The sequence below is a fragment of the Pedobacter namyangjuensis genome (genome assembly GCF_003313325.1).
Lineage (GTDB): Bacteria > Bacteroidota > Bacteroidia > Sphingobacteriales > Sphingobacteriaceae > Pedobacter > Pedobacter namyangjuensis.
In genome coordinates this window covers 1,038,090-1,095,760 of sequence record NZ_QMHQ01000001.1, presented here as the reverse complement: position 1 = coordinate 1,095,760, position 57,671 = coordinate 1,038,090, and the positions used below count along the sequence as shown (strand labels likewise).

The window sequence follows — 57,671 nt, the reverse complement described above, 5'->3', positions numbered from 1 at the left end:
TATTAGCGCTAAACCAAAAATAGAAGTTGCAAAATGTTAGAACGATAGTTGCCAGCAAAAGATATGTTAAGATAGGAAAACTAGCCATACTTTACGCTTATGCTGATTTGCTTTTTTGTTGAATAAAAGCAATAGGTGTTAACCCTGTGTATTCTCTAAAGTATTTGTGAAAAGAAGTTTTAGAATTAAACCCACTTTGATACGCAAGTGATTCTATCGTAAAGTTATTGCCTGTTTTTTGAAGTTCTACAATTGCATAATCTATACGTAGCGTAGCCAAGTAACTATAAAAACTTTTACCTAAATGTTGATTAAAAAGTACAGTAAGATGGTGTTTGGGTATTTTCAGTTCCTTACTAAGTGTTGCTAAGGAAAGGTTTGGATTTAAAAAAGTTTGTTCCCCAATTAAAAAACTCTGCAGTTTATGTTCATATTCTCTAACTTGGTTTAGGTTCAGAATCAATGTATGTTCATCTTGGCCAATTTGTGTTTCTTGAGGTTGCTCTATTTTTGACAATATGGATAATGCGTAAAAAATTAACGTTACCATAACTAGAACTAGTGCATAAATTATAATTCTATAGTCGACTACCATGTCTACTTTCAACACTGCCCAGCATAGATGCATCGTTAAAGAAACTGACGCTATTAGTACGTAAAATCCGCTTATGCCTAACTGTAGGTCATCTAAATGTGCCAGGTCGGCTATTTTTTTTCTCAGCGGGAAACTAGTTGCGATTCCGTAAGCAAATAAGGATATAGGCACCAAAACAAACATTTTTTGATACACGCTATAAAAATATTCAGAAAGGTTGTTACCGAAAGAATTATGATAGCTAGTTAACATAAACATGAACATCATTGCCATAAACGGCGTAAGATGAAAAAGTTTTATGGTTACGCTCTTAATTTTTTGTTCTCTATTATACCGCATCATTAACAATAATGGGCCCAACAACAGCCACGTTGGATTCCACAAACTCATATCGAAAACGATAGTCCAGTCACTATAATTTAATTGGTGTAAAAAATTTAAAATGGAAATTATCGCTATAGCGAATAAATAGTGGGTAGGTCGCGAAAATAATTTGGAATAGAACCGGTACGAAAATAATTCTGACGATAACCGCGAAATAAATACCCCCATTGCTTAATACAAACGTTGCGATTTTGGAGCAAAAAAGCCATGTATGATCGAACAACGTAAATAAAAGGATAATGACTTATTTATTGACATCTTTTCTTGCACGATTACTTTTTACAAATATAAATATTTGGCGCTTTTCCATGTCAAAAACTATTTTTTTTCTGAAAATCAATTTTTAAATATATAGTTTAATATAATTTAATTATTAAACAGAAATCCAATCTGCTAAATATTAACAAGAGATACTGCTCAGATTTAATGTCTAATCATAATAGTTAGGGCAGATTACGGGAATCCGTATAAAAATGAATTAATGCTTTGATAATTTTGAGCAAATAAATTTTATATTCATGCAAGTTCTATCAAAAATTATAATGTATAAATTATTAATAACGATCGGAATCACTACAATAATTGCCGGCTGTAAAAAAAAGGAAGTTGAAGTGCCTACCATTTCGCCAACAACATTTAGTTACGAGGTAAGTTGCAACTATTGCGATATTACTTTTACAGATAAAGACAAACAAACGAAAAAAATTAATAATAATAATGGGCAATGGGTTTATAAAATTCAAACCAATTTTTCTTTAGACTTAAAATTGGTTGTTAAAACGACCACAATGAGTTATCAATCTATAGAAGCATACATTTTAAAAGAAGAAGAAGTAATGTATGGTAACCTAGGTTTCAACAATGCTGAATTATCCTACAATACTTCATCAGGAATTGGGAAGTCTAGTTTCGGTATTTTTACCTCATCAAGCGGTGGCAATACAGGGGGCACCAATGGATCGAGCACTTCCACCACTTGCGGTGCGAGAAATAAGACGGGTGGATATTGCAAAAGAGTTGTCATTGGCGGAGGTAGATGCTGGCAGCACCGATAGTAGCATTATATCGCTTTAAATGAAAGGAATCCATTAGAAAAAAATACTAAATATCAGGTATTAAGCAAATATTCACAGTTGTATAAAATTGCATTAAATTTAGGTATACACTGCAGATTTATACGTGTAAAATCTCATGAAATTATCAGGAAAAAACTCAGTTACTGAGGCATTACAAAAGGAGAGCAATGCAATCAGAATAAAGCAAATCCTTGCTCAAACGACGTATTACGGAAATATATTTACTAAGCTTAAAAAAAACGGCAGGTACAATGAAAGTTTTAGCCTCCATCATAAGCCATCAAAGGCTTAAAGATTATTTTACTTAATACCCTTTAAAAACGATTATAATTAAAAAAATATGGGGCCAATGCTATAGAAACTATCAGCCCCATTTAATTATCCCTAATTGTTGAATTAGCATAGCAAATAGCAAACCAATATAGTTGTTTAAACATCGTTTTAAGTCGATTCAACTTAAGAAAAACCTGGTTACAACGATATGGATAAACATTAGATCAATGGTTATACTATCTTCTTCCAATATAAGTAAATAAAAGTAGATGACAAAGTTAACCAAGGCGAACTCCAATAGGCGTTTAACTTCAAAGCTAGAATGAAATTTTATAAAAAAGAAAACGGGAACCATCCATATCGGACAATTCCCGTTTATCTAAATTAACGCTCTCCATATAAAGACGCTAATTTTTAGCATTTAGTATACTTGCCTATTTTTTTTTACAAGCATAACTTCGCCAGTCCACGGCCATTTTAGTTTAAACATTTTATGTTTAAAAAAAAATAAATAGCAATTTGAAATCATTAGATTTACCTTAGACAAGCCGAACTGCCGATGAATATTTTTGATCCGACAAACTTATTGCCCGATAATGATCAGGAACGTGTATTGGCGCTCGATAAATATGCGATTTTCAATGCACCTAGAGAGAAAGCTTTCGACAACATAGTAAGTTTGGCCCAGGCAATCTTTAAAGTTCCAATTGCTCACCTATCTTTTTTGGATGATAAACACGAGTTTGTAATGGCAAGCGAAGGCTTAGGTCATGTTGGCTTAATACCTAGGGAAGAAAGCCTATGTGCACTAACGGTATTGAGAGCTGATGTGGTAATTATCGAAAATGCGCTCGAAGAACCATTGCTTACTTCGCACCCTTACGTAAATGGAGATTTTGGCTTACGCTTTTATGCAGGAGCACCAATTATTACACCCGACAATTTCGTAATAGGCACGCTATGTTTGGTAGATCAAAAACCAAGAAATTTAAGCGAACATGAAATAACGGTTTTAAAAGAACTTGCAAAAGTTGCCATGGAACAGCTCGAATTGCGAATGGTAAATCTGGAAAAAACTAAAAGCCTTGCTTTGGCAAACCAACGTTTAAAAGAGCAAATTACCCAGAAAGACGAATTTATTGGCATCGTTAGCCACGAATTGCGTACCCCAATTACTGCTTTAAAAGGTTATGTACAAATCTTATCGCGTAAAGCACCTTTAGACGAAAGCATATCGACTAAAATGTTGCAACAGGCAGAAAAAAGCACCGAAAAACTAAACGGTCTTGTCGACGATTTGCTGAGCGTTTCTAAAATCGTGAACAACGTATTGCAATTACATCAAGCACCAACACAGGTTCAGGATTTATTAGACACCTGTTGCCGAACTATCGAGCTTCCAGCAACTCAACAAATTGTAATTTCTGGAGATACCATGCTTAAGGTAAATGTTGATCGTAAGCAGATTGAGAGATTATTGAATAATTTGTTAGACAATGCGATAAAATATGCACCCAATTCTAAAACAATTGAAGTTAAAGTTTTGAAAAAAGGAAACTTTGCAGAAATAACGGTAAGTGATAAAGGCCCGGGAATTATGGCTGAAAAACTTAACCTGCTCTTCGAAAGATATAACCGCTCTTATGATGCTACCACGCAAAGCCACGGATTAGGCCTTGGATTATTCTTTAGCGCTCAACTTATTAAATTACATGGTGGCGAAATTGGCGTGGATTCTAGTCAAGAAAAGGGTAGCAAATTCTGGTTTACCTTACCCCTAGCACAAAATTTCGAAATGAACTAGCAACATTTTTTTATCCGTATATTTACCTATCTTTAGTGGCACAATATTGGAGTGTAACGACAACCTTCGAAACAATAGAATATGGCTGTTTCAACAGATCTTTCCAACTTTCAAGCAGACATTGATAACATCAATCAAATACCAGCTGTTGCTAATATTCTGGAGGTGATATGTAGTGCTACAGGAATGGGCTTTGCCGCTGTGGCAAGGGTTACGCCCGATAGATGGATTGCCTGTGCTGTTAACGATAAAATTGATTTCGGTTTAGCAGTTGGCGGCGAACTAGTGGTAGAAACAACCATTTGTCACGAAATTAGAGAACATAGAAAAGTTGTAGCCATAGACCATGTGGCAGAAGACCCCATATACAAAGACCACCCTACGCCAGCAATGTATGGGCTCCAAAGCTATATTTCCATACCAATTTCCCTTAAAAATGGCGAGCTGTTCGGAACTTTATGCGCAATAGACCCTAAACCAGCTTTCGTAAATAATGAAAAAACAATTAAAATGTTTTCGCTTTTTGCCGAACTCATTGCCTTTCACCTCGATACGCTACAGCAACTGAGCAGAACAGAACTCAAACTTAAACAAGAGCAAAAAAACACCGAATTAAGAGAGCAATTTATTGCCATGCTGGGCCACGATTTAAGAAACCCGGTTCACGCCATCTCAAATTCTGTTCAACTGCTATTAAGAAGCGACCTTACGGAAAGACAGCTTAGATTAAGCACAATTATACAAGACGCCAGCTATAGAACTAGAGGTTTAATAGACAATATTCTTGATTTTGCCAGCGGAAGGCTTGGCGGTGGCATAAAACTAAGTTTCGACAACGACCATTCTTTGGAAACCGCCTTGCAGCAAGTAGTTACAGAGTTGCAAATGGCTTATCCAAATGCAATCATAGAAGCCAAATTCGCTCACGAAGCTGATACTAAAGCTGATTATAAACGCATTGCGCAATTGTTTTCTAATCTTTTAGGTAATGCACTAACGCATGGTAATGCGCAAGAACCGATTGTGGTAAATACCAAAGACGAAAATGGCTATTTTAACCTATGGGTAGAAAATAGTGGCACCAAAATAAGCGAAGAAGCACTAATACATCTGTTTAAACCGTTCTCCAGAGGAAAAATCCATAAAGGAAACGAGGGCTTGGGCCTTGGACTGTTTATCGCAAAAGAAATAGCCAATGCACATAATGGTTTTTTGGAAGTGTATTCTGATGACTCCAAAACTTCATTTACCCTTCGAATCCCAAGATCACACACACCGATAGCGAGCTAATTTTGGCGATTCAGCCTACATCAAAAAAATTTGTTTATCTTCATTTAAATAAAGAATAGGGATTAACATTTCGCTTAATTATCGCTCAATGAAAACTGCTGCGCAACCCAAATGTTCTCCAGAAGAAATCTCCTATCGCAATCAACGAAGAAGCGTTGGCATATTGGGTATTATGCTTCCCTTTGCATTAATTATTTATACCTATCTGCAAGGTTGCAAAGAAATACAGCCTTCAATTAGCCAGTATTTTTATAGTACAGCTGGAATACTATTGGTGGGCGTATTGAGCGCCGTAGGTTTATTTCTTATTAGCTACAAAGGGACACAAAAGATTGATGACATTATTACAAATCTAGCGGGAGTATTTGCGCTGGGTATAGCCTTTTTCCCAACAGATACCGATCTTAACAGCAAATGTTTACTGTTCACTTTTCCCGCAAATAAAGTGGTAACTACTGTACATTACGTTTCTGCAGCCTTATTTTTTATCAGCCTTGCTGCTAACTCATTTTTTCTGTTTACCAGAACCGATAAGAAGATGATTACGCTGCAAAAACAACAAAGAAATCATGTGTACAAAACCTGTGGTATTCTTATCATCGTTTTTGTAGCATTGGTTCCGGTTTGCAATATCGAAAAAGTAAAAATCTGGCTCAACCTACCCTACGCAACCTTCGCGTTAGAGGCACTAGCTTTGTTAACTTTTGGCATATCTTGGTTAATAAAAGGCGATACTTTATTGCAAGACAAAGCACATACGCAAATGGTAAAAGCCAATCCTGCTGATGTGGTTTCTCCCAATGCCAAATAATTTTATTCGTATCGATAGGCATAATAAAATAACTGTTTATCAGATTGTTACCTTAGCAAAAAACTGAAAAGACTTCTGCCTTGTTATAATTAAGATCGCTACACTAATCAATTTTTTATGAAGCAGCTCAGATATTTTACATTGCAGTTATTGCTACTTTTATCTATCACCATATCAACCTCATGCCAATCTTCCGATAACTTCGGCGGTGTGTATGCAGGTGTAAAACTTAGTTTGAACCCATTGGGCGGAGGTATGAATCGTTCGGATGAGGTTTTCTTGTTCCGCAAAGACAAAACGTTTACCGACCAGCTGGATAAAAAAGACTGGAAAACGGCGGTAAGGGGCAAGTATGAAATTAAGGGATCTGAAATTTACCTTTTGTATGCCAATGGCGATAAAGACCAATTCATGATTACCAAAGGTGGCAACCTAGACGCGGGAACTTATGTGCTCTTTAAAATGGATTTAGACAATAGCGTACCTAAAGGTTCGTACAAATTTAAATTTATTAATGGAAGCGGCGGTATGGCAACCGGAACTACCTATGTAGGCACAAGCACACAAATGGAATTGAATTTTGATGGAACTGGCAATTTTACTACAGACAGACAGTCAACTACTGTAATATCGGGAAATAATATAGGTGGGGGCACCAATACCAAAAGCGATGGAAAAGGAAAATACACCGTTAAAGATGGTACGCTAACGCTTATTTACGATAACGGCAACAACACCACACATAGTTTTTTTGCAAGTGCTGGCAACGGAAAAAATAAGGCGATGGCGGTAATAGATGGTAGCTTTTACTTTACGGATAGTGATAACGATAAAAAAGAAACTAATACTAAACTTCCCAGTGCAAGCGAAGTTCTTAAAAAGGTTAGGGAGGTTTATGGTGGCGCTGCCCTCGACGAGCTTAAGACTTACACCGTTGAAGCAGAATTTAATGGTATAAAATTAGTTTCATATAATGATCTGGTAGAAAATAGGTTTCGTAACGAGATGTTTAACAAAGGCAAACTAATAGCTGTTGAGCAAATTACTGCCAACGGAGGCTGGTTATGGAACAATGGAATAAAAACCATTGCCAATAATGAACGTCTTCAAGAGGTAAAATATAACGATTACATCGGCTTAACTGGTCTTCAACAAAAGAACAATGTTGCATTTGCAAAGGGTACGGTACAAGCGAACAAAGATGGTTACGCTGTAGCATTTCAGGCTGGTGGACATAATTTCGAATATCTCTTGGATCGTAACTATAATATTTTAGGAGATAGTTATCAAATAGGCAAGAAAATGCAAATTAATACCTATAGCAACAACAAAACGGTAAATGGTATAAAAATGCCTTTTACTACCGTTACGAGTAATGGCGATACCAAAGTAGAGATAAACTACAAAAGCATTGAAGTGAATAAACCCCTAAATACCAATTGGCGAGAACTTTAAACTTGTCTAAAGCCACAAAACTATGTAAATGAGCTAAGTAAATAAACCTAGAACGTTCCTTTTGTCATTCAGAGCGACGCGAAGAATCTATTTCAAAGATTTTTATCGTTTATAAATCAATTTTTAAAAGAAAACGGGAACCATCCATAATGGACAATTCCCGTTTATCTAAATTAACGCTCTCCATATAAAGACGCTCTATTGGAAGATTTATTGTAGCACATCTAAAAAAAATCAAATATTTTTTTCATTAGTTGGCGCAACATAGCTAAAGCAAAGATGAAGCATAGTTCAAGTAGGGATCAAGTATAGATGATTACTGTAATAGTACTAATTCATAAATCGCTTTTTCAGAAGTAAACGTTCCAACATCATCAAAAAAACCAAACCGGATCTTGTTTGAGCTTCACCACAGTTCATTATTAGTCGCACTCAAAAAAGCACAAAGCTCCACAAACTGGCGTCGCCAAAATCCAATCTTTTGCATTGTTCGTATATCAAACTATACGTAACCCTTAAATTAACTCATATGAAAAACTTTTTCAAAACTTCAATAGTAGCGATTGCATTAATGCTTTCTGTAGCTGCTCAATCAGATGCCCAAGAAATGACAACAGTTGACAAATCTTCTAACGGCATGAATTTTAAAATTGGTATTGGCGCAAGTGGTGGTATTCCAACAAAATCATCTCCTTTTGATTATGCTTTAGGATTAGACTTGCAATTACAATGGATGTTAATGGATAATTTGGCCATCACAGCTTCTGGTGGTTATACCCGCTTTATGGTAGACGGTGCAGACGACATCGGTTTTATTCCGGCAATAGGTGGCGTAAAAGCTTATCCTGGTATAGGTGGAATGTACTTGAGTGGTAACGTTGGTGCCGGCTTCCCTATTGAAGATGGTGGCAAGGTAAACTTTGTATTTGGTGGTGGTGTAGGCTACGACTGGAACAGCGGTTTGTCTCTTGGCGCTAGATACGAAGGATGGCAACAAAACGGTGCTTCTAGCACTTATGTACCCGTAAAAATGGCCGGACAGTTTGCCTTGCGTTTAGGCTACAACTTCAAACTTTAACAGTTAATTACAATATAAAAAAACCTCTTTCGGGAGGTTTTTTTATTATATCTCCATTGGCTAAATAAAGAAATTACATCGCTCCTATTTCCTTTGCAACCGCCTCCTTGAAGCTATCTCCAATAGGTATTTCCATATCCCCTAAATGCACTTCATTTTTACCAATTGCCGTTACATAGGTTTTATTAACCAGGTAAGAACGCTGCACTCTTAAAAAACTGTCATCTGGTAATAAATCGCACAGATACTTCATTGTCATGTGCACAATCAAATTCCCGCTTTTAGTATAAAGCATAATGTAATCCTTTATAGATTGTGCATAGCGTAAATCTTGGTGTAACACCTTTTGTAGTTTACCAGATACCTTAAAATAAGTGTAGTTCTTTGTCTCTGTTAATTCTATCGGTTTAAGCTTAAAAAGCTTCGCCAAACTCTTATCGAACCGTTCTTTCGTAATTGGTTTTAGCAGATAATCTACCGCTTCTAATTCATAGCTTGCAACAGCATATTCTGCATAGGCTGTGGTAAATATTATAGCTGGCGGATTTTTAAGCGATTTTAAAAAGTCAATTCCATTTAGTGCCGGCATTTTAATATCCAAAAACATTAAATCTATTTTATCGCTATGCAAAACTTCGAAAGCTTCAAATGCCGTACTACACTTTTTAACTAAGCAAAGCTGATTAGCTTGTAACACATAGGCTTCTAAAATATCCTGCGCCAAAGGCTCGTCATCAACAATGAGGCAATTTATCATACCATATCTAAAGTTAAATTCACCTGATAAACCCTTTCAGTTTTAGCTATCTCCAACTTATGCTTTCCCGGGTACAGAATTTCCAGTCGCTTTTTCACATTTGTTAAACCTATACCGCCAATATTCACTTTCGTTGCAGCTACGCTATTAGCAACGTCTAGCGTAAGCTCATCGCCGGTTTTACAGATTACAATATGAACAAAACCTTCGTTTTCTTCTTCGGCTATGCCATGTTTAAATGCATTTTCTATGAAAGGCAAAAATAATAACGGGCTTATTTTACTGCCTGAGTCGATTCCCTGTACATCAAAATCAATTTTTATAGCAGAGCGATACCGAATATTTTCTACAGCTACATAGTTTCTTAAAAACTCGATTTCGTCTTTTAACAATACTAGTTTTTCATCGACCTTGTATAACATGTAGCGCATCATTTCTGCCAATTTAGCAACTAAGGGCGCTGTATCTTTAGACTGCTTTAGCGCTAAACCATATATATTGTTTAATGTGTTAAAGAAAAAATGTGGTTGCAATTGTGCTTTTAAATAGGTTAGCTCAGACATTAATTGTTGTTCTTTTAAAGCTTTTAACTGCTCTTTTTGCCTTGCCGAATGAATAAAATACGCTAAAAAACTAACTCCTGCTAACTGTGTCATCATATAGCTTAATGTAAAACCAAGCCTTTTCAAATGATACCATTTTATAGCATCGCTTCTTATCTTGTCAGAAAGAAAACTTAATTCAGAAATTAACAAATAACTTCCTTTTTTGTAGAAATAATGAGAAACTAAAAATGAAACAATTAATACGGCAAACATCCATATTTTATTACTTTTTAGGCAGAATTTTAAAGCCCAATAAAAAACCAGAAATACGATGATGTTACACGTCCCGTAAACTATGCTAAATTCTAATTCGCCAGACGGAATTCCTATATAATTTCTTTCCCAGAAATTATATTCAAAATTAGATAGCAAACTAATGCCATAAAAATACACCAGAAAGAAAACGACTTCTATTTTAGTGTACTTATCAAACTTAAAAAGTGTTTTTGCCACGCAAGCAAGGTAAAAATAATTTTTATCACGTACTTTAAACCTAAATTATTTTTCGACTAACCCTATGTTTTTTTCGACTAATCCACTGTAAATTTTATCCGTCGAATTGCTAATTGGCTTGGTCTAATTTTCACGATTATTTGAAAATGCATAACTACTTTTGGGATGTAAACTTTAATGACATGAAAAACCTAAAATCAACCTGTATCTTATTTATACTATTAATTTCTTCGCTTTCGAGCATAGCTCAAACATTTACCATTACCGGTAACACAACAGGAGTTGAAGATGGAACTTGGTTATTCCTAAAAACATCCTCTCCACAGGTGCTATTAGATTCTACCAAAGTAAAAGACGGCAAATTTATTTTAGTTGGAAAAACCAAAGAGAAAATAAGTCAAATGCTAATTCACACAAAAGACTTCGCTAACTATGTATTTTTTTGGGCCGAAAAAAACACTCATTTGGCACTAAGGAATGGAGAGTTTAAGAAAGCTGTAATTACCGGTTCCAAAACCCAAGCCGAGGCCGATCTTCGTAGAAAACTTACAGCGACCAACCAACAATTACAAGACAGTTTAACTTCCCTTATTGCTAAAGAGAAAGACGTAACAATTAATAAGCAGTTAAAGGAAAAACTGACGGATACGAGAAATGCAGAGAAAGAATTAGATATACAAGGTATCAAAGACAATCCCAAATCACTGATAAGCGCTTACATACTAAGCGTTTATACATCTACTTGGGGCAAAGAAAAAACTGCAGAACTTTTTGAGCGTTTAAGTTCAGAAATGAAAAACACTTCGTATGGCAAAACCATAAAGGATTTTCTAACGCTTAATAAAGAGGTAAAAATTGGCGGGAAATTCGCTGATTTTGAACAGGCTAATACCGCTGGCAAAAAGATTAAATTATCGAACATTAAAGCAAAATATATCCTATTGGAGTTTTGGGGCTCTTGGTGCGGACCATGTAGGGAAGAAAACCCGAACTTGGTAAAAACTTATAACGCCTTTAAACCTAAAGGGTTTGAAATTTTAGGCGTAGCAGCAGATGATAACAAAGCACAATGGCTAAAAGCAATTAAGGATGACCAATTACCATGGGAAAATGTTTCCGATTTGAAAGGTGATAAAAACCAAGCTGCCTTAATTTACGGCATTAACGCATTTCCAACAAACTATCTAATTGATGAAAAGGGAATAATTGTAGCTAAAAATTTGAGAGGCGAAGCGCTAAACAAAAAACTGGCAGAACTACTACCATAATTTGAGGATGTCATCTTCAATAAAGCCTTTAAGTTCTTCCTGTCACATTCAAACTTCGTGATGCGTAATGGAAAATTAGACTGAAAATATGAATACTAGGTGTGGAATTATTTCAATCGATACATCTAATTTTTATGACCAGACGAACAGTCAAAATATTTTATCCTGCCGGATTCATTAGTATAATTTTCCTACCTATTTTTTGTATCTGGAATCTTTATATAAATGGACATTTTGAGAAAATTGTTGCGATTGATGTTAGCTATTTTTATCATAGCGAAGAGAAAGCATATTCAAGCAATAGGTTTTTTGAGAAAATCAAATTAGCTAGAAATTATAGTAAAATAGAGTTCACCGGCAATGAAGCTGGTGATAGAACGAAACTGAAATATGCAAAAGTAAAGGTTGCAGAAATAGTTAATTCAAAAGATACAACCAACGGCATTCTATTTAAATGGACTAAAGACGCAAAACATAAGGATTTTGTGAGTGCAATAGATATTTCTAGTTATAAAGAAGTTCGTTCTGTTATTGATGGTGATAATCTTTGGATTTTTTATCTTAAGCCCATTAGGCTGAAAAAGGAAGAATCGTACTTTATTTGCGGTACCAATGAATATTCTCGAAAGGCTGAAATGAAAGCCGAAAAAGAGGATGCATTTCATCAATATCTTAGAGAAAAAATAAATTCGTTTTTATTGTTGTCGATTTTATTTTTGTTGATGTGTTTCTTTGCTTTTAAAAAGTAAAGTATGCTAAACTTTGTTAGTGTTGGTTCAAAAAAAAACTACTGTGCCTTAATATGCTTTACAATTTGCTCAGCATGTATCCTTGAATTTTCGATGTACCACTTGTGCGTGTCCATACCACCGCAAACCACGCCAGCTAAATACAGTCCTTTGGTGGTAGTTTCCATCGTTTCAGGATTGTGTGCGGGCATATTTTGCTCATCTAAAACAACACCAAGCTTTTTAAGCAACGCGAAGTTAGGTTGATAGCCGGTCATAGCCAATACAAAATCGTTGGCTAAGCTAATTTCGGTTTCTGGTGTTTTGATGGTTACTTCAGTTTCACTAATAGCTGTTACCTCACTATTGAAATAGGCTTTAATTTCACCTTCTTTAATTCTGTTCTCTATATCGGGCCTAACCCAATATTTTACGTAAGAACCTATTTCGCTACCGCGAATAACCAAAGTTACGTCTGCGCCTTTCCTATACGTTTCTAGGGCAACATCTATAGCCGAGTTGTTGGCGCCAATTACCAGCACTTTGCTAAATGCGTACAAATGCGGATCTTGATAATAGTGTTTTACCTTAGGTAAATCTTCGCCAGGCACATTCATCATTACCGGTACATCATAAAAGCCGGTAGCTATAATTACCTTTTTAGCATGATAAGTTGCTTTCGATGTAGCAACTACAAAATCTAAATCGTCAACCTTGTTTACGCTACTAACCTCTTCAAAAAGTTTAATGTTTAGCTCAAACTTTTCTGCCACCCGGCGATAATATTCTAAAGCTTCGTTTCTATTTGGTTTATTGCTAATACTTACAAAAGGAACCCCTCCTATTTCTAGTTTCTGAGAGGTAGAAAAGAAAGTCATAAAAACCGGGTAGTTGTACAAGCTATTAACCAGCGGGCCTTTTTCTACAATAACGTAGCTTAAGCCGGCTTGTTTCGCCTCAATGGCACAAGCTAAACCAATTGGTCCGGCGCCGATAATTAAAACGTCGTATGATGCATTTTGAGGATTTTTAGCCAATTTATTGTTGCTTTAAATTATAAACCTGATAACAGTGAAAATCCTTTTTTCCAAGTCTCCTTAAGGGGATTTGGAAAAAAGATTGTAACGAATAGCAGGACTGATGTTTCCAAGAACTACTGACCTTCGTTTTCTAAAAAACTTTTATTTTCATCATATACTAAGCGATCTTGGCAGTTGACAAATCAAAATAAGCGCTTTGTTTAGCGATGACGAATTGCAAATTAAACTTTCATCGCTTTGCTAGGGCAAGCAAAATCGCTACGTTTTAAGTTGGTATTTTTAATTGCACCGTAACCACCAGCAACATCAATTACATTGTTAACGCCACGAGCTTTTAGTATCGATGCTGCAATCATAGAACGATAGCCACCAGCACAGTGAATGTAATAGGTTTCATCTGGATTAATTTCATTCGTCCAATCGTTTATATAATCTAACGGACGAGTTAATGTTGCCTCTAAGTGTTCGGCTTCGTACTCTCCCGGTTTACGCACATCTAATGCATTTAAATTCGGATTGGTATTCAACGCGGTTTCGAATGCTGTAGCCGAAATCGACTCAATTTGATCAGTTTCTTTTTCTTCTTTTTCCCAAGCCTGCATACCTCCAGCCAAATATCCGATGGTATTATCGTAACCTACACGAGCTAAACGTGTAATAGTTTCTTGTGCTTTATCATCCTCTACAACCAGTAGAATAGGTTGTTTTAAATCTGAAATTAATGCACCAACCCACGGTGCAAACTGACCATTTAAGCCAATATTTACTGCATTTGGAATAAAAGACTTTGCAAAAGTTTGTGGATCTCTGGTATCTAAAACCAAAGCACCGGTTTGGTTTGCCAAATCCTCAAATTCTTGCGGGCTTAAAGCAACTAAACCTTTTTCAAAAACTTCGTCTATGCGCTCGTAACCACCTTTATTTAAGGCAGCATTTTTAGCGAAATATTGTGGCGGAGGCAAAATACCATCCGTTACTTCTTTAATAAATTGTTCTTTAGAAGTAGCTTTTAAAGCATAGTTAACCTCCTTCTGGTGACCTAGCGTGTCAAAGGTCTCCTTGCTCATGCTTTTGCCACAGGCAGAACCAGCACCATGCGCTGGATAAACAATTACATCATCTGGTAAGGTTAAGATTTTTTCGTGCAGAGAGTCGTAAAGGATTCCAGCAAGATCATCCATAGTTAGGCTACCTTTTTGCGCCAAATCTGGCCTACCAACATCGCCAATAAAAAGTGTATCGCCACTAAAAATGCAATGTTTCCTGCCATCTTTATCAGTAAGCAAATAAGTGGTAGACTCTAACGTATGACCAGGTGTGTGCAGGGTTGTTATGGTTAAATCGCCAATTTTAAACTCCTCTCCATCTGTTGCAATGTGCGATGGAAAAGTAGTTGTTGCCGTTGGGCCATAAACTATCGTTGCACCAGATTTTTCAGCCAAATCAACGTGACCAGAAACAAAATCTGCATGAAAATGAGTTTCGAAAATATACTTGATTACGGCGCCATTTTGCGCTGCCTTATTTAAGTAAGGATTTACTTCCCTAAGCGGATCAATAATAGCAGCTTCGCCATTACTCTGGATATAATAAGCGGCTTCGGCTAAACATCCGGTATATATTTGCTCTATTTTCATTTCTTTAGATTTGTTAATGAGATGTGATAGCGATCTTATCACATTGAGCAAAAATAAGCCATTAAAATTTAAAGCAGAATGATTTTAGTCATAATTGCCGTAATTTTACTTTTGCTTGAGCGAAATGTTATGCTGTTAGCTCGCCACGGATAGATTGTTCCATTTGTTTTCTAACCTCTGCTTTAGCTAAATTTTGTCCCATTAAGTACATCAATTTAGTTACGGTGGTTTCAAAAGTCATGTCGTAGCCACTTAAAACACCCATTTGTTGCAGTCTTCTACTGGTTTCGTACAAACCTAATTGCACAGCACCACCCTTGCACTGAGAAATGTCTACGATAATCTTTCCGTTTTGTATGGCTTGTTCTAAACAGTTTAAAAACCATTCGGCCGTAGTGGTATTGCCAGAGCCGAAAGCCTCTAAAACAATGGCGTCTACATTTGCTTCTGTTATTGCCTTAACGGCATTTTCTGTAATACCGGGATACATTTTAAGCACGCCGATATTACTGTTAAAGTTGGTATGGATTTTAAATTCTTCGGTTGGGTTTGGAAGAATGTAATTTGGAAAGAAATCTAAATTTACACCGGCCTCGGCCAAAATCGGATAATTTGGTGACGAAAAAGCTTCGAATTTTTCTGAGTTATTTTTGATAGAACGATTGCCTCTAAATAACTGATAATCGAAATACACACAAACTTCTGGCACCATTGCTTTACCATCTTTTTTGGTGGCAGCAATTTCTAAAGCAGTAATTAAATTCTCTTTTGCATCTGTTCTAATCTCACCTATAGGCAATTGAGAACCAGTTAAAACAACCGGTTTAGCCAAATTTTGCAACATAAAACTTAAAGCAGATGCAGTAAACGACATGGTATCTGAGCCATGCAAAACCACAAAACCATCGTAATCGTTATACTTTTCTTCAATTAGGCTAGCTAATTTTGCCCAAACTACCGGATCCATGTTAGAAGAATCTAATATTGGATTGAACGAATGAACGGAAAGTTGGTAATCTAATCGGGCAAGTTCGGGAACATTATGCTGTATTTGCTCAAAATCGAATGGAATAAGCGTACCGGTTTTAGCGTCGTTAACCATACCAATGGTTCCGCCAGTATAGATGATTAATATTTTGGTCATACAGTGCAAAGATAAATTAAACGCAAAGATATAGGGAATTAGCATTAAAATAACTGCAAAGAATCAAAGACCGAAAGGAATTGTTAATTGGTACTTGAAGTTATTTACAACTCTTTTTAGCCACCCAACACAATTAACCAAACAACTGAAAAACAACCCGTTAAATTAATTACAAACTAACATATTTGCTTAAGACTTATTATTCTTTGCGTCCTTAGCGCTCTTTGCGGTTAAAAACTAAATCCCAAATATCTTTTTCGAGTTCTCGGTTGTAACATTAGCAACTTCTTCTAAGCTTACATCGTAAATATCGGCTACTTTTTGCGCTATATGAATCAGGTAACTACTCTCATTTGGCTTGCCACGATACGGAACTGGCGCTAAGTAAGGCGAGTCGGTTTCTAGCAGAATGTTCTTAAGCGGAACATCGGCCAATACAAGATCTAAACCAGCTTTTTTATAGGTTACTACACCGCCAATGCCTAAATAAAAACCTAAGCTAATTGCTCTTCTGGCTTGCTCTAGATTACCTGTAAAACAATGGAAAATGCCTCTCATTTTCTCATCGTTCATTTCTTCCAATACTTCAAAAACCTCATCAAATGCTTCTCGACAATGGATAACAAACGGCAAATCTAACTCCTTAGCCCAATTTATTTGTTGCTTAAAGGCGTCTTGTTGTATGGATAATGTTGTTTTATCCCAATATAAATCGATTCCAATTTCGCCTATGGCATAAATTTTCCTTCCAGCTATGCTGTTGTAAATTAAGGCTAATTGTTCTTGATAGCCTTCTTTAACATCGCAAGGATGCAAACCAGCCATTGCAAAACAATTATCTGGATATTTTGACACCAAATCGTCAATCATTTTGATAGATTTTACATCTACGTTAGGCAAAAAAAGTCGGTTTACATCAAAAGCGAAACAACGCTCCATTAATTGCGCTTGTTTCTCTAAATCTGTTTCGTAGTATAAGTGCGTATGGGTATCGGTTAGTAACATTGCGCAAAGGTATTTATAAAATGTGGGAACAAATATAGGCACAAAAAAAAGCCCTATCTAAAACAGACAGGGCTTTCTCAAATAATTTTTGATATTATGGTTGTGTCATTACCGGAGCGGCTGGTGCCACTGGAGCGCCTTTACCTTTAATAATTTTAACGATTTCTACATCAAAAGCTAATGGAGAATACGGACCGATTTTCTCTTGCGGAATACCTTGTTCGCCATAACCTAATTTAGAAGGGATAACAACTGAAACTTTACCACCTTGACCGATCAACTGCAATGTTTCTGTGAAACCTGGTACAGTTTCTCCCATTACCATTTTAGTTGGGCCATAAGTTCTGCCCATTTGTACTTTATTGTTTTCTTTAGCAATCTTCTCGTCGCTAGTATCAAAAACTCGGTATTTACCATCTGTACCTTTTTTAGTAGATCTACCAGTGTAATTAATTTCCACTGTATCGCCTAAAGCTGGTCTTGTAGCATCACCTGGTTTTTCAATAACATAATTTAAGCCACTTGCAGAAGTTGTAACTTTTAAGCCTTTGTCAGCAACGTAAGCTTTAATTTTAGCATCTTCAGCAGCTTTTAACTTATCCATGCTAGTTTTGTAATCTGCTTGGAAAAAATCGTTAGCTCTTTTGTTGAATACTGAATCAGCTTCGCCTGCATTCTTTTTGAAAACTTTTTCAATTTTAACTGTAAACGTGATGTATTTATCGTTTTTAAACTGCTCTGGTTTAGGCTGGTTATTGTTGTGTTTAGCCAAAGTATCTAAATTGATTTTAAATGTAGCGCTATCGCCTTCTCCAAATAAAGTTAATACGTCTTGGATATCACCAGCGTACATTCTTTTTTGTACAGGGAAAATCTGAGCCATTTCTGCCTCATAAGTACTGCTAATAACAGAATCTTTATCATTTTTCTGAACAAAGTTCATTTTCACGATATCACCTTCCTTAATTTTCTCTTTCCCTTCAGAATTGTGGATTGTATAAAGCAAACCACCTTCGCCTTTTTTCTCTTGGTTACAAGCCGCTAAACCTAAAGTTGCTGCTAAAAGAATTACTAAACTTTTTTTCATTTTAATTATAATTTCTATTTGTTTTTTGGTTTTGATAGCCTTAAAAGCTAATATTTATTGAAATAATTGCGTTTTATATTCTGGTAAAATTGATTTGAATTCCGCAACAGTATCTGCCAAGTTTTTGTCTGAAGCACCACCTGCTGCATTTCTGTGTCCGCCTCCGTTAAAATATTTCTTACAAATCTCATTTGCCGGAAAATCTCCGGTTGAGCGTAAAGATAATTTAACCCTATCTGGTCTTTCAATAATAAAGGCTGCCAACTTAATGCCGTTAATAGATAAAGCATAATTAACAATCCCTTCAGTATCTCCAGTTGCAATGTCAAATTTGCTTAGTTCCTCGGCATTTACAGTAATCATTGCTACATTAAATTCTCTAAAAATTTCTAATTTGTTAGAGAGACAATAACCTAAAAAGCGTAAACGGTTTTCAGAGGCGTTATCGTATACCAATTGGTGTATCCTCCAATGTTCTGCGCCTAAATCTATTAAATCTGCCGCAATGCGATAAACGGAGGAATTAGCCGATGGAAAACGGAATGAGCCTGAATCTGTCATAATACCTGTGTAAAGGCAGGTTGCAACATCTTTATTAATCAGTTCTTCTTCCTTTAACTCATTTTTGATAAAATCATAAACCAATTGAGCTGCAGCACAAGCATTAATGTTCCAATGGCGATAATCATCAAAATCTTCAGGTTCAAGATGATGATCAATCATCAACTTTAAGCCTGGTGCGTTACGGATATGTTCACCTAAGTCGTTTATCCTGCTAAGTGTATTAAAATCACAGCAAAATATTAAATCTGCTTCGTTTACTAACTCAATAGATTTTGCTATAGCCTCGGTAAAAATAATAACATCGCTGTTATTCGGCATCCAATGCAAAAAATCCGGGTAGTCCGTAGGCGTAATTACGCTAACATGATGTCCTTTTTGAATTAAAAAAGCATACAGACCTAGTGAAGAGCCCATTGCATCGCCATCAGGTTTATGATGCGTTGTAATTACAATTTTTTGTGGCGTAGCCAGTAACGTTTTTAATTCTGAAATTGATATCATAAATTTTCGCCTGCAAAGCTAATAATTTTAGGTATAATAGATAGCTTTTATTCTCTAAGCTTTAATATTAAGTTAAAGAATTGTATTTTTGCAGAAAATTTCAAAACAAATTTCAAATGAGCACAAATAGAACATTTACCATGATTAAGCCTGACGCTGTTGCAAACGGGCATATTGGCGCAATCATAAACGATATTACCAACGCAGGTTTTAAAATTATTGCTTTAAAATACACTCAGCTAACAGAAGAAACTGCTGGAAAGTTTTATGAGATTCACAAAGAGCGTCCTTTCTACGGCGATTTAGTAAGCTTCATGTCTTCTGGACCTATCGTTGCTGCAATCTTAGAAAAAGATAACGCTATCGAAGACTTTAGAAAATTAATTGGTGCTACTAACCCAGCAGAAGCTGCAGAAGGTACTATCCGTCAGAAATATGCAAAATCTATTGATGCAAATGCCGTTCACGGTTCTGATTCTGACGAGAATGCTGCAATTGAAGGTGATTTCTTCTTTACTGCTGCTGAGCGTTTCTAAACGCTTATCAAAAAAAATAACTATACTAACAAAAGCGTTATTCTGTAAAAAGGGTAACGCTTTTTTATAGGATAATTTATTTTGTATCTTTTGACCTTTAATAAATAATAAATGAAAAAGATTTTTCTAGCTACTTTACTTACCGTAGCAGCTTACGGTGTTAACGCACAAACAACGGCTAAGAAACCGGCTGTACCTGTAAAAAAAACTACAGCAACTGTTACCAAAACAGCTCCAAAACCTGTGGCTAAACCTGCACCCTTTAAAAACAAATTAGATTCTGCTAGTTATGCTTTTGGTTTTTCTATGGCTAGTCAATTAAAAGCTGGTGGTTTAACAAGTTTAAATTACGATCAAATGATTGCTGGCTTAAAATCTTCCTTTACCAATACTAATCCAGCTTTAACAGAACAGCAATGCCAAGAAGTGATTACTTCGCTATTTCAGAGTTTTAGTGCTAAACGCGAAGAAATGGATAAAGAAAAATATGCTGGCACTATAAACCAAGGTAAAGCTTTTTTAGCGCAAAATAAAACTAAGCCGAACATTAAAACTACTGCAAGTGGTTTGCAATACGAGGTTTTAACTGAAGGTGCAGGCGTTGCTCCTCTTGCTACAGACAAAGTAACGGTAAACTACAAAGGCACTTTATTAGACGGTACTCAATTTGATAGCTCTTATGATCGTGGACAGCCAACTTCTTTCGGTTTAAATCAAGTTATCCCAGGGTGGACAGAGGGCTTACAACTGATGAAACCAGGTGCTAAATATCGCTTCTGGATTCCTTATAACCTAGCATACGGATCGAGAGATGCTGGACAAATTAAACCGTACAGCACTTTAATTTTTGAGGTTGAATTAATTAAAGTTGGCGACGAATAATTAAAAACGTCAAACTATTAGTGATTCTGGATGTTTATTTACGAAATTAACATCAATCACATGAAAAAATATACACCACTGGCACTTGTTGCCCTATTATGTACAACGCTTACTAGTTGCGATTTAATTACAGGAATATTTGAAGCCGGCATGTGGACCGGAATAATAGTAGTAGTAATTGTTTTAGCCCTGATAATTTGGTTAATATCAAAAGTTTTCGGCGGTAGAGATTAAAAACAGTCAATTCTTAAATTAATTTGTCATTGGGTAATTATTGTAAACGTTTCGATAAACCCGATGTGAAAGACTATAAAAAAAGCCGATGCTTAGCATTGGCTTTTTTATAGAAATATTATTTCGGTAATCACTTCGCCACCGGCATGTTCATTCAATTTTTGAATGATGCCCGTTCTAACTATCAACAATTCATTTTTTATGACCGAAGATTCTATCCTTACAAATAACTTTTTGTTGTTAACGTAAATCTGTGTAGTACGGTTAGCGATTGCCGTACCCATTAGTTCTGGCCAAAATGCAACTACACCAGTTTCATCATATTTGCCACGCAAACGGTAAACCGATAACATTTTTGTAATCGCTTCCTTTAAAGTAACATCATTAGGTTTACGCATTTTCTATAGTTCCGTTAGCTACTTCAAACAAAGTTACATCAACATTTATCTCTTTAAAAATGGTTAACACCCTTTCTTTTCCAGTATCTGTTAAAAAAATCTGACCAAAATCATGGTGAGATACCATTTCCATTAACTTTTTTACCCGTAAATCATCTAGCTTATCAAAAATATCATCTAACAAAAGTAAAGGTTTAAACGCTCTAAACTTTTGCAAATAACTATATTGTGCTAACTTCAATGCTATTAAAAACGACTTCTGTTGCCCTTGAGAACCAAATTTTTTAAGGGGCATATCTCTAATTGCAAATGATAGTTCATCTTTATGAATTCCGGTGGTAGTTCGCTCTAAAATCCTATCTTTTTCCAAGCTATCCTTTAACAAATCGGCAAAAGAGTGCTCGTTAAGCTGAGATTGGTAGCTCAGCGACACAACTTCGGCGTTATCGCTAATAAAACTATAATGTTGGTTAAACAGCGGTATAAAATCTAGCAGAAACTGCTTTCTTTTTTCAAAAATTTTATTGCCAGAGGCGATCAATTGATCATCCAATATTTCTAACAAGGCAACATCCAACTTTCTTGTAGCAGCAATTTGCTTCAATAAAGCATTTCTATTTAACAGATAGCGATTATATAAAATCAACTCATCTAAATAATGGGCATCAGTTTGCGAAATTACATTGTCGATAAACTTTCTCCGCTCCTCACTCCCATCCAAAATTAAACCAACATCATTAGGCGAAATCATTACTAGAGGAAAAAGACCAATATGGTTAGCCAATTTATCGTATTCCTTCTTATTTCGCTTAAATTGTTTCTTTTGGTTACGTTTTAAGCCGCAAGTAATCTTTTCATTTTTATCTTTTCTGTCAAAATCGCCCTGCACTAGAAAAAGATCTTCATCAGTTTTAATCTGCTGACTATCAATTGGGTTAAAGTAACTTTTACAAAGGCACAAATAATGTATAGCATCAAGTAAATTTGTTTTACCTGCACCATTGTTACCTACAAAAGCATTAACTGTTTTGGCAAAACTTAGTTCGGCCGAAGCATAATTCTTGAAGTTTAAGAGGGTAATATTTTTTAACCACATAATTGAACTACAAAGTTAACCGTTTTTGCCATTGCTAATCGACTAAAGTTTAATTAAATAGTTAAAAAAGGGGTTGATACTTTGAATGAAAAATGTATTTTTGCAATCTCAATTTTTTATAATAAATGTCTACACAAGATAATCCAACAACACAACCAGTTAGAAAAGGTAGTTTTTTAGAAGAAAACGGTAAAAGTTTTCTATTTATTGGCGTAGCGCTTGTGGCGTTATTGGCAATTGCACTTTACTATTTCTACTCATACATTCCTAATCGTGCAGACGAGGCTGCTAGCCAAATGTTTAGAGCTGAACAATATGTAGGCGTAGACTCTTTATCAAACAAAGCAATTAACGGCGAAGGCGGTTACCCAGGTTTAGAGAAAATTGCCGAAGAATATGACAACACTAAATCTGCTAACTTAGCTAACCTTTATTTAGGCGGTATTTACTTGCGCAAAGGCGAGTACAAAAAAGCTACTGAGGCATTAGGCAAATATACTGCTACAGGTAGTGCAGTTGCAGATCCATTAGCTTTAGGCTTATTAGGCGATGCTTACAGCGAGTTAAAAGACTTTAAACAAGCTGCTACTTACTACAAAAAAGCAGCTGATAAAGCTAGTAACAAGTTCACTTCTCCAATGTTCCTTAAAAAATTAGGCTTGGTTAACGAAAACTTAAAAGACTTTAAAGGAGCTGCAGAAGCTTACAACAAAATTAAATCAGAATATCCAGACAGCCAAGAAGCTAGCATGATTGACGAGTATATTGCTCGTGCTGAAGCTCAAACAAAATAATTTTCTGCTTAGCAGTTAATAGAAGACTCTGTTTTAACAGGGTCTTTTTTTTGTTTTATGACAACATTACAACTTTATAATCCTACAACATTTCGACAATAAATTTACCTTTGCAACATGGCATCACACCTTAAAAACTTATCAGATTTCTCTCATACTACCATACCCAGTGGTGAGAATTTTAAATTTGCAATTGTTGTTGCAGAATGGAATGCGAAAATTACCGGAGCATTATATCAAGGCGCTTACGATACGTTAATTAAACACGGCGTTAAAGAAGAGAATATACTTTCTTTACCCGTACCTGGTAGTTTCGAATTATCCGGCGCAGCCGAGATTGTTTTGCATAAAAACCAATCTGTTGATGCGGTGATTTGCTTAGGTTGTGTAATACAAGGTGATACTAAACATTTCGACTTTATTTGTGAAGCTGTTGCTAACGGCATAACCAACGTAGGCATAAAATATAGTAAGCCTGTTATTTTTGGTGTTTTAACTACCAACGACGAACAACAAGCTATTGATAGAGCTGGTGGAAAACACGGAAACAAGGGAGATGAAGCGGCAATTACTGCCTTAAAAATGGCGCATTTTTCTGCAACATTATAAGCTTTTGTTTGTTATTGATAAAAATTTGTACTTTAGAGCTTTAATCAAGGAATTTTAAAATTTAGACGATGAAAAAAGTAGCAATTCTAGTATTATTTGTATTCTGTGCTATCACAGTTTTAGAATCATGCTCATCTCGCCTTTGCCCTGCTTACAGCTCTTACCCAGAGGGAAAAAGAAGGAGATAATAATGCAGTGGAACAACCTTACTAACGTAGACCAGCTTAGGGAAATTAAAAAAGCTGATGGTTATAGCGTAATATTTAAACATAGCACACGTTGCTCTGTAAGCTTAATGGCTAAACGAAAATTTGAAATGGATTGGGATGCAATTCCAGAAAATACACAAATGTATTTTTTAGATTTAATTGCCCATAGAGATATTTCTGCCGCAATTGCTGATGTTTTTCAAGTACATCATGAATCGCCTCAGGTTCTTTTAATCAAAGATGGAGAATGCACTTTAGATGCGTCGCACAGCGATATTGATGCGCAAGAAATTGCCGATTCTATATCGGCTTAAATAAAAAAGGCGCTTTGATCAAGCGCCTTTTCTTTTAACTTTCCACTAAGCTTGTTAGCTTAAGTACCGCAGATGTACGATTTCGAGTTTCCTTACAAAGCTCATCGTTTTCGGCAAGCTTTTCTCCATAAGTTGGTATCATAGCTCTTATCTTTGTTTGCCATTCGGCAGTTTGTAGTTTTGTTTTAAAGCAACGGTCAAGTAAATCTAGCATAATTGAAACCGCTGTAGATGCACCGGGAGATGCACCCAACAGTGCAGCGATAGAACCATCGGCAGCACTAACCACTTCAGTTCCAAATTCTAAAATCCCACCTTCTTTTTCGTCTTTTTTAATTACTTGTACACGTTGACCAGCAGTTTCTAAAGCCCAATCTTCAATTTTTGCACTAGGTAAATATTCTTTTAAAGCCGCAAAGCGATCTTCAGGCGATTGCCTAACTTGCTCAATTAAATATTTTGTCAAATCCAAGTTGTGCAGTCCAGCCGCAATCATTGGTCTAATGTTGTTGAATTTTATTGACAATGGTAAATCCAAAAACGAACCATGTTTTAAAAACTTTGTAGAGAAACCTGCATAAGGACCGAAAAGCAATGCCTGGCGACCGTTAATTATACGCGTATCTAAATGCGGAACAGACATTGGTGGCGCACCAACCGCAGCTTTTCCGTACACTTTAGCATGGTGTTGCGCAATTACTTCTTCATTGGTACATTTTAACCATTGTCCGCTAACCGGAAAACCACCAAAACCTTTTCCCTCAGGAATATTAGATTTTTCTAACAAAGGCAAAGAACCACCACCTGCACCGATGAAAACAAATTTGGCAAAACGTTTACGCTTTTTGCCCGTGGCCAAATCTTTAACCTTAACCGCCCAATTTCCATTTTTTTCCTTGTCGAGCTCTCTAATCTCATGATTGAAAAACAAGCTGACATTCTCTTGTTTGCTCAAATAAGAGAACATCTCTCTGGTTAATGAGCCAAAGTTAACATCAGTTCCCAAATCCATTTTTGTAGCGGCAAGCGGTTCGCCAGCTGCCCTATCTTTCATTACTAGCGGAATCCACTCGGCAATTTTAGCTGGGTCTTCAGCATATTCCATATCCTGGAACAAGTTGCATTCTTTTAGGTTTTTGTAACGTTTCTTTAAAAAGCTTACATTGTCTTTGCCCCAAACAAAACTTAGGTGTGGTATATTTTTTATAAACAACTGCGGATCTGAGAGAATGTTTTTCTCTACTAAATAAGTCCAAAATTGTTTTGAAACTTCAAAAGATTCTGCAATATGTATTGCCTTTTTAACATCAACAACACCGTTTTTCTTTTGTGGCGTGTAATTTAGTTCGCAAAATGCCGAGTGTCCAGTTCCTGCGTTGTTCCAGGCGTCAGAGCTTTCTGCGGCCGCAATATCTAAACGTTCGTAAATTTCGATACTTAAACTAGGCTCAAGTTCTTTAAGAATCAAACCTAGTGTAGCGCTCATAATACCAGCGCCAATTAAAATCACATCTGCGTCGGTTTCAACAACCGTCTTTCTTTTTCTGCTCATTTTATTTAACTAGTTACCTCTAACAACGCACAATTAATGCCAATACGTTTTGCTCAAGGTCAAATTATTCTAATATTTAAATGTTATGTTTTGCGTAATATCTGGATGCAAGCTTTTTGCCACCGGACAGCTTTTTGCCGATCGCTCGATAATTTCCTTAACTTTTTCGGTATAATTGTTAGCCGGAAAAGCTAATTCAATCACAATTTCGCCCACCCTTCTCGGATTTTCGGCCATTATTTTAGTTACACTAGCTGTTGCACCATTTATATCAAAATCATGCGCCTTAGCTGCAATGCCTATAATGGTTAGCATACAATTTCCCAGTGCTGTTGCTAATAAATCAGTTGGCGAAAATGCCTCGCCTTTACCTTGGTTATCTACTGGCGCATCCGTTAAAATCTCGTTCCCAGATTTAAGGTGAACCGAACTAGTTCTAAGGTTACCAACATAGGTAATTTTTGATGTGGCCATTGTTATATTTTTAAAGGCATAAAAATACGACAAATTCTATTTAGAAACGTGTTTAAACGCTATAATTTTCAAAAAAATAACTAATTAAATATCATTTTATTAGCAGGTTAGGATATATTTGCTTTAATACTATATAACGAGGCAAAAATTCTATTAAAAACATCATTATCAATTTTTTATACTTTAAAATTCTAAATGAACGTTAAAAATTTTATTCTTATTGCTACGGTAATTTCATTTTTAGGTTGCTCCAAAACAGAAACCGACGAATATTTACTAGAACTTGATAAAAAAACGCTGGCGGAAAACATAAACTACGACAAAATTGTGTTTTACAAATTTGCCAAAATTGCGATAAGATCTAGTGCTGTACAAGACACTAGTTCGGCTAGTTATCAAACCTTCGCAAAAAATTCTACACATCTTTTCAATAGCTTAAACAATATAAATATCGACAGTGGCAAAAGTATATCTGCCGTTGATGCTTTATTAATTTATCAGGATTACCGAAAGGTAAAAAAGTTTGTAAAAGAAACCGACGAAGATATTTTCCCAACGGTAATTGAAGGATTTAACAAAGTTTACGGGGATAAAAACTCCTTGCAGACTTTGCTGGGTGGCGAAGCAAAAATTTACCACCAAAATGTTGAACATGCTATTTTAAGCGTTGCAACTTTGGCAGCCAAAAGTCTAGGACCTGAATTTGCACTGTACGAATGCTCTAAAACCCAACCAGAGACTTTAAAAGACAGCGAGGAAAAAACTTTGCTGGAGTTTATTAGAGGATTTTTGTTTTTAAATAATAACCTTTTGTACCTATCCGAAGATGGATTTTCAAGAAATATTAAATGGCTAGAGCAGAATAAACAGATTCCGCTGCCATTTACAAAAGCTTTCTTTGGGTGGAGATCTTTAAGCAATGACCAAGCAAATACAGCTTTTCATGCGATGAATTGCCTTTTTAGGGGAATAGATCGCCTGAAAATGAAACGTGAAATTGATGAAGAAAGAGCACTTGATGATTTTGAACTATTTGTAAACGATGCCGACGAATTAGGTTTGGAAAGCGAATTGGTTTGGAGCGTAGAAAGTTATTTATACCTAAAAAGAGAAAAACCAGCGCAGGCTATCGCATCTTTAAATAAGCTGAAAGCTAGCAAAATGTTAGGCAATGATGAACGTGAAGCTATACAAGAATCTGTAAACTATTTAAAAGACAGAAAAAATGGCGATAAATTGAACACCGTTTACGACAAAACTTTAATGGCAAAAATTGCTACTCGTTATGTATTTGCTACATTAAAAAAAATAGACTGGGAAAAAGTTTTACAGCAACAAGGCGTACCACATACAAGGGAAGTTTTTGCAACTTTAAGAAAATACGAGGAGATTGCCGACAAGGTTAGCAGTTATACTAATGAGGATGCGATAGACAAGGGCAAAAAAACCGTTAAAGAACAAGGTGGCAACCTACTTAACAAAGCGAAAGACTTTTTGAAATAGCACAAAAGCATTTAATTACAGCACCGGCATTGCTTTTTAAACCTTATTGAAGTGGAAATCTTTTTACTAAGTCCCCGTTAGGGAATTTAGGAGTAAAAAATTGAAACGTAAAGAAGGACTGACTTAAAAATAGGAGTTGAATTTGCTTTTCTAATGCTAATATCCGGAAAACATTACAAGGTTCCAACATTTCAAGATTGCAACATTTCAATCCTATTATGTAACTTTGTAGCATGATAGAACTTCCTGTAGTTGCAGCGGTTACAGAAAAAGCTCGTAAACCAGATTGGTTAAGGGTTAAATTGCCTGTGGGCAAAGAGTATGCTCAGGTGCGTAGCCTTGTTGATACGCATAAATTACATACAATTTGCGAGAGTGGAAATTGTCCGAACATGGGCGAATGTTGGGGCGCTGGAACGGCTACGTTTATGATTTTAGGTAATATTTGTACTCGCTCTTGCTCTTTTTGCGCAGTTGCAACTGGTCGTCCGTTGGCGGTTGACACAGATGAACCTAATCGTATTGCCAATTCTGTAAAACTGATGAACGTTAAACATTGCGTAATTACATCTGTTGACCGAGATGATTTAAAAGATGGCGGTTCTATAATTTGGGCAGAAACTTTACAAGCTATTAGAAGAGAAAGCCCGGAGACTACTTTAGAAACTTTAATTCCCGATTTTAAAGGACAATGGGATAATTTATACCGTGTTTTAGAAGAAAGACCGGAAGTAATGAGCCATAATGTTGAAACAGTTAGACGCTTAACAAGACAAGTTCGTATACAAGCTAAATACGACAGAAGTTTAGAAGCGCTTAAAAGAATTTCGGAATTTGGCTTGAGAACAAAAACCGGCATTATGCTAGGTTTGGGAGAAACTGAAGACGATGTTTTAGAATCTATGGATGATTTAGTGGCAAATGGCGTTCATATTCTAACCTTAGGGCAATACTTGCAACCAACAAAAAGCCATCACCCTGTTGTAGATTGGATACACCCAGATCAGTTTGCAAAATACAAAGAAATTGGCTTGTCGAAAGGCTTACGTTATGTAGAAAGTGGGCCATTGGTACGTTCTTCTTATCACGCAGAAAAGCATTTATTTGATTTTTAAACAATTGCAGTTGTAACAAACAAAAATTTAATTTGTATGTTTAGTCTCTATATTAGTACCCATTGGCAACATCAAAAAAAATATCGCTCTCTGAAGAAGAACTGGTTAGCGCCTTAAAAAGGCAAGATACCATTGCTATTAAAGCACTGTACGACATGTATTCTGGTGCTTTGCTAGGAGTTATCTCACGTATTATACAGCAAACCGAAGTTGCCGAAGATCTCTTACAAGAAACTTTTGTTAAAATCTGGAATTCATCTGCAAATTACGATGCCTCAAAAGGCCGGTTATTTACGTGGATGATGAACGTTGCACGTAACCTTTCTATAGATAAGTTACGCTCTAAGGATTTTAAGAATGCAAATAAAAACCAAGACATAGAAAATAACGTAGATTTTATTGACCAGCAAAAAAAGGTTAGTTTTAACGCAGATACACTTGGCGTTAAAGAGTTAGTTACAAAACTAAAACCAGATTTGAAGGAAGTATTAGACATGGTTTATTTTAAGGGCTATACACATGTGGAGGCGGCAGAACAATTGAATATACCGTTGGGAACTGTAAAAACACGTGTTAGAATGGCCATTATAGAGTTAAGGAAAAATTTTAATTGAGGCGGAAAGTGGAAGAAGTAAAAGCATATATAGAATCTGGCATACTTGAACTTTATGTTCTAGGGCAATTATCTGCTCGAGAATGCAATGAAGTTGAGGATATGGCAAATAGGCATCCGGAGGTTAGGGCAGAAATTACTGCAATTGAACTTGCTATGGAGGCTTATGCACTAGACAATGCAGTAGAACCTTCTGTAGATTTATCTGATAAAATATTTTCTAAAATAGAGACAGCTAATGCCTCTGCTCCTGCTGAACCTAAAATTATACCTATGTATGAGGGTAGTAATGACAGTAAGGTTAAGCGTTTAAAATATGCTTTAGTTGCCTGTAGTATATTGTTAGCTATTAGTTTAGGCGCATTATTTTCGGCGCATAACGAATTAAATGTAGCCAAAGATCAAATACTTGCATTAAACACAGATAAGGATCAATTCGCGAAGACCGTTAGCAAGTTAGAATTCGACAAAGCGGGAATGGAAAATAGAATTGCCATGACCGAAACAAGCGAATGGACTACTGTTAAACTTGCAGGGGTTAATAAAACTCCAGCTGCCAAAATGGCTGTATATTGGAATAAGGCTAATAAAAACGTGGTTATCAACTATGCCGCAATGGATCTGCCTAAGGCAGATACCGGCCACGAATATCAGTTATGGGCACTTGTAGATGGAAAACCGATTAGCTTAGGCGTTTTTAACGAAAACTCTGCAGAAGCTGTTAAACAAATGGAAACTATTCAGAAAGCACAAGCATTTGCGGTAACCATTGAGCCAACTGGCGGTAGTGTAAACCCAACCATGGAAAAAATGGTAGTTATGGGTGCTGTTTCTATCTAATTTTCATCTCCAACGTAACCGTGTAATTTATTTTTATTTCAGAAGCGCAATTTTGGTACTGCTATTAAAGCTGGTCCTGCTATCCGCTATATCCCCAATGAAAAATTGGGGGATGCCGCTCCTATCAGGGCTATTTAAAAAAAGCCGTTCAATAAATATATTTTCCTCCTCACAAACTTCAGTAATTACTTGTAAAGCTGTCGGCAAAGACATTAACGCTATATCTATCTAATGTTACCGTCTTCGCTAAAATATTATTTATCTTTCAATAACCTTTTGATGGTTTTAGGAATCTGGAGTGCCAATTTTGATGCAGTTACGGTAAACCTGTTTTTTGAAAGCTCATCGCCAGCTTTTCCGTGCAAATAGACGGCTACTGTAGCGACATCTATAGGCGAATATTTTTGAGCCAATAAAGAAACCATAATTCCAGTTAATACATCGCCCATACCGCCACTGGCCATTGCAGGGCTTCCCGTCGAATTTATAAAGACATCACCGCCAGGTGTGCAGATAAACGTGAACTGATTTTTTAAAACAATAATTATTTTCAGTCGCTTAGCTTCTTTACGTGCCGTTTCTAGTCGGTGCCACCAACTTTTATGTTCGCCAAACAACCTGTCGAATTCTTTTAAATGAGGTGTGAGTATTGTAGAAGCCGGAAGTCTTTCTAATAGATCTTTCCTTTTGCTCAAAATTGTCAGTCCATCCGCATCAATTACCATAGGCTTTTGCAAGGAAATAATCTCATCTAACAAATTTTCATTTACAGTTGTTACACCTAAACCTGGTCCGAAAGCAATTGCAGTAAACTTCTCAAAATCTATAGAACGCAGTGTGTCTTTTCTCGGTAACACCATCGCCTCCGGCAATATCGTATTTATAGCTATCAATCCACTTTGTGGCAAACAGACAGTTGATAAGCCGGCGCCGCTGTAGACGCTAGCCGTTGTAGCTAGAATTGCTGCACCCATAGTGGTATCATTGCCCGCAACTAATACAGCATGACCGTAAGTTCCTTTATGACTAAAGTTTCTTCTGGGCTTAATTAAATTTCTAACATCACTTGCCTCTATCAGTTTAAACTGGCTATCCTGTTTCGCTACAAAATCCTGGTCTAATCCTATATCAACAACTTTAAACTTATTTTGCGCATTTGCAGATTCTGGGAAGAAAAAATTAATCTTAGGAAGTTGGAAAGTGATTGTTAAATCAGCTTTTATACCGTCGTAGTTTAATGCTATTTCTCCTTCGCTAAATAGACCGGTGGGTATATCTACAGCGACAATTTTCGCATCTAAACTATTAATGTGTTTAATTACCGAAGCGAGTTGTGGTGTTAATGGTCTGTTGAGTCCAGAACCTAATATAGCGTCTATAACAATATCGGTTTTAATGGCATTAAGTTCTTGCGATGATGAAATTTTAGTTACCGGAAGATTTGTTTTGCGCAATCTGGCAAAGTTTGCTGTAAACTCATCACTTTCTTTCTTGCCGAAATTTAGCAGGTATATTGAGATTTCCTTATAACCTTTTTCTGATAAAAGTCTAGCTATTGCTAAACCATCTGCACCATTGTTACCTTGTCCGCAGAAAATACTAATGCTTTTATTTTTCTCTAAAACTTCTTTCTTAAATGCTTTTACAAATGCCTTAGCTGCGTCTTCCATTAAATCTATTGCAGAAATATTACGCCTTTGAATGGTATAGGCATCAGCATTTCTTATTTGTTGTGCGGTAAGTAAATTTTGCATGTTTTTAAGTTAAGCAATTCAAATCTAGTAAAGCAGTAATACGTGTTTTTGTTTTATGCGTAACAATTTAATGCCAGGCTTATCTCAATATTAATTAACAGATCACTAACCAAATTTAAAAAGATGAATTTAAAACCATCAAACGCATTCATAGCAGCCGCATGGATTGCATTAGGAGTTGGCATGATTGGCTATATTATTGGGCTTTGGCGCTCGGATATGGAGCTTAATGAAAAAGGTTATTATTTTACCGTATTGATGTTTGGACTCTTTGCCGTAATATCTTTACAAAAAGCAGTTAGAGATAAATTAGAAAAAATACCAGTTACCGAAATTTATTACGGTATTAGCTGGTTTAGCACACTATTAACCATTACCCTACTTATTATTGGTTTATGGAATGCAGATCTGCTGCCCAGTGAAAAAGGATTTTATGCCTTTGCTTTTTTACTCGCTATTTTTGGTGCCATTACCGTGCAAAAAAATACGCGAGACAGCAAGCTTTCTGGCAACCTTCAGAATTTAGACTAGATTAAACATTGTTAAATTAGTAAGCCATTTCGTTGTCGGAATGGCTTTTTTAGTTAAAAGTTAACAAGTTTAGCACTAGCGGTATTCAATAAACGGGATTGCAGCGAAAATCCTTTTTGTTTTTAATTGACATAAAAATTGCCAATTGCGTTGCTAACAAAAAGATTGCAGCAAAAAGCCCGACTGACAATAATCGGGCTTTTGTATTTGCTTTTCTTACCTATTTCAAGTTTTAAAATGTTTTCAGAAGGCTTTGCTTTGCTTCCACCGACCCTACAAAATTATCCTTCCATTTCTTTTTTCAGAAACTTTCCGGTTAAGCTTATTGGATTTTGAATTAAACCTTCTGGTGTGCCTTCGAAAATAATTCTTCCGCCACCGGCTCCACCTTCTTCGCCCAAATCTATTACCCAATCGGCCACTTTTACAACATCTAAGTTGTGCTCGATAACAAGAACGGTGTTTCCTTTTTCAACCAATTCATTTAATACACCAAGCAGAACATTAATATCTTCAAAGTGCAAACCGGTTGTAGGTTCATCTAAAATATAAAATGTTTTACCTGTATCTTTTTTAGAAAGTTCGGTAGCTAATTTAACGCGTTGCGCCTCGCCGCCAGATAAAGTTGTTGAGGATTGCCCCAAACGAATGTAACCTAGGCCAACATCATTTAAGGTTTTAATTTTACGATAGATTGCTGGCATGTGCTCGAAAAAAGTACAAGCATCTTCTATGCTCATATCCAAAACATCGCTAATCGACTTCCCTTTATAACGCACCTCTAAAGTTTCTCGGTTATATCTTCGGCCTCCGCATTCTTCGCATGGAACCGATACATCTGGCAGGAAATTCATTTCTATTACCTTCATTCCGGCACCTTGGCAAGTTTCGCAACGACCACCTTTTACGTTAAAAGAAAAACGACCAGGTTTGTAGCCGCGAATTTTTGCTTCTGGCAACTGTACGTATAAATTCCTTATATCAGAAAAAACACCGGTATAGGTTGATGGATTTGACCTCGGCGTGCGCCCGATAGGCGCCTGATCGATTTCAATCACTTTATCAATTTCTTTTAAGCCATTTATTTTCTGGTAAGGAAGTGGGTGCTTTTTTGCTCTAAAAAAGTGATGATTTAGAATAGGATATAAAGTTTCGGTGATTAAGCTGGATTTACCACTTCCAGAAACACCAGTAACTGCGATAAATTTACCCAAAGGAAAATCTACTGAAACTTCTTTTAGATTATGGCCAGTTGCTTTGATGATAGACAACTTATGCCCATTTCCTTTTCTGCGTTTTTTCGGAACTTCGATGCCTTTTACACCGTTTAAATAAGATGCTGTTAGCGTTCCAGACTTTAAAATCTGCGCTGGTGTGCCTTGTGCTACAATTTGGCCGCCGTGAACACCCGCAGCCGGACCAACATCAATAACATGATCAGCCTCTAAAATCATATCCTTATCGTGCTCAACTACCAAAACAGTGTTGCCTAAATCGCGAAGATTTTTCAATGCACCAATCAAGCGCTCGTTATCACGCTGGTGCAAACCGATGCTTGGTTCATCTAGAATGTACATCACATTCATCAGTTGCGAACCAATTTGCGTAGCCAAACGAATACGTTGCGCCTCGCCACCAGATAGCGTTCTGGCTGTTCTATCTAAAGATAAATAAGTTAAACCTACATCAGTTAAGAAACCAATACGAGCTCTAATTTCTTTTAAAATCTCCTTGGCAATGGTGTTCTGCCTGTCGTTTAAACGGTCCTCAACATCTAAGAACCAATTTTTAAGCGATTGGATATCCATTTCAGACAGCTCGAAAATATTTTTGCCATCGAGCTTAAAATGTAAACTTTCTTTCTTTAAACGAGCACCGTGGCACTCCGGACAGGTTTTTAGCTTACGGAAAGTATCCATATCATCCGCATTTGCGGTATCGCTACGTTTTTCTTGCTGCTCTTCTAACAGTTTAATAATACCATCAAAGGTAATTTGGTAGTTCTGTACGTTCCATTTATTATACTCAACCGCCACACTCAATAACTCAGGTGTTCCGTTTAAAATAATATTAATATTATCCTCGCCGAGTTTTTCTAAAGGAGTAGATAAAGAGAAGTTATATTTTTTGCCGAGCGCTTTTAAAACCTGAAACATCCAAACATCTCGGTATTCGCCTAATGGAGCCAAACCACCGTTAATAATGCTCAATTTCATATTCGGCATTACAGATTCTTTATCCACTACAAAAATATAACCCAAACCATCGCAACGCTCGCAAGCACCGTAAGGCGAGTTGAAAGAAAAACTATTTGGCTGTGGCTCATCATAAGAAATACCAGTGCTTGGGCACATTAAAAATTTACTAAAGTGCGCTACATTATTGTCCTTGTCGCTAATTTTAATAATACCTTTACCCAAACGCATGGCAGTTTGAATACTGTCTAATAAACGTTTGTGGTCTTTTTGATCAATTATCAAACGATCAACTACAATTTCGATATCGTGAATTTTGTAACGGTCGACCTGCATTTTGGCCGTAATATCTTTAATTTCCCCATCCACCCTAACTTTTACGAAACCTTGTTTACGAATTTGCTCGAAAAGTTCTCGGTAATGCCCTTTTCTACCTTTAACAACAGGAGCCAGAATATTTACTGGCATGGTTTCAAACTTGCTGTAAATGTTTTTAAGAATTTGATCTTCGCTCATGCGTTCCATTTTCTCTCCAGTATTGTAAGAGAAAGCATCTGCAACACGAGCATAAAGCAAACGCATAAAATCGTATATCTCGGTAATGGTACCTACGGTAGAACGCGGGTTTTTACTCGTAGTTTTTTGTTCAATAGCAATTACCGGACTAAGCCCAGAAACCTTATCTACATCTGGCCTTTCCATACCACCCATAAACTGGCGAGAATAGGCGCTAAATGTTTCCATGTATCGACGTTGCCCTTCTGCATAAATGGTATCGAAAGCCAAGGAAGATTTTCCGCTCCCACTTAAACCGGTAATTACAACCAGTTGATTTCTAGGAAAACTAACATCAATATTTTTAAGATTATGTACCCTGGCACCGTACACTTCTACATCTTTTTGCTCGCCTAGGTCAATGTTCTTCTCGCTCATAAATTTTTATGCTTTTTGTGTTAAAAAACAGCCTGCAAAAATAACGATTTTTAAGCAGAAAAACTAAAATTTTTAGTTAATTGAAAAGCAGTTCTGCTTCGATTATTTATAATCAAAAGAAATGTTTTGATTTCTGCAATGGCGGGATTATTTTAATATCCCACCTCCAGTAAAATTTGTGCCTTACTTAGGTTAAAAAGCAGGTAAATTGTTGTATGAGATGATTAAACCTTTTGTGTTTTTTAAAATCTTAACATAGGTCAAGAGTACCGCATTAAAAATTTAAATACCTTTACAAAAAATTAAAATTATCAAGATGAAATTTAAAATCTCTTCAATGTTATTGTTAGCTGTTGTGGCTAGCTTTTCTTTCCTTGCATTTGCTCCAAAAGACGATGTTTACACGGTAGACGTTACTAAATCTGCAGTTACTTGGGAAGGTAAAAAATTCTCTGGCTCGCACAACGGAACAGTTAACTTAACTTCTGGAACATTAGCATTTAACGGCAAAAAATTAACTCAAGGTGGCTTTGTTGTAAACATGACAACCATTAAAGATGCCGATAAAAGTGCTGGTTTAGAAAAACACTTAAAAAACGATGATTTTTTTGGCGTTGAAAAGTTCCCTGCTGCTAATTTTGTAATTAAAAAAGTTGCAACTAAGGGAAATGCACTTGACATTACTGGTGATATTACAATTAAAGGTGTTACCCAATCTATCACTTTCCCAGCTACTGTAGTTTGGAATGCAGACAAAACTGTAACTGCTACTGCCGATAAAATTACGATTGACAGAACTAAATTTGGTGTTCAGTACAAATCGAAATCTGTGTTCTCTAACATTGGTGATAACTTTATTTACGACGATTTTACTATTAGTGTAAAGCTTGTTGCTAAAAAATAATTTTATTTCTTTTAAAGAAAATCGATGCCTGTGAGGTTTAATAGCCTTACAGGCATTTTTTATATGAAAAGCTTTGGAAATTAAATTTAATTATACATAACTTTAACAATTAAGAAAACCCTTTCTTAAATTACGTAAGCACTTAAATGTTAGATAATAAGATTAATTTATTGGTTATTGATGACGATGATATCAACATTTTCATCATCAAAAAGATCGTAGAAAAAACTGGTTATGATATAGATATGGTTGCCAAAAGCAATGGCCAGCTAGCTATTGATTATGTAAACGATACTTTAGCCAACAATGTTGACAAATTTCCAAATCTTATTTTGATAGATATAAATATGCCGGTAATGAACGGCTGGGAATTTGTTGAAGCTTACAGTACCATAAGCGGAACGCCAGAGGCAGATCTATATATCTTATCATCGTCTGTTTACGAAAATGATATTGAAAAAACCAAGAGCTATCCAAATGTTAACGGCTTTATTTCAAAGCCACTTTCTATCGAAAGATTAACAGAGCTTTTGAAAGCAATAACCGTTTAGTTTTCTAAACTATTTTAAACCTATCGTCTTCTCTTTCTATAAATGCTTGCGATTTGGATTTTGAGTGATAAAAAAGGCATTTCCAATTTTCGTCAACCGCTCGTTTGCCAAATTCCTCACGCAACTCCATCGCTTTGCGACCATCAAAATCGTATTTAGCGATAAATTTTCTAATTAGCTCTTCAGGTTCTGGTAAAACATCTCCACCAAAAAATACTTTATCGTCTCCGTCTGTAATTAAAAAAACTTGATGGTTTGGGCAATGTGCACCCGTAAATTCGTAAGAAATCTCTTCCGTTAATTTACCCGAGCCTTCGATAAATTTTAATTGGGCATTTCGTTGTAAATAATCAAATATGTCAGTGTGGTAAGAAGATGACGTACTTGAAAATGCTTCCTCCCATTCTCCTCTTTGTATAACATAAGTTGCATTTGGAAAACTAAGTTTCATTTCTCCATTAACATCATGCACCATACCGCCAGAATGGTCGAAATGCAGGTGAGACATCAATACCATTTCAACATCTTCAGGGTTGAAACCTGCTTTCCTAATATTTTCATGTAGAAACAGATTTCCATCTTCATCACTATAGCCCAAACCAGTATCCAACAAAATTAATCGGCCATTAAGTTCTACCAAAAATGGCTGCACATTTATAAAAAGAGATGCCGGTCTGTCTTTCGCCTGGTGTATAGCCGGATCAAACGGAACAAATTTTTTGCTGGCATCTACAGAATAAGAACCTTCGTGAAGTGTGTGTACTTTCAAAGACATGATTATTTTTTAGAAAGGAATTTAATGATATATTTACGATGCAAATATAGGCAACGTAGCCGAACAAAACGTCATACGAATATCTGTAAAGCTATTTTAGGCGTTAATAACGAAACAAAAACCAAATGGAAAAACGATGGGCACAAGTAGATGCAGAAGATGAAACAACGATTACCGAGCTTGCCCAAGCGCTAAATATTGACGAATGCTTAGCTAAAATACTGGTGCAAAGAGGCGTTACAAACTTCGAAGATGCACGCTACTTTTTTAGGCCGAATTTAAACCAATTACACGATCCTTTTTTAATGAAGGATATGGAATTGGCTATTAATAGAATTACAAAAGCACTAAAAGGAAATGAAAGAATTTTAGTTTACGGAGATTACGATGTAGATGGAACAACTTCAGTAGCTTTAACTTATAGTTTTTTTAGTCAATTTACGGCAGAAATAGCATACTATATTCCCGATAGACATAAGGAAGGTTACGGAATTTCAACTGCCGGAATTGATTTCGCAAAGGAAAACGGCTTTACTTTGATTATTGCTTTAGATTGTGGAATTCGTTCGATTGATAAAATTGCTTATGCTAACAGTCTAGGCGTAGATTTTATCATCTGCGATCACCATTTGCCTGGCGATGAATTACCTAAAGCTGTTGCGGTTCTAGACCCAAAAAGAGTTGACTGCGAATACCCGTTTAAAGAATTGTCGGGATGTGGAATTGGCTTTAAACTAGCACAAGCCTATTGCGTTGCAAACAACTTACCAGACGAAATGTACGAATGCTATGTTGATTTGTGCATGGTGAGCATTGCAGCCGATATTGTTCCTATTGTAGACGAAAACCGGGTTTTAGCACATTTTGGTTTGGCTAAACTAAATGAAAACCCTTGTACAGGCTTAAAAGCATTAATGCAAATCTCTGGTAAAACGGAGACCTATTCTATAACAGATGTAGTATTTTTGCTTGCGCCACGCATAAACGCCGCTGGCAGAATGGGCGATGCAAAAGACGCCGTAAAAATGCTTTTAAGCGACGAGGTAATTTTGGCAGATGAGCAAAGTGCTTTTATCAACAGCCAAAATACCGACAGAAAAACTTTTGACCAAAACATCACACAAGAAGCGTTAGCTATTATTCAGCAAAGCGACATTTTGGTAAATAGAAAAACCACTGTAGTTTATCAGTCTGATTGGAACAAGGGCGTAATTGGTATTGTGGCATCCCGTTTAACGGAAACTTATTATCGCCCAACCATCGTGCTAACAGAATCTAATGGAAATTATACGGGTTCTGCAAGATCTGTAGCTGGCTATGATTTATACGAAGCGTTACTTTCTTGTAGCCATTTGTTAGAGCAGTTTGGCGGACATAAATATGCAGCAGGCCTAACCATAAAACCAGAAAATTTAACGCTTTTTGCAGATAAGTTTGAAGACGTGGTCTCTTCTACTATCAGTCCAAATTTATTAGTTCCAGTAATTAACATAGATTGCGAAATAGAATTGAGCCAGATTGATGCGAAATTCTATAGAATATTAACGCAAATGGCGCCTTTCGGGCCACAAAATATGGCTCCAATTTTCGTGAGCAAAGGCGTTACTTTAGTTGGTTTTCCGCAAATTGTTGGCACAAATCACTTAAAAGTAAGTGTAAAACAACAAAATTCAGCTATTTTTGAAAGCATCGCTTTTGGACTTGGGGAGTATGAAAGTTTATTAAAATCAAACATTCCTTTCGATATTTGTTATACTATCGAAGAAAACGTTTGGAAAGAGAAAAAGCGCTTGCAACTAAATATTAAAGGAATAAAGATTTGAGTTGAAAGTTATACGTTGTGAGCTGATGTTTCACAAAGCTAACCAACAAAAAAAACTAACCAACAAAAACTATAAAACTACATGATTTTAAAAGCCGAACATCTGGTTAAAAAATATAAGCAAAGAACCGTAGTAAACGATGTATCTTTTGAAGTAAGTCAGGGTGAAATTGTAGGACTACTTGGACCAAACGGTGCCGGTAAAACTACCTCTTTTTACATGATTGTGGGACTAATAAAGCCAAATGAAGGGACTATTTTATTAGAAGGCGAAGACATTACCAAAGATCCGATGTACCGTAGAGCCCAAAAAGGAATTGGTTATTTGGCCCAAGAAGCAAGTGTTTTTAGAAAACTTACCGTTGAAGAAAACATTATGGCCATTTTAGAAATGACCAAGCTTAACAAGCATGAACGTGCCGATAAATTGGAAGAACTAATTAATGAATTTAGTTTGCACAAGGTGAGAAAAAATCGTGGTGATTTACTTTCTGGAGGCGAACGCAGAAGAACTGAAATTGCAAGAGCGCTAGCTGCAAATCCCAACTTTATTTTATTAGATGAACCATTTGCAGGAGTAGATCCGATTGCGGTTGAAGAAATACAAACCATTGTTGCTAAGCTTAAGAAAAAGAACATAGGTATATTAATTACCGACCACAATGTACAAGAAACCCTTTCTATTACAGATAGAGCTTATTTGCTCTTTGAAGGAAAAATATTAGAATCTGGTACGCCAGAAGTATTGGCAGCAAACGAAATGGTAAGAAAGGTTTATTTGGGCTCAAATTTTGTGCTACGCAGAAAAAACTTATAATTTTTGTAGATGGCAATTGTAAACTCAATTTTTACTTGGTACATGAAAAAGCGAATCCACCAGATTGAGCTTTTTATGAAATACCCACTAGATGTGCAAGAAGAATGGTTAAACACGCTTGTTTCTAGTGCAGAAAACACCGAATGGGGAAGGGAGTACGATTACAAATCCATTCTTACCGCTAGCCAGTTTAAAGAACGTGTTCCCATTCAAAATTACGATACATTAAAGCCTTACATAGAGCGCATGCTTAAAGGCGAACAAAATATTTTGTGGCCATCAGAAATTAAATGGTTTGCAAAATCATCGGGCACTACAAGCGATAGAAGCAAATTTATTCCAGTTTCTGAAGAAGCCTTAGAAGAATGCCATTTTAAAGGCGGCAAGGACATGATTTCCATCTATTGCAACAACAGACCTAATACGCAAATGTTTACCGGAAAAGGTTTGGTTTTAGGTGGTAGTCATCAGATAAATCAGCTGTGCGAAGATATACAATATGGCGATTTATCAGCTGTGCTTATAAAAAACCTGCCGATGTGGGCAGAATATTACCGCACGCCCAATATGTCTATCGCTTTGATGGATAACTACGAACAAAAGATGGATAAAATGGCCGAAGCCACCATCAAAGAAAACGTAACCAGCCTTTCAGGCGTACCAACTTGGACCATCGTTTTAGCCAAAAAAGTACTTGAGATGACAGGCAAGAAAAACCTGCTGGAAGTTTGGCCAAATTTGGAGCTTTACTTTCATGGTGCCGTTAATTTTACCCCTTATCGCCAACAGTTTAAAGAGCTCATTCCTTCAAGCGACATGTATTATCTTGAAACTTACAACGCTTCTGAAGGTTTCTTCGGCATTCAGGATCAAGTTAATTCTGAGGAGTTACTGTTAATGCTGGATTATGGTATTTTTTACGAGTTTTTGCCTTTAGAAAACCTGGACGATGAAAACCCAAAAACATTAAATTTAGACCAAGTAGAACTGCATAAAAACTACGCAATCATTATTTCTACTAATGCCGGTTTATGGCGATATCTAATTGGCGATACGGTACAGTTTACCTCTTTATATCCTTTTAGGATAAAAATAACTGGCAGAACCAAACATTTTATAAATGCATTTGGTGAAGAGGTTATAATTGATAATGCAGAAAATGCACTAACAAAAGCTTGCAACGTAACCAATGCAAAGGTTAAAGATTACACCGCCTGCCCTATTTATTTTAAAGGCGAAGAAGCTGGCGGCCACGAATGGATTATTGAATTTGAAACCCAACCGACTAATTTTGAACAGTTTGTTGATGTGATGGATGAAACCTTACGCGAGGTAAATTCTGATTACGATGCAAAGCGTTTTAAAGATATGGCCTTGCGCCGACCAAAAGTGCACAATGCGCCGGCAAATACATTTTACAATTGGCTTAAGCAACGTGGCAAATTGGGTGGCCAACATAAAGTGCCCCGATTAGCTAACGATAGGCAGTATGTAGATGATATTTTGAAAATGCTGTAATTAATATTTTAGAGGATGAGCAAGATCAAGCTAAAATATGATGCGACTTTAAGCGTTTCGGTTCTTTTATTAATCTTGATTATGACGATGCCGACATTTTCACAGGCCAAAGCGAGCCACGAGGTCAATGTTGTTGTTAAGATTTTAGAAAGTTCTTATCGGTTTAAAAAATTAACGGAAGGGCTAGAAGAACGCATTAAAAAAAATGGTGGCAAAACTTATGGAATAATGTTTACCGGTAGTCCTAACCCAAAAAAAGACTCCGCTAATGCAATCTCTAAAAATTACGAGATAAATCTTCACGAAAGCTACGACGATAGAATGGTCGTAATTGCTCGCTTCCTATTCGATCCTGCAAAACAACAGTTGTTTGAAGTCGACTCAGAAGATGGATTAGATGCAATATCGTTCGACAGAAAACTGCTTCCATTATTTAATAATAAATGAAAAAAAGGCTTAATTATTTTAGGCTAATTTGGCTAGTGTTCTTAGCCTATTTTTTTGTTTTGATGCTTCAGATTACACTGAAATATATTCCTGCGGATTCCGATATCGCCTTTTTGCAGATTAAACAGACCGAAGTAACCAACATAAAACCCTACTTACCCATATTTTACATCCATGTTTATAGTGCAATTTTTGTTTTGCTTGCAGGTTTTACTCAATTTAACCCATGGATACTAAGAAAATACAAGACTTTTCATAAACGTGCTGGTTATCTTTATGCTTATGTAGTTTTGCTATTAGCTGCGCCATCTGGAATTTTTATTGGTTTTTATGCTAACGGTGGTTTTATAGCTAAAACCTCATTTATTCTTTTAGGCCTATTATGGTTTTGGTTTACACTAAAGGCGATAGTTGTGATTAGAAAAGGCAACATCCTTATGCACAAACAAATGATGTGGCGAAGTTACGCCTTAGCTTTCTCTGCAGTTACACTACGGCTTTGGAAAGTTATTTTAGTATATTTATTCCACCCGCCACCTATGGATGTTTACCAAATTATTGCTTGGTTAGGCTGGATACCAAACCTTCTGCTTATTGAGTGGTTAATTAGAAACAAGAAACTTTAACATGAAAAAATTATTTTATGCAATTGCGTTGCTCGCAACTTTATCGGCTTGTAATAACGAAAATAAAAAAACAGGTGCTAATGTTGATACTAACTCGGCTGTTGTAAACGAGAGCACCGTACATAAAGATTTATACGGTATGTGGGTTGGCGATTTCGAACCTGTGGAAGTAAAAGAAGGCGCACCAAACGTACAAACAAACAAGATTACCTTAATTATAAAGAGTATAACCGAAGAAAATGATGTACTTGGACAAAGTATTGTCGCGGGCAACAACCGCCCGTTAAAAGGTAAATTAACTTCGTTAAACGACAATTTAAACTTTGTACTCGACGAGCCAGGTGACGATAAATATGATGGCAGATTCGAATTTGAGCTTGATGACGACACCTTGGTGGGACATTGGAAGTCTTATAAAAACACACTATATGTAACAAAAAGATCGTTCAGATTAGTTAAAAAATCTTTTGTTTATAATGCGAATCTTATGCTTTCTTCAAATGGCGATTATACTGATTATTACGACAAACAAACGAGGGCAGTTATAGATACCATTGATGGTAAGGCTACAGAAATTTTTATAGAAGATTTTTATAGAACGGCAAGCAATGCGGTTTATGAAATAAATGCATCTACAGACAATTTAACGGAAGCAGAATTGAAAAAATTAAGCAAGCTTGATCTTCAGATTTTAAGGAATACCATTTTTGCTAGGCATGGTTATACTTTTAAAAAGAAAAACTATCGCCAGTTTTTTAACCCTGTAGAATGGTATGTTCCAGTTTCCAGCAATATAGATGGCCAGCTTACTTCGCTTGAAAAAAAGAATATCGCTTTGCTACAAAAATTTGAGAAATATGCCGAGGACAACTATGACACTTTCGGGAGGTAATTAGGTACGTTTATTGATAGAGTGAATTTAAATATACCACCTATGAACCTCGACAAATTGAAAAAAAGCTTTAAAGCTTTTACAAAAACTGCTAGCAACCTTGTTAAGGACAAGGAGAAAACGATGAAAACAGTGCACGATAGTATTGCGAAGGCTACCGCCAATAAAGGTGCTTTAACGCAAATCTGGGAACAAATGCAATTGCTGTTTTCAGTTGCTAAAGATTATGCCAACGGCAGTTATACCACCATTCCCAAAGGTTCTATTGTAGCTATTGTTGCCGGTTTACTGTATTTCATTTCACCGCTTGATTTAATTCCAGATTTTATCGCTGTTTTTGGTTTTATAGACGACGCCTTTATTTTGAGCTTGGTTTACAAACAAGTGGCTAAGGATTTAGAAAAGTATCAGGCCTGGAAAGATAAACAGAACATCATTCATATTTAAAACGAAGAAAAACAGCTATTTGCATTTTAAAAAACTTTAGTTAAATTTAGGTAGCAACCAAAAAGCTTCCTATGAAAAATGTTCAACAAATAATTAACGCTAAAGCCGAAGGAGTTTTCAGCGTTACATCTAACGCTACTGTATTAGATGCTTTAAAAGTAATGACTGAAAAAAACATCAGCTCGCTACTAATTATAGAGAAAGAGGTTTTACTAGGCATTTTTACCGAAAGAGATTACGCGAGGAAAATCATCCTCCAAGGAAAATCATCTAAAGAAACTTTAGTAAGCGAGGCGATGACACCAGATCCTATTACTGTAAATTTAACTGATAGTATAGATCATTGCATGCAACTAATGACCGAGAAACACATCAGACACCTACCTGTTGTAAACATGGATAAGGTTGCGGGGATGGTTTCAATAGGTGACGTGGTTAAGTTTATCATCGCAGACCAGAAGCAGACCATTTCGCAGTTAGAAAGCTATATCAACAGCTAGTACTTAAATCCTATACGCAAACAAAAAAGGTGCTGAATTATTTTCAGCACCTTTTCTGTTATAAATGGATAAAATTAATCTTTCCATCTCCACTCTCCAGCTATTTTAAGCGGCTCTTTCAATCGTTGCGAAATTAAAAACGCTTCAAGTTTTTCTTCAGTTTGTTTACCTACCGGAATTTTAGGGGTATTTGCCAAAGCGTAAGCTAATATTGCACCATTTCTAATCGTATTCTTCATTCCTTGTTCGTCAACCAATTTAAAGGTATCACCATCAGAATGGTAGAAAGGACCAGAGTTGTTAGGTAATTTACCACCTGCACCACCGCCTGTGGGCACGCCTTCTAATAAAAATGGTTGATGATCGCTATGTAAACTTGCCCCCGCCAAAAACAAATTCTTAAAATTCGTATCTAATTTAGCAACATCAGCGCCCCAAGCTGTAAATAAGGGCTCCATCTCTTCTCTCGAAGTAGAAAATCCCTTAGGATCATTTGTCATATCATAATTAAGCATGAAGCTAACTTGGTCTATAGTTTTGTTCTTCTTCGCGTCTGCAACATATGCTTTAGAACCCAGAAGGCCCTGCTCTTCGCCCATAAATAATACAAATTCTACTGTTCGTTTTGTACTAAGACCTAACTTCTTAAAAGTTCTCGCCATATCTATCACCGAGAATGAACCTATTCCGTTATCTATTGCGCCTGTTGCTAAATCCCAACTATCCAAGTGCCCACCTACAACAATCTTTTCTTTCGGAAATTGAGTTCCTTTAAAAGTTGCAATTACATTTCTTGCTTTAATTAAACCTGAAAAGTTGGTCATTTCTATTGAAGCGAATTGTTGCGTTGCCTTTAACTTTTCTTTTAACTGCATACCGCTTTCTAAACCGATACAAACTGCTGGTATAGGAATTAGTTTACCGGTAACAGATGCCGTACCAGTTAATAAAACCCCATTTTTAACGGTGTTGATAATGATAACACCCACCGCACCATACTTAATTGCTATAGCAGTTTTCTCAGAGCGATGTAAAGAAGCAGTGCCTTTTGCCGAACCTGGTAAAATACCCAGATAAATTAAGGCAATTTTCCCCTTTACTTTTTCAGCAAGAGGTTGATAGTCCGCTTCCAAACCATTACCAACATCTATAATTTCGGCGTTTACTTTGGCATTAACAGGAGAATGAGCCAGGGTAACTGCCCTAACATTTTCTAGAGCATTATTATTCGGTCCAACCTTCACTGCAATCGTTTTACGGTTCCAGCTTTCTACCTCAAAAGGTTGATATTTAACATCGCAACCATAAGATTTAAGCAAGTAAAAGGCAAATTCCTCGGCCTTTGCCCCATTGGCAGAACCGGTTAACCTGTGCCCAATAGTTTCTGACGCATTTTTTAAATTTGCATAAGCCTTAGCATTGGCCTGTACTTCGGTATTTATTTTGGTAAAAACTGGCGCAAAATTATCCTGAGCATTTGCTGAAAAACCAACAAATACACATACACCTAAAAAGAAATTCTTCATCATTATTTATTTTCCTTGAAAGTAGCAATTAAAATGCTTGGCCTTGAAAAATCCTATAATTTTTACAAAAGCTACTAATGTGCGTTAATGGTTTTTTTAGGAAAAATTAGCGAAGCGACAATACTAGCTGCAAGGATAAATACAATTACCAGCAACGAATGTTCTGTTGTAAATCCCCAAGCCTCAAGGTAACTGTGGGCTAACATTTTTACGCCAATAAAAGTTAAAAGAAATGCTAATCCTGTTTTTAAATAGTGGAATTTATGGATAATGTTAACTAATAAAAAGAACATCGACCTTAAACCCATTATGGCAAATATGTTTGAGAAGAAAACGATATAAGCATCTTTAGTAACCGCAAAAATTGCAGGAATGGAATCTACCGCAAATATCAAATCGGTAAACTCTACAATAAGTAAAACCAAAAACAACGGTGTTAAAAGGCGTTTTCCATTTACTTTATGAAAAAACTTTTTGCCTTCGTACTTAGGGTGAATTTTAAAGAATTTAGAAGCAAATTTTACTACCGGATGGTTAGCCGGATCAATTTTCTCTTCTTCATCCTTATTAAAAAACATTTTAATTCCAGTAAATACTAAGAACGCACCAAATACATACAAGATCCATCCAAACTTACTGATGAGAACCGCACCGGCAAATATGAATATAAAACGCATTATAATCGCACCTAAAATCCCCCAAAATAATACACGGTGGTAATATTTCTCTGGTACAGCAAAGGCCGAAAATATAAGTACAATAACAAATATATTATCTACAGAGAGCGCATACTCAATAACATAACCTGTTAAAAACTCTATACCAAGATTGTTTTTGTAAATGCGCAAACTTTCTTCAAAATTACCCGGAATCAAGGTTATCGGATGTTTGTGCGCCTGTACAATCTGTGCAAGCTTTTCGTAGCTGTCAATGCCGTGTAGATACTCGCCTTCCAATACTAAGAGTACGTAAAAGCTTAAAGCTAGAATGACCATTATAAAACTCATAATGGCAGCTTGTTTTAAGCTGATGGTATGTTCGCGTTTACTAAACAAACCTAAATCTAGTGCTAGTATTAGCACTATAAAAAGCAAAAAGCCTCCAATAAACAATAATTCGTTCGACATTATTTTTTTCTTTCAGTAGTATATTTAACCAATTGTTCTAATCCGGTTCTCGCATCACTCTCAGGGAATTGATGCAAAATGTCAAAAGCTTCTTGTTGGTAGCTTAGCATTTTTTGGTTAGCATAATGCACCCCATCTTTACTATTTACGAAATCTATGATCTCTTGTATTTTTTTCGGATCATCTTGATGATTTTTCACCAGATTTATGATTCTTTTTCGTTCTGCCTTTTCTGCCCTATTTAAAGCGTAGATTAAAGGCAAAGTAACTTTTTTCTCTTTTATGTCTATACCTAAAGGCTTGCCAACGTCGTCGGTTCCAAAATCAAAAGTATCATCTTTAATCTGAAAAGCGATACCAACTTTTTCGCCAAACAAACGCATTTTCTCAATCGTTTCTGCATCTGCGCCAGCAGAAGCTGCGCCACAAGCGCAACATGATGCGATTAAAGATGCAGTTTTTTGTCTAATTACATCAAAATAAAGCTCTTCGCTAATATCCATTCTGCGAACTTTCTCAATCTGCAGCAATTCCCCTTCGCTCATTTGTTGTACCGCTTCAGACACGATCTTTAACAGTGCAAACTCATTATTGTTTACCGACAAGAGCAAACCTTTCGCCAGCAAATAATCACCAACTAAAACAGCTATCTTATTTTTCCATAAAGCGTTAATAGAAAAAAAACCTCTACGCTCATATGCGTTGTCTACTACATCATCGTGCACCAAAGTTGCAGTATGCAAAAGCTCTACCAATGCAGCGCCTCGGTGCGTTGCTTCAACAATGCCACCGCAAAGTTTAGCAGCAAAAAAAACGAACATTGGTCGCATTTGTTTACCCTTGCTTTTTACAATATAGTGTGTAATTCGATTTAGCAAAGGTGCATCGCTTTTCATAGAGTCTTTGAACTTCACCTCAAAGGCATCAATTTCTTTAGCAATGGGTAGTTTTATCTCATTTATTCCAGGCATTCAGCTATAAAATGTATTTGCAAACTTACTTATTAAAAGCGTATTTTTAATCAAATTAATGACGTGAAAAAATTACTTTACAGCATATTGGCTGTGCTACTTATTCTATCGATAGTTTACCTTGCAGGCCCAACTCCAACTAAACCCGTTTTCGAAAAAACTTTACCTAATGTTGGGAATCTGAACTCGCTTGAAAATTATATTACAACAGCAGAAGCGAGACATAGGTTAAAACCCGGCAATGAAGCAGAAATTATTTGGGCAGACAGTAGTAATAAAACACAAACAGAATATGCAGTAGTGTATTTGCATGGTTTTTCCGCATCTAAAATGGAGGGCAACCCGGTTTATTTGCACTTAGCTAAATCTTTAAAAGCAAATTTATTTCTGTCCCGTTTAGCAGATCATGGTATAGATACTATTGCACCTATGCAGTATTTCACAGCAGATAGGCTTTGGAAAAGTGCGCAAGAAGCTTATGCTATTGGCAAAAAATTAGGAAAAAAGGTAGTTTTAGTGGGTACTTCTACTGGTGGTACTTTGGCATTACAGTTGGCGTCGGCCTACCCAGAAATTAATAGTTTGATACTACTTTCTCCAAACATAGCCATAAACGATGATAAAGCATGGCTATTAAATAATCCTTGGGGATTGCAAATAGCAAGAAAAGTAACCGGTGGCAACGAACGAAAAGTAAGTGGAAAATCGGCTGAATACAAAAAATATTGGTACACCAATTATCGTTTAGAATCTGTTGTAGAACTAGAAGAGCTGTTGGAAACCGCTATGTCCAACGAACTTTTTGCATCTGTAAAACAACCCGTGTTAATGCTCTATTACTATAAAAATCAAAAAGAGCAAGATCCAGTAGTTAAAGTTGATGCGATGCTACAAATGTTCGAAGAACTGGGTTCTACTCATAAACAGAAAATAGCACTGCCAAAAACTGCCAATCATGTAATTGGGTCTTACATAACTTCAAAAGATATAAAAGGAGTTGAGCAAGCAATGGAAAGTTTTATCACAGAAAGAACAAAGTAGTAAACCTATTTTTTTTGAAAAACAATGTCAGCATTTCATATCAAACTGTAGCCCCGCTATCCGTTTTACTCCTATCGGGTTTATATAACAAAGTACTATAAAATTTCACCTATGAACACAGCAGAAAAAACAAAAATCACCGTAAAAACAATCGTACATGCACCATTAGCTAAAGTTTGGGAATATTGGACCAGCCCAGCGCACATCCAGAAATGGAACCAAGCCTCAGAAGATTGGGAAACAACTAAAGCCAGCAATAATTTAGTCGTAGGTGGTAGCTTTTCATCTACTATGGCTGCAAAAGACGGAAGTATGTCCTTTGACTTTAATGGAAGTTATACACAAGTAGATACCAACAAATTTATTGCTTATACAATTGCCGATGGTAGAACCGTAACGGTTTCGTTTACACAGAAAGCGGAAAGCGTAGAAATAATCGAAATTTTCGAGGCTGAAAACGTAAATAGCAAAGAAATGCAACAAGCCGGATGGCAAGCTATTTTAGACAATTTTAAAAAATATACGGAGGCTAATTAGTTGCAAAAGCCATAAAAAAAAAGCCCCAATAACCATGGTTATTGGGGCTTTTATATTTAATAAAACCACTATTTACCAGCAGTCCATTTGTTATTTTCTAAGTTACCATCTGGCAATACTCTTTCCGGGTCAATAACAACTTCGGTAATTTCTTCGGTTGTTGGGAAACGAACCAACCAAGTTGTATTTTTCATCCAAACATCAACAGGAACTTTGACAATTTCGGTTTTACCGCTTTTTGTTTTAACCTGTAATATAATTGGCATAGGTAATTTCTCTAAATTTTTAACTTGGATTGTGTAACCAGTTAACGCACCATCCTTCTCTACTTTTTTTACTTCGCCAATTCCTTGATCGCTTTTCCAGCTGTTTAAGAACCAACCTCTCCAGAACCAAGCTAAATCTTCGCCGGCTCCGTTTTCCATAGAGCGGAAGAAATCATAAGGAGTTGGGTGTTTATAAGCCCAGTTTTTGATGTATTCTCTAAAAGCATAATCAAATCTATCTTTACCTAAAATCTGATCTCTTAAAATATGTAAACCCCATCCCGGTTTGCTGTAAAGGTTAACACCAATATTAGCCTCTTTCATTCCATCAGGCATTAACATGATATTTTCATAGTTTGGATTACCAATTACGCGACTTCCAATAGCATTCATGTCAGTTCTACGTGGTTTGTATTCGCCGTTGTTAAATTCTGTAGATGATAAATCGTTAATAAAAGTGTTAAAACCTTCGTCCATCCATCCAAATTTACGTTCGTTAGAACCGACAATCATCGGGAACCAAGTATGGCCAAACTCGTGGTCTATTACACCCCAAGCATTACCTTTTTTGGCTGTCCAGCCACAAAAAACAATACCTGGATATTCCATACCGCCTACCGAAGTAGCAACATTTACTGCCATAGGATACGGATATTCGAACCACATTTTTGAGTAATGTTCTATTGATGCCTTAACATACTCTACACCACGACCGTAAGAATCCATTCCGTTGCTTTCTACTGGTTGTGCAGACACTGCCAAAGATTTTTTACCGCTAGGTAAGTTTATTCTAGCTGCATCTAAAACGAACGATCTAGAAGTTGCCCAAGCTGCATCCCTTGCGTTGGTAATTTTAAATTTCCATGTAAGCTTTTGTGCTGATGGGCGAGATTTAGGATCATTAACTTCGGCTTCTGAACGGATATGTACAGTTGCATCACTTTGTTTGGCAGCGTTCCATCTTTTTAACTGCTCGGCAGTAAAAACCTCTTGTGGATTTAAAAGCTCTCCAGAACCCATCACAATATGGTTTGCCGGAACGGCAATATCAAAAGTGATATCTCCAAACTCGCAGTAAAACTCTCCTCCACCCCAGTACGGTAAAGTATTCCATCCAATTACATCGTCGTAAACACTCATTCTAGGGAACCATTGTGCAATGGCATAAATCTCGCCATTTTTGGTAGTTAAACGACTTGTTCTATCAGAACCTGCTTTAGGTACGATGTAAGAATAATCCATTTTAATAGTTACTACATCGCCACTGGCAGCCATAGGCTTATCTAAACGGATTTGCATCCTAGTATCTTCAACTAAAGAAGTAAACTTCACGTCTTTCTTTTTCTGTTGTACAACTATATTTGAAATATTATAGCCACCTTCAAATTTTTCGCCTTGCGCACCGTAGCGACTACGAGCCGGTGTAACTGCATAACCTCTTGACGTTTCTTTGAAACTATTCTGATCTAACTGTAACCAAAGATATGGCAACTGATCTGGACTATTGTTTTTATAAGTTATGGTGATTGTACCGCTAACTTTATGTGTTGCGGTATCTAAATTAACGCTAATATTGTAATCTACACCATTTTGCCAATATTTATGACCGGGTGCACCGCTAGCTGAGCGATATTCATTTCCATTTTGGTTGTAGAATAATGGTCCAAACGCTTCAGAGGGTACATAATTGGTAGCGGGTGGCGTTGTTTGCGCACTGCTAGAGAAAGCAGTAACTGCCAAAAGCCCCAATGCCAAAAGGGGTTTAGAAATTAGTTTATGCATGTTGATATTATTTTTTCTTAAAGGTAATTTGTAATTAGAGAAATACAAACTGTAAAGTAATATTGTTACCTTTTTCTATTGTTTGTCTTTCTTTAACAACGATGGTAGCTTACGCTGATCTTCTGGTAATTTTAACCATGTACTGTAAGCATTCGAAATGTAATAATCGTATTTGAAAGGGCGTTCGGCCTTCACCTGCTCTACGGTAGGTCTGTACATATCAATAAAATCCTTAATATTTGGTCCTTGAAATTTAACAAGCTTTTTAATGTATTTCTCATTAAAATTGCGGTTGATCTCTTCTTGAAAACGATCATTTTCTTCTAGCATTTGAACTTTCTCCTGCTCCCGTCTATTTTTTCCAAAACCTAAGTTTAAACGCAAGCCACCTCGTTCTTTGCTATATTCTACCTCTTTTGCAGCAACCGCGTTCGGATCTTTAACATCTAAGTAAGGAGAAACTTTTGTGCTAGTTATATCAACAGTGTTTAAATTGTTAACCTGAACCCGCAAATACACATTTTTTACAACCAATTTAGTAAGATATAAGGTATCTGTTTGATAACCAACCATACCAAATGAGATCAAATCGCCAACTTTGGCAGCTATGGCGTAACGTCCTTCTTTGTCGCTAAGTACTAAAGATTTTGTGCTGAGATTTTTTATGGTTGCACCTTCAATCCCCGTTGCTCTATTTTCGCTATCGAAAATGTTACCAGTCAAAAAGCCATTTTGCGCCAACAAATGTAAAGGTGCTAATAGCAGTAAAAATATGATGAACTTCTTTAACATAACCCAAATTTAAATGATTTTAACGTTACTGTACTTAATTAACAAAATTTAACAGAAAATAGATTGACTTCTTTCGAAATATTCAATTTGTTCAAATTCGATTTCGGCACTTCCATCGATTTTTTATTTTGTTGATTTGGTTCAAATGTTTAAATTTATTTTAATCCCTATTGCTATACTATGCCGTTGCTTTCAAATAAAATCGCTAAAACCAATAGAACCATTATCTTAATTTTAATGGTTTTTTGCCTTGCATTATCTAGTTGCAAAAAAAAAGAGCAAGAAGTTGGGATAGAGTTTTTAAAAGAATATCATAACTCGGCCGTTAAATTACGCGATGAAGGCGATGGAAGAAAGGCTATTATTTATGTAGATTCTGTACACAATGCAGTAAAAGAATTTTCTAGGGCACAGCGTTGGCAAAAATATAATTTCAAGGCAGATATCTACCTAAATCGTAAGGTTGATTTAAGTAAGGCTAAATTAACCATAGATTCCATGTACATTATTTTGGATGGAATTGAAGAACAACATCCCGAACATTATGTTCGCACTAAATTTTACGAAGGTGATTTGCTATTAAGAGGTGAAGATTACAACGCCGGAATAAAGAAATATTATGAAGGTGAAAGTTTCGGCAACGCTCATTTAACGTCTTGTGAGATGAGTAATTTCACCTATAAAATTGCTTTAATCAAATATAAACAAAAGCGTTACAAAGAGGCAATCCCTTATTTAAAAAGCACTTTGGCTGATCTATCTAGCTGCGATAACTCGAATTTCGACACACGTGTTCTACGGCCACAGTCTACATTAAATACCCTAGGCCTCTCTTTTGAAAAAGCTGGGATACCGGATAGTGCTGTGATCTATTATAAAAAAGGGATAGCATTACTAAATGAAAAGAAAATCGAATTTCCAGATCGCAATAAGGGAATTTCTACCGCACTTGCCGTTATTTATGGGAATTTAGGAGGCACCTACACATTATTAGGCGAAGATATTTTGGCAGAGAGTTTATTAAAGGAAAGCATCAAAATAAACCACAAACCAGGTTTTGCTATTATGGATGCGCATACTGCAGAACTAAAACTCGTTAGCTTGTACCTTAAAAATAATCGTTTAAATGAAGCTAATACACAGCTAAATACGCTAATGTTGGAAATTAAGGAATGGGAACTTCCATACAATGCAACTCAACAACAATTGTTATTAAAATTTAGAGAATTAGACTGGAAACGGCTTGATAAATCCAACAATATTCTAGCTGCCTACAATGCGTTTAAAACCTATTCTGCATTAAGAGACTCTTTGACCGATGCAGAAAAAAATGTTAATGAAAAGGACTTAGAAAGTGTATTTCAAATTGCCAGAAAAGAACATGAAATTGAACTGCTTAATAATTCCAATAAATTAACCACTTCTTACATGTGGGGAGGAATTATTTCTTCGGTCTTTCTGGTTATTATCTTATTCCTAATTATTACATATTTAAAACGTTATAGAAAACATAATACAGCGCTCAAAAAATTAAATCAAGAGGTTGGAGAAAAAAACGCACAATTAGAAGATGCACTCTCGGCACTTCAAAAAAGTCATGAGGACAACTACAGGATGATGAAAATTATCTACCACGATTTACGTAGCCCAATTGGTGGTATGACGATGGCTATTGGTTTAATGCTAGAAGACGAACACCACACTACCGAGGATAGAGAAATGCTGCAAATGATCAATACTTCTGGCCATGATGCTATCGGATTGATTAATGACATGTTGCAGATTAATACCGACGTTGAGCTGAGCAAGGAGGATATAAAGCTTAGCGAACTTTTACAATATTGCAGTTCTATGTTGCAGTATAAAGCCGAAGAAAAAGGGCAATTGATTGAACACAGAAGCGAACAGATCGAGTTGCAGATTGACCAAGAAAAAATCAGAAGGGTTTTAAACAATCTGTTATCGAATGCGATAAAATTCAGTCCTTTTCAAAGCAAAATTATACTTAGTGGAATAAAACAGAACAATAATGCCTTAATCTGTTGCGAGGATTTTGGTATAGGCGTACCAGAAGCGCAACTGGAAACAATTTTCGATATGTTTACTGAAGCGAAACGTGTGGGCACAATGGGCGAAGTAACGTTTGGAATGGGCTTAGCCATTTGCCGACAAATAGTAAATGCCCACAAGGGTAAAATATGGTGCGAAAATAAAGTGACAGGCGGTAGCATTTTTAAAATCCTACTTCCCTTAAATGATAATTAGCCTAAGATGTTTTTATAATTGTCTGCATCGAAACCAATTAAAACAGCTTTTTCTCTTTCTACGATTGGTCGCTTAATAGCACTTGTATTATTTAACAGATAAGCTGTTACAGCGGTCGGATTATTAATTTTCAGCTGTTCTTCCTTACTAAGTTTTTTAAAAGTAAGTCCGTTTTTATTGATAACCTTTTCCCAACCAAACTCGTTAAACCATTCTTGCAATTTTTCGGCAGTAATTCCTTTTTTCTTAAAATCGTGAAATTCAAAATCAATTTTATTTTCCTTAAGCCAGTCTGTAGCTTTTTTTACCGTATTGCAATTTGGTATTCCGTAAACAATCATTTTTAGTTATAATTTTCAGGTTCTAAGTTATAAGTCTCAGCTCAAATCAACAAGTAAATTATAGATTGATTAACCTACTGTTTTATTTCGTCACATTTTTTGGCTTGTTTATCACATTTCTAATAAAACAAAAAATATCATAGTTAAAATTGTAGTGTAAAAACAACAAATGACAACTACCAAATTTATTTTATTATTAGTTTTTAGCCTATCAGCTATAGTTTCTGTGGCCCAAACTAAAAATCTATCCAAAAAACAGGTTCAAACAGACTTACAATTTCTTACGAAAACCTTGAATGAGAAATCTTCTTATGTTTACCTGAACGGATTTGATTTTAATAAAGACGTTAAAAACTATCTCGATAAATTAACAGATGCTACTACGCTTGAAAATTTTGGTCTATTTATAGCCAAAACCATTGGAAAAATTGGCGATAGACATTCTTCCGTAAGAGATTATGAAATTAGGAACTCACTTTTCCTGCCTTTTGTATATGCTCCGCAAGCAAATAAAGTTCTTGTATTAAACAGAAATACTGATAAAGATTTAGTGCGCTTAAATGTAAAATTCCCTTACTTAAAGGAGATAGATGGAACTCTTATCGAAAATTTCATCCAACAGATAATTCCAGATGAACTAACTGCACCAAAAGAAGCATATTTTACAAAAGCAGTTAGGCAACTAAGAGATATTCAAAAAATATATAGTGTTTTAAACAAATCATTACCAAAAGAAATCAAACTAACGCTTTCAGATTCTTCATTTAAAAATGATACCGTTTTAGTGGTTTCTCCGGTTGGAAGAAAAATGAGATCAGGTTATTGGGACGATGAGTTTGAAAAGAAATTCGCATTGCTTAAAGATGAAGATTATAATAAAGAGGAAAATGTTAGTCCGCTTTTCGGCTTAAAAGACCAAATTGGATACATGCAAATACCTTCGATGGTTAGTAAAGAAGACGCTCCCTTGTTATTTAAAAAAATCAATTCCTTTATGGAATCTATCCGGAATAACAGTAATGCCTTAATTGTAGATGTTAGAAGTAATGGTGGCGGCACACGTGATATAACTTACGAATTGGCAAAATACTTTGTTCACCCCGACTCCATTTACATGGTAAATGCAACGAAACAAAGAGGGCCAATTCCTTTACCACAAGAATATGAAGAAAGCTTAAGTAGCAGAAATTTGTTTTCGTATGCCGCTTTAGATAAGCAGGAAAAGAAAAGTGCTACTGCGTTTTTAAAAACGTTTAAACCGATGTATGAATTAGACCAAAAAAAATACAGCGAATATTATTTCGGTTTACTGAACGGGAAGAAATTAGCAAAGCAAGCCTTTTACTATAATAAGCCTGTTTATATATTGGCAAACGAAAAAAGCTTTAGTGCTGCATCTGTTTTTGTTGCTGCTTTTAAAGCAATTCCAAATATAAAAATTGTAGGGACGACAACGGATGGCTCAAGTGGCAATAGTGAAAGATTTGAATTGCCAAATTCTTCAATTCGTTTAAAAATCAGCACAATGGTTTCATTTCAAAAGGATGGAAAAATTTTAGACGGATTTGGGACCGAACCTGATATCAA

General features: G+C 36.1%; 56 protein-coding genes (1 of these 56 only partly in view). 34 read left to right on the top strand and 22 right to left on the bottom strand.

Features of this window, described 5'->3' with window-relative positions; all coding sequences use genetic code 11:
* Positions 1-97 precede the first annotated feature (97 nt).
* A complete protein-coding gene (locus DUT69_RS04820; protein ID WP_162796175.1) occupies positions 98-985 on the bottom strand; it encodes a helix-turn-helix domain-containing protein in 888 nt (295 codons plus the stop codon).
* 536 nt (positions 986-1,521) lie between these two features.
* Here DUT69_RS04820 and DUT69_RS04815 point away from each other — a divergent pair.
* The 7 genes from DUT69_RS04815 to DUT69_RS04790 all read left to right on the top strand — a co-directional run bounded on the left by DUT69_RS04815 (position 1,522) and on the right by DUT69_RS04790 (position 8,766).
* Positions 1,522-2,034, top strand: a complete 513-nt coding sequence (locus DUT69_RS04815; protein WP_113651974.1) for a hypothetical protein — start codon at positions 1,522-1,524, stop codon at positions 2,032-2,034.
* Between the two features lie 136 nt (positions 2,035-2,170).
* Positions 2,171-2,347 (top strand): hypothetical protein, encoded by a 177-nt coding sequence (locus DUT69_RS19160; protein WP_162796174.1) that lies wholly within the window; start codon positions 2,171-2,173, stop codon positions 2,345-2,347.
* 540 nt (positions 2,348-2,887) lie between these two features.
* The gene (locus DUT69_RS04810; protein ID WP_113651973.1) at positions 2,888-4,132 is read left to right on the top strand and encodes a GAF domain-containing sensor histidine kinase; all 1,245 of its coding nucleotides are present in this window, start codon (positions 2,888-2,890) and stop codon (positions 4,130-4,132) included.
* A gap of 81 nt (positions 4,133-4,213) precedes the next feature.
* Positions 4,214-5,422, top strand: a complete 1,209-nt coding sequence (locus DUT69_RS04805) for a GAF domain-containing sensor histidine kinase (RefSeq protein WP_113651972.1) — start codon at positions 4,214-4,216, stop codon at positions 5,420-5,422.
* Between the two features lie 88 nt (positions 5,423-5,510).
* Positions 5,511-6,233 carry a hypothetical protein gene (locus DUT69_RS04800; RefSeq protein ID WP_113651971.1) on the top strand — a complete coding sequence of 241 codons (723 nt, stop codon included), beginning with the start codon at positions 5,511-5,513 and terminating at the stop codon, positions 6,231-6,233.
* 117 nt (positions 6,234-6,350) lie between these two features.
* The gene (locus DUT69_RS04795) at positions 6,351-7,688 is read left to right on the top strand and encodes a hypothetical protein (RefSeq protein WP_113651970.1); all 1,338 of its coding nucleotides are present in this window, start codon (positions 6,351-6,353) and stop codon (positions 7,686-7,688) included.
* A gap of 529 nt (positions 7,689-8,217) precedes the next feature.
* The gene (locus DUT69_RS04790) at positions 8,218-8,766 is read left to right on the top strand and encodes a hypothetical protein (RefSeq protein ID WP_113651969.1); all 549 of its coding nucleotides are present in this window, start codon (positions 8,218-8,220) and stop codon (positions 8,764-8,766) included.
* A gap of 73 nt (positions 8,767-8,839) precedes the next feature.
* On the opposite strand, the gene DUT69_RS04785 is transcribed toward DUT69_RS04790, so the two are convergent.
* Positions 8,840-9,523 (bottom strand): LytR/AlgR family response regulator transcription factor, encoded by a 684-nt coding sequence (locus DUT69_RS04785; protein ID WP_113651968.1) that lies wholly within the window; start codon positions 9,521-9,523, stop codon positions 8,840-8,842.
* Positions 9,520-10,581: a sensor histidine kinase gene (locus tag DUT69_RS04780; RefSeq protein ID WP_113651967.1), complete on the bottom strand. Its 1,062-nt coding sequence runs from the start codon at positions 10,579-10,581 to the stop codon at positions 9,520-9,522. The genes DUT69_RS04785 and DUT69_RS04780 overlap by 4 nt, the downstream gene beginning before the upstream one ends.
* A 182-nt stretch (positions 10,582-10,763) precedes the next feature.
* Here DUT69_RS04780 and DUT69_RS04775 point away from each other — a divergent pair, with 182 nt between their 5' ends.
* On the top strand, positions 10,764-11,849 hold the full coding sequence (locus DUT69_RS04775; RefSeq protein ID WP_113652517.1) for a TlpA disulfide reductase family protein: 1,086 nt from the start codon (positions 10,764-10,766) through the stop codon (positions 11,847-11,849).
* Positions 11,850-11,950: 101 nt separating this feature from the next.
* Positions 11,951-12,598, top strand: coding sequence for a hypothetical protein (locus tag DUT69_RS04770; RefSeq protein ID WP_162796173.1), 648 nt, complete (start codon positions 11,951-11,953; stop codon positions 12,596-12,598).
* A 38-nt stretch (positions 12,599-12,636) separates the two neighbouring features.
* Here DUT69_RS04770 and DUT69_RS04765 read toward each other — a convergent pair whose 3' ends face one another.
* The 6 genes from DUT69_RS04765 to DUT69_RS04740 all read right to left on the bottom strand — a co-directional run bounded on the left by DUT69_RS04765 (position 12,637) and on the right by DUT69_RS04740 (position 19,555).
* A complete protein-coding gene (locus DUT69_RS04765; RefSeq protein WP_113651965.1) occupies positions 12,637-13,614 on the bottom strand; it encodes a YpdA family putative bacillithiol disulfide reductase in 978 nt (325 codons plus the stop codon).
* Positions 13,615-13,838: 224 nt separating this feature from the next.
* The gene (locus DUT69_RS04760) at positions 13,839-15,254 is read right to left on the bottom strand and encodes an MBL fold metallo-hydrolase (protein ID WP_113651964.1); all 1,416 of its coding nucleotides are present in this window, start codon (positions 15,252-15,254) and stop codon (positions 13,839-13,841) included.
* Positions 15,255-15,381: 127 nt separating this feature from the next.
* Positions 15,382-16,398: an asparaginase gene (locus tag DUT69_RS04755; RefSeq protein WP_113651963.1), complete on the bottom strand. Its 1,017-nt coding sequence runs from the start codon at positions 16,396-16,398 to the stop codon at positions 15,382-15,384.
* A 237-nt stretch (positions 16,399-16,635) separates the two neighbouring features.
* Positions 16,636-17,403: a TatD family hydrolase gene (locus DUT69_RS04750; protein ID WP_113651962.1), complete on the bottom strand. Its 768-nt coding sequence runs from the start codon at positions 17,401-17,403 to the stop codon at positions 16,636-16,638.
* A gap of 94 nt (positions 17,404-17,497) precedes the next feature.
* Positions 17,498-18,490: an FKBP-type peptidyl-prolyl cis-trans isomerase gene (locus tag DUT69_RS04745; RefSeq protein WP_113651961.1), complete on the bottom strand. Its 993-nt coding sequence runs from the start codon at positions 18,488-18,490 to the stop codon at positions 17,498-17,500.
* Positions 18,491-18,544: 54 nt separating this feature from the next.
* Positions 18,545-19,555 (bottom strand): DHH family phosphoesterase, encoded by a 1,011-nt coding sequence (locus DUT69_RS04740; RefSeq protein ID WP_113651960.1) that lies wholly within the window; start codon positions 19,553-19,555, stop codon positions 18,545-18,547.
* 116 nt (positions 19,556-19,671) lie between these two features.
* Between DUT69_RS04740 and DUT69_RS04735 the strand changes: the two genes are divergently transcribed.
* The 3 genes from DUT69_RS04735 to DUT69_RS19345 all read left to right on the top strand — a co-directional run bounded on the left by DUT69_RS04735 (position 19,672) and on the right by DUT69_RS19345 (position 21,207).
* On the top strand, positions 19,672-20,091 hold the full coding sequence (locus DUT69_RS04735; protein WP_113651959.1) for a nucleoside-diphosphate kinase: 420 nt from the start codon (positions 19,672-19,674) through the stop codon (positions 20,089-20,091).
* 111 nt (positions 20,092-20,202) lie between these two features.
* The gene (locus DUT69_RS04730; RefSeq protein ID WP_113651958.1) at positions 20,203-20,973 is read left to right on the top strand and encodes an FKBP-type peptidyl-prolyl cis-trans isomerase; all 771 of its coding nucleotides are present in this window, start codon (positions 20,203-20,205) and stop codon (positions 20,971-20,973) included.
* 60 nt (positions 20,974-21,033) lie between these two features.
* A complete protein-coding gene (locus DUT69_RS19345) occupies positions 21,034-21,207 on the top strand; it encodes a hypothetical protein (RefSeq protein WP_205314211.1) in 174 nt (57 codons plus the stop codon).
* Between the two features lie 107 nt (positions 21,208-21,314).
* Here the strand turns inward: DUT69_RS19345 and DUT69_RS04725 are convergent, their stop codons facing one another.
* Both DUT69_RS04725 and recF read right to left on the bottom strand, forming a co-directional pair.
* Positions 21,315-21,605 (bottom strand): DUF721 domain-containing protein, encoded by a 291-nt coding sequence (locus DUT69_RS04725; protein ID WP_113651957.1) that lies wholly within the window; start codon positions 21,603-21,605, stop codon positions 21,315-21,317.
* Complete coding sequence (gene recF, locus DUT69_RS04720) at positions 21,598-22,701, bottom strand: DNA replication/repair protein RecF (RefSeq protein ID WP_113651956.1); 1,104 nt, start codon at positions 22,699-22,701, stop codon at positions 21,598-21,600. Before recF ends, DUT69_RS04725 begins: the two co-directional genes overlap by 8 nt.
* Positions 22,702-22,826: 125 nt before the next feature.
* On the opposite strand from recF, the gene DUT69_RS04715 reads away from it, so the two are divergent.
* From DUT69_RS04715 to ytxJ, 3 genes are all read left to right on the top strand, one after another.
* Positions 22,827-23,495, top strand: a complete 669-nt coding sequence (locus DUT69_RS04715; RefSeq protein WP_113651955.1) for a tetratricopeptide repeat protein — start codon at positions 22,827-22,829, stop codon at positions 23,493-23,495.
* A gap of 117 nt (positions 23,496-23,612) precedes the next feature.
* On the top strand, positions 23,613-24,104 hold the full coding sequence (ribH, locus tag DUT69_RS04710) for a 6,7-dimethyl-8-ribityllumazine synthase (RefSeq protein ID WP_113651954.1): 492 nt from the start codon (positions 23,613-23,615) through the stop codon (positions 24,102-24,104).
* Positions 24,105-24,294: 190 nt separating this feature from the next.
* On the top strand, positions 24,295-24,627 hold the full coding sequence (ytxJ, locus tag DUT69_RS04705; RefSeq protein WP_113651953.1) for a bacillithiol system redox-active protein YtxJ: 333 nt from the start codon (positions 24,295-24,297) through the stop codon (positions 24,625-24,627).
* A gap of 34 nt (positions 24,628-24,661) precedes the next feature.
* Here the strand turns inward: ytxJ and DUT69_RS04700 are convergent, their stop codons facing one another.
* Positions 24,662-26,179, bottom strand: coding sequence for a malate:quinone oxidoreductase (locus tag DUT69_RS04700; protein WP_113651952.1), 1,518 nt, complete (start codon positions 26,177-26,179; stop codon positions 24,662-24,664).
* A 69-nt stretch (positions 26,180-26,248) separates the two neighbouring features.
* Positions 26,249-26,653 (bottom strand): OsmC family protein, encoded by a 405-nt coding sequence (locus DUT69_RS04695; protein WP_113651951.1) that lies wholly within the window; start codon positions 26,651-26,653, stop codon positions 26,249-26,251.
* Between the two features lie 195 nt (positions 26,654-26,848).
* Between DUT69_RS04695 and DUT69_RS04690 the strand changes: the two genes are divergently transcribed.
* From DUT69_RS04690 to DUT69_RS04670, 4 genes are all read left to right on the top strand, one after another.
* Positions 26,849-28,156: a short-chain dehydrogenase gene (locus tag DUT69_RS04690; RefSeq protein WP_113651950.1), complete on the top strand. Its 1,308-nt coding sequence runs from the start codon at positions 26,849-26,851 to the stop codon at positions 28,154-28,156.
* 233 nt (positions 28,157-28,389) lie between these two features.
* Positions 28,390-29,271, top strand: coding sequence for a lipoyl synthase (gene lipA, locus DUT69_RS04680; RefSeq protein WP_113651948.1), 882 nt, complete (start codon positions 28,390-28,392; stop codon positions 29,269-29,271).
* A 62-nt stretch (positions 29,272-29,333) separates the two neighbouring features.
* A complete protein-coding gene (locus DUT69_RS04675; protein WP_113651947.1) occupies positions 29,334-29,885 on the top strand; it encodes an RNA polymerase sigma factor in 552 nt (183 codons plus the stop codon).
* A gap of 8 nt (positions 29,886-29,893) precedes the next feature.
* Positions 29,894-30,724, top strand: coding sequence for an anti-sigma factor (locus DUT69_RS04670; RefSeq protein WP_113652515.1), 831 nt, complete (start codon positions 29,894-29,896; stop codon positions 30,722-30,724).
* Positions 30,725-30,978: 254 nt separating this feature from the next.
* Here the strand turns inward: DUT69_RS04670 and DUT69_RS04660 are convergent, their stop codons facing one another.
* Complete coding sequence (locus DUT69_RS04660) at positions 30,979-32,478, bottom strand: NAD(P)H-hydrate dehydratase (RefSeq protein ID WP_113651945.1); 1,500 nt, start codon at positions 32,476-32,478, stop codon at positions 30,979-30,981.
* 123 nt (positions 32,479-32,601) lie between these two features.
* On the opposite strand from DUT69_RS04660, the gene yiaA reads away from it, so the two are divergent.
* Positions 32,602-33,009, top strand: coding sequence for an inner membrane protein YiaA (gene yiaA / locus DUT69_RS04655; RefSeq protein ID WP_113651944.1), 408 nt, complete (start codon positions 32,602-32,604; stop codon positions 33,007-33,009).
* A 281-nt stretch (positions 33,010-33,290) separates the two neighbouring features.
* Here the strand turns inward: yiaA and uvrA are convergent, their stop codons facing one another.
* On the bottom strand, positions 33,291-36,137 hold the full coding sequence (uvrA, locus tag DUT69_RS04650; RefSeq protein ID WP_113651943.1) for an excinuclease ABC subunit UvrA: 2,847 nt from the start codon (positions 36,135-36,137) through the stop codon (positions 33,291-33,293).
* 316 nt (positions 36,138-36,453) lie between these two features.
* Between uvrA and DUT69_RS04645 the strand changes: the two genes are divergently transcribed.
* Together DUT69_RS04645 and DUT69_RS04640 are read left to right on the top strand one after the other, a co-directional pair.
* Positions 36,454-37,041, top strand: coding sequence for a YceI family protein (locus DUT69_RS04645; RefSeq protein ID WP_113651942.1), 588 nt, complete (start codon positions 36,454-36,456; stop codon positions 37,039-37,041).
* Between the two features lie 146 nt (positions 37,042-37,187).
* Entirely contained in the window at positions 37,188-37,592 is a 405-nt protein-coding gene (locus tag DUT69_RS04640) for a response regulator (protein WP_113651941.1), read from the top strand.
* A 4-nt stretch (positions 37,593-37,596) separates the two neighbouring features.
* On the opposite strand, the gene DUT69_RS04635 is transcribed toward DUT69_RS04640, so the two are convergent.
* Positions 37,597-38,361: an MBL fold metallo-hydrolase gene (locus DUT69_RS04635; protein WP_205314227.1), complete on the bottom strand. Its 765-nt coding sequence runs from the start codon at positions 38,359-38,361 to the stop codon at positions 37,597-37,599.
* 131 nt (positions 38,362-38,492) lie between these two features.
* Here DUT69_RS04635 and recJ point away from each other — a divergent pair, with 131 nt between their 5' ends.
* The 8 genes from recJ (at position 38,493) to DUT69_RS04595 (ending at position 45,436) form a co-directional block, all read left to right on the top strand.
* Complete coding sequence (recJ, locus tag DUT69_RS04630; RefSeq protein ID WP_113651939.1) at positions 38,493-40,190, top strand: single-stranded-DNA-specific exonuclease RecJ; 1,698 nt, start codon at positions 38,493-38,495, stop codon at positions 40,188-40,190.
* Between the two features lie 81 nt (positions 40,191-40,271).
* A complete protein-coding gene (lptB, locus tag DUT69_RS04625) occupies positions 40,272-41,006 on the top strand; it encodes an LPS export ABC transporter ATP-binding protein (RefSeq protein ID WP_113651938.1) in 735 nt (244 codons plus the stop codon).
* Between the two features lie 9 nt (positions 41,007-41,015).
* Positions 41,016-42,524 carry a GH3 auxin-responsive promoter family protein gene (locus tag DUT69_RS04620; RefSeq protein WP_113651937.1) on the top strand — a complete coding sequence of 503 codons (1,509 nt, stop codon included), beginning with the start codon at positions 41,016-41,018 and terminating at the stop codon, positions 42,522-42,524.
* Between the two features lie 15 nt (positions 42,525-42,539).
* Positions 42,540-42,971, top strand: a complete 432-nt coding sequence (locus tag DUT69_RS04615; RefSeq protein ID WP_113651936.1) for a hypothetical protein — start codon at positions 42,540-42,542, stop codon at positions 42,969-42,971.
* Entirely contained in the window at positions 42,968-43,597 is a 630-nt protein-coding gene (locus tag DUT69_RS04610; RefSeq protein WP_240186661.1) for a DUF2306 domain-containing protein, read from the top strand. The genes DUT69_RS04615 and DUT69_RS04610 overlap by 4 nt, the downstream gene beginning before the upstream one ends.
* A gap of 1 nt (position 43,598) precedes the next feature.
* Complete coding sequence (locus DUT69_RS04605) at positions 43,599-44,489, top strand: YARHG domain-containing protein (RefSeq protein WP_113651935.1); 891 nt, start codon at positions 43,599-43,601, stop codon at positions 44,487-44,489.
* A 42-nt stretch (positions 44,490-44,531) separates the two neighbouring features.
* Positions 44,532-44,936, top strand: a complete 405-nt coding sequence (locus tag DUT69_RS04600) for a YkvA family protein (RefSeq protein ID WP_113651934.1) — start codon at positions 44,532-44,534, stop codon at positions 44,934-44,936.
* Between the two features lie 71 nt (positions 44,937-45,007).
* On the top strand, positions 45,008-45,436 hold the full coding sequence (locus DUT69_RS04595; RefSeq protein ID WP_113651933.1) for a CBS domain-containing protein: 429 nt from the start codon (positions 45,008-45,010) through the stop codon (positions 45,434-45,436).
* Between the two features lie 74 nt (positions 45,437-45,510).
* Here the strand turns inward: DUT69_RS04595 and DUT69_RS04590 are convergent, their stop codons facing one another.
* The 3 genes from DUT69_RS04590 to DUT69_RS04580 form a co-directional block, all read right to left on the bottom strand.
* Positions 45,511-46,965, bottom strand: coding sequence for a M28 family peptidase (locus DUT69_RS04590; protein WP_240186660.1), 1,455 nt, complete (start codon positions 46,963-46,965; stop codon positions 45,511-45,513).
* A 71-nt stretch (positions 46,966-47,036) separates the two neighbouring features.
* Positions 47,037-48,089, bottom strand: a complete 1,053-nt coding sequence (locus DUT69_RS04585; RefSeq protein ID WP_113651931.1) for a TerC/Alx family metal homeostasis membrane protein — start codon at positions 48,087-48,089, stop codon at positions 47,037-47,039.
* Positions 48,089-49,060 (bottom strand): polyprenyl synthetase family protein, encoded by a 972-nt coding sequence (locus DUT69_RS04580; RefSeq protein ID WP_113651930.1) that lies wholly within the window; start codon positions 49,058-49,060, stop codon positions 48,089-48,091. The genes DUT69_RS04585 and DUT69_RS04580 overlap by 1 nt, the downstream gene beginning before the upstream one ends.
* 63 nt (positions 49,061-49,123) lie before the next feature.
* Between DUT69_RS04580 and DUT69_RS04575 the strand changes: the two genes are divergently transcribed.
* Together DUT69_RS04575 and DUT69_RS04570 are read left to right on the top strand one after the other, a co-directional pair.
* A complete protein-coding gene (locus tag DUT69_RS04575; RefSeq protein WP_113651929.1) occupies positions 49,124-50,101 on the top strand; it encodes an alpha/beta hydrolase in 978 nt (325 codons plus the stop codon).
* Between the two features lie 111 nt (positions 50,102-50,212).
* Positions 50,213-50,638 (top strand): SRPBCC domain-containing protein, encoded by a 426-nt coding sequence (locus DUT69_RS04570; protein ID WP_113651928.1) that lies wholly within the window; start codon positions 50,213-50,215, stop codon positions 50,636-50,638.
* Between the two features lie 68 nt (positions 50,639-50,706).
* On the opposite strand, the gene DUT69_RS04565 is transcribed toward DUT69_RS04570, so the two are convergent.
* Both DUT69_RS04565 and DUT69_RS04560 read right to left on the bottom strand, forming a co-directional pair.
* A complete protein-coding gene (locus DUT69_RS04565; protein ID WP_113652511.1) occupies positions 50,707-52,686 on the bottom strand; it encodes a M1 family metallopeptidase in 1,980 nt (659 codons plus the stop codon).
* 75 nt (positions 52,687-52,761) lie between these two features.
* Positions 52,762-53,478 carry a hypothetical protein gene (locus tag DUT69_RS04560; RefSeq protein ID WP_113651927.1) on the bottom strand — a complete coding sequence of 239 codons (717 nt, stop codon included), beginning with the start codon at positions 53,476-53,478 and terminating at the stop codon, positions 52,762-52,764.
* Positions 53,479-53,658: 180 nt separating this feature from the next.
* On the opposite strand from DUT69_RS04560, the gene DUT69_RS04555 reads away from it, so the two are divergent.
* Positions 53,659-55,743: an ATP-binding protein gene (locus tag DUT69_RS04555; protein ID WP_113651926.1), complete on the top strand. Its 2,085-nt coding sequence runs from the start codon at positions 53,659-53,661 to the stop codon at positions 55,741-55,743.
* Here DUT69_RS04555 and DUT69_RS04550 read toward each other — a convergent pair.
* Positions 55,740-56,084, bottom strand: coding sequence for a Spx/MgsR family RNA polymerase-binding regulatory protein (locus DUT69_RS04550; protein WP_113651925.1), 345 nt, complete (start codon positions 56,082-56,084; stop codon positions 55,740-55,742). The two genes, DUT69_RS04555 and DUT69_RS04550, sit on opposite strands and share 4 nt — an antisense overlap.
* A gap of 169 nt (positions 56,085-56,253) precedes the next feature.
* Between DUT69_RS04550 and DUT69_RS04545 the strand changes: the two genes are divergently transcribed.
* Positions 56,254-57,671, top strand: partial view of a S41 family peptidase gene (locus DUT69_RS04545; protein WP_113651924.1) — the 5' portion only. The gene runs 76 nt beyond the window's last position; 1,418 of the gene's 1,494 nt are visible here — the first part of the coding sequence; its start codon is at positions 56,254-56,256; its stop codon lies beyond the right edge, outside the window.

What these genes read in the sequence shown, in the direction of transcription:
- DUT69_RS04820 (WP_162796175.1), bottom strand. Translation starts at nt 985, where the DNA reads ATGAGTTTGTGGAATCCAACGTGGCTGTTGTTGGGCCCATTATTGTTA.
- DUT69_RS04815 (WP_113651974.1), top strand. Translation starts at nt 1,522, where the DNA reads ATGTATAAATTATTAATAACGATCGGAATCACTACAATAATTGCCGGC.
- DUT69_RS19160 (WP_162796174.1), top strand. Translation starts at nt 2,171, where the DNA reads ATGAAATTATCAGGAAAAAACTCAGTTACTGAGGCATTACAAAAGGAG.
- DUT69_RS04810 (WP_113651973.1), top strand. Translation starts at nt 2,888, where the DNA reads ATGAATATTTTTGATCCGACAAACTTATTGCCCGATAATGATCAGGAA.
- DUT69_RS04805 (WP_113651972.1), top strand. Translation starts at nt 4,214, where the DNA reads ATGGCTGTTTCAACAGATCTTTCCAACTTTCAAGCAGACATTGATAAC.
- DUT69_RS04800 (WP_113651971.1), top strand. Translation starts at nt 5,511, where the DNA reads ATGAAAACTGCTGCGCAACCCAAATGTTCTCCAGAAGAAATCTCCTAT.
- DUT69_RS04795 (WP_113651970.1), top strand. Translation starts at nt 6,351, where the DNA reads ATGAAGCAGCTCAGATATTTTACATTGCAGTTATTGCTACTTTTATCT.
- DUT69_RS04790 (WP_113651969.1), top strand. Translation starts at nt 8,218, where the DNA reads ATGAAAAACTTTTTCAAAACTTCAATAGTAGCGATTGCATTAATGCTT.
- DUT69_RS04785 (WP_113651968.1), bottom strand. Translation starts at nt 9,523, where the DNA reads ATGATAAATTGCCTCATTGTTGATGACGAGCCTTTGGCGCAGGATATT.
- DUT69_RS04775 (WP_113652517.1), top strand. Translation starts at nt 10,764, where the DNA reads ATGAAAAACCTAAAATCAACCTGTATCTTATTTATACTATTAATTTCT.
- DUT69_RS04760 (WP_113651964.1), bottom strand. Translation starts at nt 15,254, where the DNA reads ATGAAAATAGAGCAAATATATACCGGATGTTTAGCCGAAGCCGCTTAT.
- DUT69_RS04755 (WP_113651963.1), bottom strand. Translation starts at nt 16,398, where the DNA reads ATGACCAAAATATTAATCATCTATACTGGCGGAACCATTGGTATGGTT.
- DUT69_RS04750 (WP_113651962.1), bottom strand. Translation starts at nt 17,403, where the DNA reads ATGTTACTAACCGATACCCATACGCACTTATACTACGAAACAGATTTA.
- DUT69_RS04745 (WP_113651961.1), bottom strand. Translation starts at nt 18,490, where the DNA reads ATGAAAAAAAGTTTAGTAATTCTTTTAGCAGCAACTTTAGGTTTAGCG.
- DUT69_RS04740 (WP_113651960.1), bottom strand. Translation starts at nt 19,555, where the DNA reads ATGATATCAATTTCAGAATTAAAAACGTTACTGGCTACGCCACAAAAA.
- DUT69_RS04735 (WP_113651959.1), top strand. Translation starts at nt 19,672, where the DNA reads ATGAGCACAAATAGAACATTTACCATGATTAAGCCTGACGCTGTTGCA.
- DUT69_RS04730 (WP_113651958.1), top strand. Translation starts at nt 20,203, where the DNA reads ATGAAAAAGATTTTTCTAGCTACTTTACTTACCGTAGCAGCTTACGGT.
- DUT69_RS19345 (WP_205314211.1), top strand. Translation starts at nt 21,034, where the DNA reads ATGAAAAAATATACACCACTGGCACTTGTTGCCCTATTATGTACAACG.
- DUT69_RS04725 (WP_113651957.1), bottom strand. Translation starts at nt 21,605, where the DNA reads ATGCGTAAACCTAATGATGTTACTTTAAAGGAAGCGATTACAAAAATG.
- recF (WP_113651956.1), bottom strand. Translation starts at nt 22,701, where the DNA reads ATGTGGTTAAAAAATATTACCCTCTTAAACTTCAAGAATTATGCTTCG.
- DUT69_RS04715 (WP_113651955.1), top strand. Translation starts at nt 22,827, where the DNA reads ATGTCTACACAAGATAATCCAACAACACAACCAGTTAGAAAAGGTAGT.
- ribH (WP_113651954.1), top strand. Translation starts at nt 23,613, where the DNA reads ATGGCATCACACCTTAAAAACTTATCAGATTTCTCTCATACTACCATA.
- ytxJ (WP_113651953.1), top strand. Translation starts at nt 24,295, where the DNA reads ATGCAGTGGAACAACCTTACTAACGTAGACCAGCTTAGGGAAATTAAA.
- DUT69_RS04700 (WP_113651952.1), bottom strand. Translation starts at nt 26,179, where the DNA reads ATGAGCAGAAAAAGAAAGACGGTTGTTGAAACCGACGCAGATGTGATT.
- DUT69_RS04695 (WP_113651951.1), bottom strand. Translation starts at nt 26,653, where the DNA reads ATGGCCACATCAAAAATTACCTATGTTGGTAACCTTAGAACTAGTTCG.
- DUT69_RS04690 (WP_113651950.1), top strand. Translation starts at nt 26,849, where the DNA reads ATGAACGTTAAAAATTTTATTCTTATTGCTACGGTAATTTCATTTTTA.
- lipA (WP_113651948.1), top strand. Translation starts at nt 28,390, where the DNA reads ATGATAGAACTTCCTGTAGTTGCAGCGGTTACAGAAAAAGCTCGTAAA.
- DUT69_RS04660 (WP_113651945.1), bottom strand. Translation starts at nt 32,478, where the DNA reads ATGCAAAATTTACTTACCGCACAACAAATAAGAAATGCTGATGCCTAT.
- yiaA (WP_113651944.1), top strand. Translation starts at nt 32,602, where the DNA reads ATGAATTTAAAACCATCAAACGCATTCATAGCAGCCGCATGGATTGCA.
- uvrA (WP_113651943.1), bottom strand. Translation starts at nt 36,137, where the DNA reads ATGAGCGAGAAGAACATTGACCTAGGCGAGCAAAAAGATGTAGAAGTG.
- DUT69_RS04645 (WP_113651942.1), top strand. Translation starts at nt 36,454, where the DNA reads ATGAAATTTAAAATCTCTTCAATGTTATTGTTAGCTGTTGTGGCTAGC.
- DUT69_RS04640 (WP_113651941.1), top strand. Translation starts at nt 37,188, where the DNA reads ATGTTAGATAATAAGATTAATTTATTGGTTATTGATGACGATGATATC.
- recJ (WP_113651939.1), top strand. Translation starts at nt 38,493, where the DNA reads ATGGAAAAACGATGGGCACAAGTAGATGCAGAAGATGAAACAACGATT.
- lptB (WP_113651938.1), top strand. Translation starts at nt 40,272, where the DNA reads ATGATTTTAAAAGCCGAACATCTGGTTAAAAAATATAAGCAAAGAACC.
- DUT69_RS04620 (WP_113651937.1), top strand. Translation starts at nt 41,016, where the DNA reads ATGGCAATTGTAAACTCAATTTTTACTTGGTACATGAAAAAGCGAATC.
- DUT69_RS04615 (WP_113651936.1), top strand. Translation starts at nt 42,540, where the DNA reads ATGAGCAAGATCAAGCTAAAATATGATGCGACTTTAAGCGTTTCGGTT.
- DUT69_RS04610 (WP_240186661.1), top strand. Translation starts at nt 42,968, where the DNA reads ATGAAAAAAAGGCTTAATTATTTTAGGCTAATTTGGCTAGTGTTCTTA.
- DUT69_RS04605 (WP_113651935.1), top strand. Translation starts at nt 43,599, where the DNA reads ATGAAAAAATTATTTTATGCAATTGCGTTGCTCGCAACTTTATCGGCT.
- DUT69_RS04600 (WP_113651934.1), top strand. Translation starts at nt 44,532, where the DNA reads ATGAACCTCGACAAATTGAAAAAAAGCTTTAAAGCTTTTACAAAAACT.
- DUT69_RS04595 (WP_113651933.1), top strand. Translation starts at nt 45,008, where the DNA reads ATGAAAAATGTTCAACAAATAATTAACGCTAAAGCCGAAGGAGTTTTC.
- DUT69_RS04590 (WP_240186660.1), bottom strand. Translation starts at nt 46,965, where the DNA reads ATGATGAAGAATTTCTTTTTAGGTGTATGTGTATTTGTTGGTTTTTCA.
- DUT69_RS04585 (WP_113651931.1), bottom strand. Translation starts at nt 48,089, where the DNA reads ATGTCGAACGAATTATTGTTTATTGGAGGCTTTTTGCTTTTTATAGTG.
- DUT69_RS04580 (WP_113651930.1), bottom strand. Translation starts at nt 49,060, where the DNA reads ATGCCTGGAATAAATGAGATAAAACTACCCATTGCTAAAGAAATTGAT.
- DUT69_RS04570 (WP_113651928.1), top strand. Translation starts at nt 50,213, where the DNA reads ATGAACACAGCAGAAAAAACAAAAATCACCGTAAAAACAATCGTACAT.
- DUT69_RS04565 (WP_113652511.1), bottom strand. Translation starts at nt 52,686, where the DNA reads ATGCATAAACTAATTTCTAAACCCCTTTTGGCATTGGGGCTTTTGGCA.
- DUT69_RS04560 (WP_113651927.1), bottom strand. Translation starts at nt 53,478, where the DNA reads ATGTTAAAGAAGTTCATCATATTTTTACTGCTATTAGCACCTTTACAT.
- DUT69_RS04555 (WP_113651926.1), top strand. Translation starts at nt 53,659, where the DNA reads ATGCCGTTGCTTTCAAATAAAATCGCTAAAACCAATAGAACCATTATC.
- DUT69_RS04550 (WP_113651925.1), bottom strand. Translation starts at nt 56,084, where the DNA reads ATGATTGTTTACGGAATACCAAATTGCAATACGGTAAAAAAAGCTACA.